General features: G+C 59.7%; 36 protein-coding genes (1 of these 36 running past the window's edge). 23 read left to right on the plus strand and 13 right to left on the minus strand.

Going from position 1 to position 46,593, the window contains the following annotated elements; translation table 11 throughout:
* Window positions 1–2,198: the 3' portion of a putative bifunctional diguanylate cyclase/phosphodiesterase gene (locus G8764_RS18350; RefSeq protein ID WP_166166337.1), read on the plus strand. Its footprint begins 115 nt before the window's first position; the window shows 2,198 of its 2,313 coding nt (coding positions 116–2,313); its start codon lies off the left edge, out of view; its stop codon occupies window positions 2,196–2,198.
* 31 nt (window positions 2,199–2,229) lie between these two features.
* On the opposite strand, the gene holA is transcribed toward G8764_RS18350, so the two are convergent.
* The 3 genes from holA to leuS are packed head-to-tail and all read right to left on the minus strand — an operon-like array spanning window position 2,230 to window position 6,430.
* Window positions 2,230–3,282, minus strand: a complete 1,053-nt coding sequence (gene holA / locus G8764_RS18355; protein ID WP_166166339.1) for a DNA polymerase III subunit delta — start codon at window positions 3,280–3,282, stop codon at window positions 2,230–2,232.
* Entirely contained in the window at window positions 3,263–3,793 is a 531-nt protein-coding gene (locus G8764_RS18360; RefSeq protein WP_166166341.1) for an LPS-assembly lipoprotein LptE, read from the minus strand. Before G8764_RS18360 ends, holA begins: the two co-directional genes overlap by 20 nt.
* A gap of 24 nt (window positions 3,794–3,817) precedes the next feature.
* Entirely contained in the window at window positions 3,818–6,430 is a 2,613-nt protein-coding gene (leuS, locus tag G8764_RS18365; RefSeq protein ID WP_166166433.1) for a leucine--tRNA ligase, read from the minus strand.
* A 315-nt stretch (window positions 6,431–6,745) separates the two neighbouring features.
* On the opposite strand from leuS, the gene G8764_RS18370 reads away from it, so the two are divergent.
* From G8764_RS18370 to G8764_RS18380, 3 genes are all read left to right on the plus strand, one after another.
* Window positions 6,746–7,498: a YdcF family protein gene (locus G8764_RS18370; RefSeq protein WP_166166343.1), complete on the plus strand. Its 753-nt coding sequence runs from the start codon at window positions 6,746–6,748 to the stop codon at window positions 7,496–7,498.
* A gap of 347 nt (window positions 7,499–7,845) precedes the next feature.
* Complete coding sequence (locus G8764_RS18375; RefSeq protein WP_166166345.1) at window positions 7,846–8,796, plus strand: hypothetical protein; 951 nt, start codon at window positions 7,846–7,848, stop codon at window positions 8,794–8,796.
* A gap of 100 nt (window positions 8,797–8,896) precedes the next feature.
* Complete coding sequence (locus G8764_RS18380) at window positions 8,897–9,355, plus strand: hypothetical protein (RefSeq protein WP_166166347.1); 459 nt, start codon at window positions 8,897–8,899, stop codon at window positions 9,353–9,355.
* A gap of 111 nt (window positions 9,356–9,466) precedes the next feature.
* On the opposite strand, the gene lnt is transcribed toward G8764_RS18380, so the two are convergent.
* From lnt to miaB, 5 genes are all read right to left on the minus strand, one after another.
* Window positions 9,467–11,065 carry an apolipoprotein N-acyltransferase gene (lnt, locus tag G8764_RS18385; protein ID WP_166166349.1) on the minus strand — a complete coding sequence of 533 codons (1,599 nt, stop codon included), beginning with the start codon at window positions 11,063–11,065 and terminating at the stop codon, window positions 9,467–9,469.
* Between the two features lie 3 nt (window positions 11,066–11,068).
* On the minus strand, window positions 11,069–11,923 hold the full coding sequence (locus tag G8764_RS18390; RefSeq protein ID WP_166166360.1) for an HlyC/CorC family transporter: 855 nt from the start codon (window positions 11,921–11,923) through the stop codon (window positions 11,069–11,071).
* Between the two features lie 55 nt (window positions 11,924–11,978).
* A complete protein-coding gene (gene ybeY / locus G8764_RS18395) occupies window positions 11,979–12,437 on the minus strand; it encodes an rRNA maturation RNase YbeY (protein ID WP_166166362.1) in 459 nt (152 codons plus the stop codon).
* 11 nt (window positions 12,438–12,448) lie between these two features.
* On the minus strand, window positions 12,449–13,492 hold the full coding sequence (locus tag G8764_RS18400; protein WP_166166364.1) for a PhoH family protein: 1,044 nt from the start codon (window positions 13,490–13,492) through the stop codon (window positions 12,449–12,451).
* A gap of 138 nt (window positions 13,493–13,630) precedes the next feature.
* Window positions 13,631–14,995, minus strand: a complete 1,365-nt coding sequence (miaB, locus tag G8764_RS18405) for a tRNA (N6-isopentenyl adenosine(37)-C2)-methylthiotransferase MiaB (protein WP_166166366.1) — start codon at window positions 14,993–14,995, stop codon at window positions 13,631–13,633.
* A gap of 243 nt (window positions 14,996–15,238) precedes the next feature.
* Here miaB and G8764_RS18410 point away from each other — a divergent pair, with 243 nt between their 5' ends.
* From G8764_RS18410 to G8764_RS18420, 3 genes are all read left to right on the plus strand, one after another.
* The gene (locus G8764_RS18410; RefSeq protein WP_207951962.1) at window positions 15,239–15,580 is read left to right on the plus strand and encodes a DUF1820 family protein; all 342 of its coding nucleotides are present in this window, start codon (window positions 15,239–15,241) and stop codon (window positions 15,578–15,580) included.
* A 260-nt stretch (window positions 15,581–15,840) separates the two neighbouring features.
* The gene (locus tag G8764_RS18415) at window positions 15,841–16,428 is read left to right on the plus strand and encodes a hypothetical protein (protein ID WP_166166368.1); all 588 of its coding nucleotides are present in this window, start codon (window positions 15,841–15,843) and stop codon (window positions 16,426–16,428) included.
* Between the two features lie 227 nt (window positions 16,429–16,655).
* The gene (locus tag G8764_RS18420) at window positions 16,656–17,483 is read left to right on the plus strand and encodes a hypothetical protein (RefSeq protein ID WP_166166370.1); all 828 of its coding nucleotides are present in this window, start codon (window positions 16,656–16,658) and stop codon (window positions 17,481–17,483) included.
* Between the two features lie 161 nt (window positions 17,484–17,644).
* Here G8764_RS18420 and G8764_RS18425 read toward each other — a convergent pair whose 3' ends face one another.
* A complete protein-coding gene (locus G8764_RS18425) occupies window positions 17,645–18,052 on the minus strand; it encodes a hypothetical protein (RefSeq protein WP_166166372.1) in 408 nt (135 codons plus the stop codon).
* Window positions 18,053–18,213: 161 nt separating this feature from the next.
* Between G8764_RS18425 and dinB the strand changes: the two genes are divergently transcribed.
* The 13 genes from dinB to G8764_RS18490 all read left to right on the plus strand — a co-directional run bounded on the left by dinB (window position 18,214) and on the right by G8764_RS18490 (window position 36,432).
* Window positions 18,214–19,278, plus strand: a complete 1,065-nt coding sequence (dinB, locus tag G8764_RS18430) for a DNA polymerase IV (RefSeq protein WP_166166383.1) — start codon at window positions 18,214–18,216, stop codon at window positions 19,276–19,278.
* Window positions 19,279–19,595: 317 nt separating this feature from the next.
* Window positions 19,596–21,185, plus strand: coding sequence for a murein biosynthesis integral membrane protein MurJ (gene murJ / locus G8764_RS18435; protein WP_166166437.1), 1,590 nt, complete (start codon window positions 19,596–19,598; stop codon window positions 21,183–21,185).
* A 187-nt stretch (window positions 21,186–21,372) separates the two neighbouring features.
* Entirely contained in the window at window positions 21,373–22,317 is a 945-nt protein-coding gene (gene ribF, locus G8764_RS18440; RefSeq protein ID WP_166166385.1) for a bifunctional riboflavin kinase/FAD synthetase, read from the plus strand.
* A 65-nt stretch (window positions 22,318–22,382) separates the two neighbouring features.
* Window positions 22,383–25,181, plus strand: coding sequence for an isoleucine--tRNA ligase (gene ileS / locus G8764_RS18445; protein ID WP_166166387.1), 2,799 nt, complete (start codon window positions 22,383–22,385; stop codon window positions 25,179–25,181).
* 46 nt (window positions 25,182–25,227) lie between these two features.
* Window positions 25,228–25,725 (plus strand): signal peptidase II, encoded by a 498-nt coding sequence (lspA, locus tag G8764_RS18450; RefSeq protein WP_166166439.1) that lies wholly within the window; start codon window positions 25,228–25,230, stop codon window positions 25,723–25,725.
* Between the two features lie 75 nt (window positions 25,726–25,800).
* Window positions 25,801–26,253 carry an FKBP-type peptidyl-prolyl cis-trans isomerase gene (locus tag G8764_RS18455; RefSeq protein WP_166166389.1) on the plus strand — a complete coding sequence of 151 codons (453 nt, stop codon included), beginning with the start codon at window positions 25,801–25,803 and terminating at the stop codon, window positions 26,251–26,253.
* Between the two features lie 18 nt (window positions 26,254–26,271).
* Window positions 26,272–27,216, plus strand: coding sequence for a 4-hydroxy-3-methylbut-2-enyl diphosphate reductase (gene ispH, locus G8764_RS18460; RefSeq protein WP_166166391.1), 945 nt, complete (start codon window positions 26,272–26,274; stop codon window positions 27,214–27,216).
* A 189-nt stretch (window positions 27,217–27,405) separates the two neighbouring features.
* The gene (locus G8764_RS18465; RefSeq protein ID WP_166166393.1) at window positions 27,406–27,981 is read left to right on the plus strand and encodes a GspH/FimT family pseudopilin; all 576 of its coding nucleotides are present in this window, start codon (window positions 27,406–27,408) and stop codon (window positions 27,979–27,981) included.
* Window positions 27,982–28,003: 22 nt separating this feature from the next.
* Window positions 28,004–28,492 carry a type IV pilus modification protein PilV gene (gene pilV / locus G8764_RS18470; RefSeq protein ID WP_166166395.1) on the plus strand — a complete coding sequence of 163 codons (489 nt, stop codon included), beginning with the start codon at window positions 28,004–28,006 and terminating at the stop codon, window positions 28,490–28,492.
* Window positions 28,493–28,576: 84 nt separating this feature from the next.
* Complete coding sequence (locus G8764_RS18475; protein WP_166166397.1) at window positions 28,577–29,737, plus strand: PilW family protein; 1,161 nt, start codon at window positions 28,577–28,579, stop codon at window positions 29,735–29,737.
* A complete protein-coding gene (locus G8764_RS18480; RefSeq protein WP_166166399.1) occupies window positions 29,734–30,408 on the plus strand; it encodes a pilus assembly PilX family protein in 675 nt (224 codons plus the stop codon). The genes G8764_RS18475 and G8764_RS18480 overlap by 4 nt, the downstream gene beginning before the upstream one ends.
* An 11-nt stretch (window positions 30,409–30,419) precedes the next feature.
* Complete coding sequence (locus tag G8764_RS18485) at window positions 30,420–35,972, plus strand: pilus assembly protein (RefSeq protein ID WP_166166401.1); 5,553 nt, start codon at window positions 30,420–30,422, stop codon at window positions 35,970–35,972.
* Between the two features lie 31 nt (window positions 35,973–36,003).
* Window positions 36,004–36,432 carry a type IV pilin protein gene (locus tag G8764_RS18490; RefSeq protein ID WP_166166441.1) on the plus strand — a complete coding sequence of 143 codons (429 nt, stop codon included), beginning with the start codon at window positions 36,004–36,006 and terminating at the stop codon, window positions 36,430–36,432.
* A 314-nt stretch (window positions 36,433–36,746) separates the two neighbouring features.
* On the opposite strand, the gene G8764_RS18495 is transcribed toward G8764_RS18490, so the two are convergent.
* The 3 genes from G8764_RS18495 to G8764_RS22840 all read right to left on the minus strand — a co-directional run bounded on the left by G8764_RS18495 (window position 36,747) and on the right by G8764_RS22840 (window position 40,715).
* On the minus strand, window positions 36,747–37,289 hold the full coding sequence (locus G8764_RS18495) for a GspH/FimT family pseudopilin (protein ID WP_166166443.1): 543 nt from the start codon (window positions 37,287–37,289) through the stop codon (window positions 36,747–36,749).
* A gap of 433 nt (window positions 37,290–37,722) precedes the next feature.
* Window positions 37,723–39,108 (minus strand): sigma-54-dependent transcriptional regulator, encoded by a 1,386-nt coding sequence (locus G8764_RS18500; RefSeq protein ID WP_166166403.1) that lies wholly within the window; start codon window positions 39,106–39,108, stop codon window positions 37,723–37,725.
* Entirely contained in the window at window positions 39,108–40,715 is a 1,608-nt protein-coding gene (locus G8764_RS22840) for a sensor histidine kinase (protein WP_166166405.1), read from the minus strand. Before G8764_RS22840 ends, G8764_RS18500 begins: the two co-directional genes overlap by 1 nt.
* 206 nt (window positions 40,716–40,921) lie before the next feature.
* Between G8764_RS22840 and G8764_RS18510 the strand changes: the two genes are divergently transcribed.
* Entirely contained in the window at window positions 40,922–42,550 is a 1,629-nt protein-coding gene (locus G8764_RS18510; RefSeq protein WP_166166407.1) for an NAD+ synthase, read from the plus strand.
* A gap of 657 nt (window positions 42,551–43,207) precedes the next feature.
* Here G8764_RS18510 and G8764_RS18515 read toward each other — a convergent pair.
* On the minus strand, window positions 43,208–44,161 hold the full coding sequence (locus tag G8764_RS18515) for an outer membrane protein assembly factor BamD (protein WP_166166445.1): 954 nt from the start codon (window positions 44,159–44,161) through the stop codon (window positions 43,208–43,210).
* A 316-nt stretch (window positions 44,162–44,477) separates the two neighbouring features.
* Between G8764_RS18515 and rluD the strand changes: the two genes are divergently transcribed.
* Window positions 44,478–45,422: a 23S rRNA pseudouridine(1911/1915/1917) synthase RluD gene (rluD, locus tag G8764_RS18520; RefSeq protein WP_166166409.1), complete on the plus strand. Its 945-nt coding sequence runs from the start codon at window positions 44,478–44,480 to the stop codon at window positions 45,420–45,422.
* Entirely contained in the window at window positions 45,419–46,195 is a 777-nt protein-coding gene (gene pgeF, locus G8764_RS18525; RefSeq protein WP_166166411.1) for a peptidoglycan editing factor PgeF, read from the plus strand. The genes rluD and pgeF overlap by 4 nt, the downstream gene beginning before the upstream one ends.
* Window positions 46,196–46,593 lie beyond the last annotated feature (398 nt).

Below are 46,593 nucleotides of genomic sequence, written 5' to 3' on the forward strand. Positions count from 1 at the left end.
GACCGGTGATTGAAAACTGCACGCTGATTTCCATGCGCGATGAGCAGTTGTGGGTCGAAGCCACTATTTCCCGACACGGCTTTGCCCAGGTGGCCGAGCCCCTCAGTAGTCGTGCCGACCTGCCCGGCGATATCATCCGCGCCGCCTTCAGTCAGTCCAAGGCCATCGAAGTAGACCTGCCGGCGGACCTGCAGGAAGTCACCGCCACCTGCTCGACCCGTACCCGCAGCCTGGTATTACGCCCCGTTGGCGCGGCGCCGGTGGCGCTGTTTTACTGCGAGGCCAACTGCCCATTACCCCAATTGCAGGAGCAGGCCAACTGGCTCAATTCCATCTGGCAATTCAGTGAGCTGGTGCTGGTGCAGTTGCTGCAGAGTCGCCAGACCCACCAGCTCGAGGAAAGTGTTCAGCAGCAAGTCGAATCCCTCTGGACCAGCCAGGCCTACCTCGATGCCATCGTGCGCCACTCCCCCACATTGATAACGATCAAGGATCTGGCCGGCCGCCTGGTGCTGGTGAGCGATCATATGTACGACTTGCAAGGGGCCGAGCAGAGCAGCGTTATCGGTGCCACGGTCAGCGAAGCCATCGACCAGGACGTGAGTTCGCGGATCCTGGCGGCTGATCGCCAGGTGATGGAAACCCAGGCTACGGTCGAAACCCAAATGGAGTTGCGACACAAGGACGGGGTTGTGCACAGCTACTGGCTGGTAAAATTCCCACTCAAGGGGCGTGACGGTGAGTTGATCGGTGTCTGCACCATCGGTACCGATATCTCCGAGCGACTGGCGGCGGAACATCGACTGCGCGAACAGCAGTCGCAACTGGCCATAATGGCATTTCACGATGAGTTGACGGGCCTGCCCAATCGCTCCCTGTTTTATGATCGCTTCCAGCACAGCCTCGCCCGCTGCCGTCGCAGCGGTTGCCAGGTGGTGCTGATGCTGCTGGACGTGGACCGCTTTAAATTGATCAACGACAGCCTCACCCACGAGGCCGGCGATATACTGTTGCAGGTCATTGCCCAGCGGCTCAAGGATCACGTGCGGGATATGGACACCGTGGCCCGCATTGGTGGCGACGAATTCGTGGTGGTACTGGAAAGTATCCAGGACGGCGATGACGTCGCCCAAATGGCCCAGCAGATGCTCAATGAGATTGCCCTGCCAACCAGCATTCGCGGCCACGAGCTGGCAACCTCGGTAAGTATGGGCATTGGAGTCTATCCTCACGACGGCGACTGTGTGGAGACCCTGGTGAAAAATGCCGAGGCCGCCATGTACATGGCCAAGGAGGCGGGCAAGAATAACTTCAAGTTTTTTACCGAGGATATGAACACCCAGGCGGTCAAATCCCTGATGCTGGAGAACGAGCTGCGGCGTGCCATCGAAACCGACCAGCTGAGCCTTTATTACCAGCCCCAGTTCGAGCTGGGCAGCAGCGAAATGGCCGGGGTGGAGGTATTGGTGCGCTGGCAGCACCCGCAGCGGGGTCTGGTGTCACCGCTGCATTTTATTCCCCTGGCGGAAGAGACCGGCTTGATTGTACCGCTGGGTGACTGGGTGCTGCGCCACGCTTGTCGCCAGGCAAAAATCTGGCTGGACCAGGGCAAATACAGTAAAAAAATTGCCATCAATCTCTCCCCCAGGCAGTTTCGGCAGCACAACTTCAGTCGCCGGCTGGCGGAAATCCTGGCCCAGGCGGAATTGCCGGCCCAGCACCTGGAGCTGGAAATCACCGAAACCTGCGCCATGGAACAGGCTGGCCACACCATCAATATGATGGAGGAAATCACTGCCATGGGGGTGTCGCTGGCCATTGACGACTTCGGTACCGGCTATTCATCGCTGGCCTATTTGAAAAAATTCCCGATCCAGAAACTCAAGATCGATCGCAGCTTTGTCAAGGATATCACCACTGACGTCAACGATGCGGCGATCGCCCAGTCGATCATCAGCCTGGCCCATAACATGTCGCTGAAAGTCATTGCCGAGGGCGTTGAGTATGTGGAGCAGGCGCACTGGCTGCGACAGCGCGGTTGCGATTTGGCCCAGGGGTTTCACTACAGTCGTCCGATCTCTGCAGAGCGCTTGTCGAGCCAGTTGCAGGCTGGCCAGTTTGTGCCGCAGGCCAATGTGGTGCGCCTGGCGGCAGGCAGCACAGCCCTGGGTGCGGCTCGTTCCGGTTGGGCCGACTGATGAGTGCCGGCTCAGCGCGAGCCAGCCAGGTTTAGTCCAGGGTCAGGCTCAATTTCTGCACCGGCGCCGAGAGGCTGAAAGTGCCGCTCAGGTTGAGCACCAAATCCATAAGTTCGTCCCAGGCGTCGCCGCTGCGCAGGCCCTTGATGGTTTTGTCGACGCTGTTGGCCTTGCGCAGTAACAGCTGTAATTGGTTCGACCTGAGGCGCTTGGCGGCGCGACTGACCAGTGGCTTGCGCTTATCCCACACTCCGCTGCTGCGGGCTATACGGTCGAAGCTTTGGCCGTTTTCCAGACCGTGGGCGATCTGGCTCAGGGTGCGAATTTCCCGCGCCAGCGCCCACAGCACCACAGTGGCGTCGGTGCCTTCGCCCTTCAATCCGTGCAGGGTTTTGACTGCCGCGCGGGCGTCACCGTGCAGGGCCTTGTCGACCAGGCTGAAGACGTCGTAACGGGCGCTGTCGGCCACTGCGCCGGCGACGATATCGGCACTGATAAAGTCGTCTTCGCACAGCAGCTTGAGCTTTTCGATCTCCTGCACGGCGGCCAGCAGGTTGCCTTCGGTGCGGGCCGCCAACAGGTCTATGGTGTCAGGGTCGGCGCGCAAGCCGGCCTGCTTGATACGTTTGTCCAGCCAGCCGGGCAGCTGCTGGGGAGAGATTGGCCACACCTGGACCACTGTGCCGCAGGCATCGATGGCCTGATACCACTTGCTGCGCTGTGCGCCTTTGCTCAGTTTCGGCAGGACGATCAGCAACAGGTTGTCTTCTGGCGGGCGCTCGCAGTAATGCTGCAAGGCCTTGTTGCCGGCCTCATCGATCTTGCCGTTGGCGATGCGCAGCTCGTAGATCTTGCGCTCGGCAAACAGTGACAGGCTGTTGACCGAGGTCAGCAGCACATTCCAGTCAAAATCGGGCCCCACGTGGTGTAACTCGCGCTCGCTAAAGCCGTCCTGCCTGGCCGCTGCGCGGATGCTGTCGCAGGCTTCCTGCACCAGCAGAGGTTCGTCGCCACTGACCAGGTAGGCCGCGGTCAGGCCCCGTCCGAGGGCCCGGTTGAGTTGCTCAGGGGGCAGAGAGGCCATCGCCGGGTTCGCTGCTGGCCGCGCTGGCGCGGGAAATAAAGCGCAGGCGGCGGAACACCTGCTCGATGACGGCGCCCTGCATTTCCTGCAGGATCAATCTTTCTTCCTCGGTCTTGGCGACGATGGCGTTGAGATCAAACTGGTAGCTGCGCACTACCTGGGCCCGGGTGGTGGGCGCGAGCACGCCGTTGGCATCCTCGATGCGGTAATCGACACCGAGGGTGAGTTCGTACTCGGTCACCAGCGCGTCGTTACCCACCGAGACCGCGCGCCGGGAGTGGCGCTCGTTGCTCAGTGTGATGATGTAGTCGGCGCTGCTGGCACTGCTGGCGGCCACCACACCGTTGGCAGCCAGCGAGCGTTCGAACTCGATCATCAGGTTACCGTGGCGCTTGTCGGCGATAACAAACACGGAGTTGGTGCCGAGGTCGAGGTTGCCGGTGCCGCGCAAGTGCCAGCCGCAGGCGTTTACCAGCAGCAGCACAGAGAAGAAAAGCAGGTATTTTTTCATAGTTATTGGTCGCGTAAAGCCGGTTTATTTAACCGCAAAGGTCACCAGTTTACCCGGTATCACCTTGCACATTTTGATTTCCTTGCCCTCGAGGAATTTTTGCACGTTGGGGTTGGCCTTGGCCTGTTCGATAATGTCGCTGTCCTTGTCATCCACGCCGACTTCCAGTTTGGCCCTGACCTTGCCGTTGATTTGCACCACCAGCTCAATGGCAGACTTCACCAGTGCCGCCTCGTCCACCTGGGGCCAGGGGGTGTTGCTGACGTCGCCACTGTGCCCCAATGCTTGCCAGAGGTTGTGACAGATGTGTGGCACGATGGGGGCGAGCAGCAGCACAATTGCGGTCAGGGCCTCACGCTCCACGGCGAGGTTGGCAGGGCTGCTGCGATCGGCCAGCTTGCCGGTTTCATTGAGCAGCTCCATTACCGCGGCGATGGCAGTGTTGAAGGTCTGGCGCCGGCCGCAGTCATCGCTGACCTTGGCGATGGTCTCGTGGGTCTTGCGGCGCAAGTCCAGCTGTTGCTGGGCCAGCGTTGCGGGCTCGAGTTGACCGCAGGTGCCGGCCTGCAAATGGGCGTGCACAGTTTTCCAAAGGCGGCGCAAAAAGCGGCTGGCGCCTTCGACACCGGAGTCGCTCCACTCCAGGGTCTGCTCCGGTGGTGCGGCAAACATGGTGAACAGCCGCACCGTGTCGGCGCCGTATTGATCGACCGCAGTCTGCGGGTCGATGCCATTGTTTTTGGATTTCGACATTTTGGTCATGCCGCCGAGGCTGAGTTCACCCGCCTCGGGGTGGCGGGCGCCGATGACCTTGCCCTTGTCGTCCCGCTGCAACTCCACATCAGCCGGGTTGAACCAGGTTTTGCTGCCGTCTTCGTTCTGGCGGTAGAAGGAGTCGGCCAGCACCATGCCCTGGCACAGCAGCCGGGCAAAGGGCTCGTCGCTGTTGACCAGGCCTTCGTCGCGCATCAGCTTGTGGAAAAAACGGGCGTACAGCAGGTGCAAAATAGCGTGCTCGATACCGCCCACGTACTGGTCCACCGGGAGCCAGTAGTTGGCCCGCGCCGGGTCGAGCATGCCCTCGGCAAAATCAGGGCAGGTGTAGCGAGCGTAGTACCAGGACGACTCCATAAAGGTGTCGAAGGTGTCGGTTTCGTGCTCCGCACCCGGCTGGTACCAGTCGGCCTGGCGCCACTCGGGGTCGGCCTTGATGGGCGACTGCACGCCATCCATTTCTACATCTTCCGGCAGCAGTACCGGCAGGCGCTCGAGGGGCACCGGTATTTCACCGTTGTCGGGCAAATTGAGAATGGGGATTGGCGTGCCCCAGTAGCGCTGGCGGGAAACGCCCCAGTCACGCAGGCGGAAATTGGTCCGCACCGCACCTTTGCCCAGTTCGGCCAGGCGCGTGGCGATGGCGTCGAAGGCAGCGTCGAAATCGAGGCCGTCGAAGGGGGCGGAGTTGACCAGCGCAATATCGGTTTTGCGGGCGTACCACTCGTGCCACTGCTGATCGTCGAAGGTTGGGTCCTGGCTGTCTGTACTGGCGATGACCTGGCGAATGGGCAGGCCGTAGTTGCGGGCGAAGGCAAAGTCGCGCTCATCGTGGGCCGGCACGGCCATGACCGCGCCGGAGCCGTAATCCATGAGTACGTAGTTGGCCACCCACACCGGCACCAGCTCGCCGCTGATCGGGTGCCTGGCCTTGAGGCCGGTATCCATGCCGATCTTCTCCATGGTGGCCATATCGGCCTCGGCCACAGATTGGGATTTGCACTGCTGGATAAAACTGGCCAGCTCGGGGTTGGCGGCGCTCAGCGCCAGGCTGATCGGGTGCTCGGCGGCGAGGCTGACATAGGTGACGCCCATCAGGGTATCGGGACGGGTGGTGTAGACATCGATGCCACTGGCGCCTGCCACCGGCTGCTCCAGCTCAAAGGTCATCTCCACGCCCCTGGATTTGCCGATCCAGTTCTTCTGCATGGTTTTGACCTGCTCCGGCCACTCATCCAGCTGGTCGAGGCTGTCGAGCAGTTCCTCAGCGTAGTCGGTGATGCGGATAAACCACTGCGGAATCTCGCGCCGCTCGACCTTCGCGCCGGAGCGCCAGCCGCGGCCGTCGATGACCTGTTCGTTGGCGAGTACCGTTTGGTCCACCGGGTCCCAGTTGACGGTGGCCATTTTCTTGTAGACCAGGCCTTTTTCGTAGAGACGGGTAAAGAACCACTGCTCCCATTTGTAGTAGTTCGGCTGGCAGGTGGCCAATTCCCGGTTCCAGTCGAACCCAAAGCCGAGGTTTTTCAGCTGGCCCTTCATGTATTCGATATTGCTGTAGGTCCATTTGGCCGGCGCTGTGCGATTCTGGATGGCCGCGTTTTCGGCGGGCAGGCCAAAGGCATCCCAGCCCATCGGATGCAGGACATTCTTGCCCTGCATCCGCTGGAAGCGGGCGATAACATCGGTGATGGTGTAATTGCGTACATGCCCCATATGCAACTTGCCGCTGGGGTAGGGAAACATGGCGAGGCAGTAAAACTTTTCCCGGGTCGGGTCCTCGGTCACTGCAAAGCTTTTGCTGGTCTGCCAGTGCTGTTGCGCCTGGGCTTCTACAACCGAGGGGTGGTATTGCTCTTCCATTGTTTCCATGAACCTGTCGTTAAAACTGATTTGTTAAAGCTGAATGGTTAAAACTGAATGCCAAAGCGGTAAATGTTTACACTGTAATTTACGCTGCAGTTTGCGTGGCGCCAGAAAGCGCAACATTATAGGCGCTGCGCCGGGAGAAAGCGATTGCAGCGTGAGCCTGCCATTCGATTCGTGCCAGGGTCGCAAATCAGTGGTTCGCATCTTAGTAGGTAGTCAGCACTGTGCTGCTGGAGCGCGCGTGCGGCACCGGGGTACGGCTTAATCGATCGGGAAAGGGAGACAGGCGAGATGTTGTTGCGGGCGTTTATGAGGTCACTGCTGTTGCCACCGCTGCCGCAACTGCTGGGCATGGTTCTGGCATGGTTGTGCTGGCGGCGTTGGCCGGGGTTGTCGAGGGTGTTGCTGGCGGTATCCTTTGGCTCGCTGCTGCTGTTGTCGCTGCCGCTGGTGGGAAGCGGCCTGCTCGCTACTTTGGAGCGCGGTTACGCGCCGCCATCGGCGGCGCAGATAGCATCCGCCGAGGCCATTGTCATTCTGGGGGGAGGCCGGATTTCCGATTCAGTTGAGTACGGCGGCGACATCGTCAGCAACTACGCGTTGGCACGGCTGCGCTACGGAGCGCGCCTGCAGCGTGCCACCGGTTTGCCAGTGGTGGTCAGCGGTGGAGTGGTCGGCAGCGGAGTGACCGGTGAAGAATCGCGCCAGCCAGAGGCGCAGTTGATGGCAGATGTGCTGGTGAATGATCTCGGAATCGAGGTGGCGTGGCAGGAGAGTCGCAGCCGCAATACCGCGGAAAACGCCCGCTATACCGCCGAATTACTGCGTCAGCATCGAATCGATCGAGTGCTGTTGGTCACCCACGGCTGGCATATGAAGCGGGCGGAAGGGGTCTTTACAGCAGCCGGTTTGATGGTGATTCCCGCGCCCATGAGCCTGGTCGAGAGCGATGCGGTCAGCCTAAGTGATTTTGTGGCCAGCCCGAAAGCCCTGGTTGCCAGCTACTACGCGCTGCACGAGTGGTTGGGTATTTGGGTCTACTGGTGGCAGGGCTTGTTATAGGCTTGTAGGACTTGTTGCAGGCTTGCCGCAGGGATTCCAGTGCCCCACCTTACTCACGCTAAAGCGCCGCAATAGCGCAAACCTGAACCCCATCGGCGCGCTGCCGCGGCTGGCGAGCCCTGTTTAGCACCAGTATGGTGCGCTGGTTTTTAATTGTGCCCTGTGATAATGCCGCAGTAGCAGCGACACAGGAATCTTACCGGGCTCAAATTGAGTTGGCCCGGTGCTTGCTGCTGGCAGGCCCAGTATTTATCAGGAGTTGGTCCAGTGTTTGCTATTGCTTATACACAAACTAACAATGGTCCATTCGTGGCTTACTAATATGAATGGGCGTATAGCTGGAACGAATGGATAAGAAAGGGAATAGTCTGGTGGCAGAGGCTGAAGTAGCGGCAGCACAATTGCTTGATACAGATGAGATGCAACGGGTAATTGGCGTCTATCGGGAGCGGCAATCGGTGCTCACCATTGTGCGCATGCTCAACCACCTGATCAGCGCGATCCAGCAGCATCGCGGTGTCAGTCTGGCGCAGTTGGCCGGCGACGGCTTGTTTGTCGCGGATGTGTCCAAGGCGCAGTCCCAGGTGAACAAGCGCCTGTGGGTGATGGAGCACAGTTGTGATCATTACGACAGCTTGATCCCCGAACATGTGCGCAGCAACATCCAGCACAGCTGGAATACGGTCTGCCACGACTGGGAGGGCGATGCCCTGCTGGAAAATTTCGAGTATCACTCGTTCCTGATCGAGCAGCTATTGCAGCTGAGTACGGATCTGGCGCGGGGCTTGGGCGAGCCCCTGGCGCTGGTCTGCAACTTGTCCGCAGCGGCCGTACCCAAGGCCAGCAGTGTCCTTAACGAGTGGATCTTGTCACTGGTGAGTCGAGCCCTGCCGCAGCTGGTTGAGCATCTCGCCAGAATTCGCGGACTGGCGACGCACGCGGCAGTGGTGGGGCAGTGCGATGAGGAGCAGGCTAAAAAACTGCGCTATTGGCTGCAGTGCGCCGAGCAGGAAAACAAGGATATTCTCCGCCAGATCGAGCATATGGGGGCAACCCCGAAGAATGGCTGGAAATCGCTGGCGGAGTTGAAGAATTACGAGCTGAAGCTGGCGTTTTTTCTCAACACTGTCAGTCGCGATATCATTCACGGCGACGGCACTCGCTCCGACGCGCGCAGTCTGTTTACCCTGGGCACGGAGATTATTGATGCTTATGTGGCCGGAGTGGATGGCGCAATCAGCGTCTTGCAGGGCGGTCTGGAAGAAGAGCTGGAATGCTGGCTGTCCAGTGGCCCCTGAGTGCCAGTAAGCGCAATTTTTTGGTGCGTCGTTAATAATTAAGCAATAATTGTCGCTCACTATAACGATAATCTTCACAAGCAATGGATGTTGGTTTTACATGGATACTGTGTTTAGGGATGCTGTAGTCAGGGATGCTGTAGTCAGGGATACTGTGGCGAGGAGCTCCGTGGCAAGGGAAGTGGTGCAATTGCGGGACCGCACCGGTCGGCCACTGACCCTGGATGTAAGCTGCCGCTATTATCAGCGCCGCTACGCCCTGATCGTGGTCAGTCGGGATAATCTGCCGGCCCGGCAGCTGGCGAAAAACGCTGAACATATCGCCCACCAATTAATGCAACAACTGCAAATCGACCCCGCACAGGTTGATTTCTTCCAATACCACGCCGGCCAGTGCCCGGTTTGGCGCCGCTGGCGGTTTCGCTGGGTGGGGTTGTCGCCGCTGCTGATCAGCGACGAGCCTCTCGATGAGTCGGCCAAAGCGGTGTACCTGCGGCGCCTGTTGCAGGATGGCCGGTCAATAAACCTGTCGCCGGAAGCGCTGGCCGCCACTGCCTGACCAATTGCCGGCTGAGCGGTCGCTGTCGGGTGGCGCAATGGCCTGTCTTGGCGGCGGGCAAAATCGCGGGGCGGCTGGCAAATCTTCCTGTTGGCCGCTGTTTATGGCCGCTTAATGGGCCCGGCGGCGCCAGCTGCCGGCGCCCAGTCCCGCCACTGCCAGCAGCGCGCTGAGGGCTATGGCGGGGCCGCTCCCAAACTGCATAAACGGCGTGTCGCCGCGGCGCGGCTCCACTTCACCCAGCACTGTCGTCTGGATAAATTGTTCACTGCGAACCGTTACTGTGCCGTCGGCGGCAATAATCGCGCTGACCCCGTTGTTGGTGGCGCGCACCACATAGCGGCCGGTTTCCAGCGCGCGCAAGCGCGCCATCTGCAGGTGCTGCAGTGGCCCCCAGGAGCGCCCGAACCAGGCGTCATTGCTGACGGTGATGATGGCCGCCCGGCCGCGCGTGCCCCGCGCCACCAGGTCCGGGTAGACGATTTCATAGCAAATGGCGGCGGCCAACCGGTGCGAGCCGGCCTGCAGCCCGAACTGCTCGCCGCGGCCGGCGTGGATAACCGACATGGGCAGGTTGAAAAAGTCGATCAGGCCGCGCAGCCAGTGTTCCAGTGGCACGTATTCACCGAAGGGGACCAGCCGGGTTTTATGGTAGATACCGCTCGCCAAACCCACGCCCACGAGGCTGTTGTGGTACACCCCGCGTTGGTAGTCATCGTAGAGGATCCCGGTGATCAGGGCGCTGTTGCTGGCCAGTGCCTGGCGCTGCATTTCCTCCAGGAAGGGCAGGCCGCGATGGTAGAGCAGCGGGATGGCGGCCTCTGGCCAGATCACCCAGTCGGCCCCCCAGCCCGCGGCGGAGAGTGCAACCAGGCGCTCCAGGCTGGGCTGTATAAAGTCCGGCTGCCATTTTTTCTCCTGCGGAATATTGGGTTGTACCAGCGCCACTTGCAGTGGTGGGCCGTCGGCCTGGGTCCAGGAGATGGGTTTCAGGGCCGCGCCGCCCAGCCAGATCGCCAGCACCAGCACCAGCGCCAGCAGTCGCTGGCCCCGGCGTTTGCACAGCAGGGTGGCGCAGAGGCAGGCGGCACTTGCCAGGGCGACCAGGGAGACAGCGAAAATACCGCCGACGGCGGCCCAGCCTGCCAGCGGTGTATCGAGCTGGCTGTAACCGAGTAGCAGCCAGGGGAAGCCGGTGAATAGCCAGCTGCGCAGCCACTCCCCCAGGATCCACAGGCCGCTGAAGGCGAGCAGGTACAGGCCGGGGGTATGGGCTTGCAGCAGCCATCCATCGCGGCTGCCGGGCGCAGTTGCGGGCCGCCACCTGGCTGGCAGCAAGTGACCCTGCAGCAGGGCAAAAGGCAGGCTGAAGATGGCCGCCAGCAAGACCACAAAGAGGCTGGTCAGCAGTGCCGCCAGGGCCATCGAGGCGTTGCCAAAGTCGTGGATACTGACGTAAACCCAGGAGGCACCGACACCGAACAGGCCGAGGCCAAAAGCGAAACTCAGGCGCAGGACTTCGCGGCGACGCTGGCGGAACAGCAGCCAGGCGAACAGGGCCGGGCAGATTAGCGCCAGCGGCCAGATATCCAGCGGTGCCATGGACAGCGGCAACAGCGCTCCGCTGCCGATACTGAGCAGCAGCCGCAGGCGCCAGGACAGCGTGCAGGGCCGGCAGTCGTCGTGCTCGGCGACCAGTGTGTCAGTCATGGATTAGCCGGGCGGGGTCAACCGCAGCAGGTGGATCTGGCGGCTGTCGGCGTAGAGAATGCGGAACTTGAAGCCGTCGATTTCCGCCACTTCATTGCGCTGGGGCAAGTGCCCGAAGGTGCGCATCAGAATGCCGCCGATGGTAACGTAGTCGTCTTCGTTAAAGCCGGCGCCGAAGAACTCGTTGAACTCCTCCACCGGGGTCAGGGCCTTGACGATGTAATCGTTGTCGGACACCTTGCGGATAAAGGCATCTTCATCGTCGTCGGTCTCATCTTCAATGTCGCCGACGATTTCCTCGAGGATGTCCTCGATGGTAACCAGCCCGGAGATGCCGCCATACTCATCGATGACCATGGCCATGTGGTAGCGGTCCTCGCGGAACTCCTTCAGCAACACGTTGAGGCGTTTGCTCTCCGGGATTACCGTGGCAGGACGGATAATGTCTTTCAATTTAAAGTTGTCGGTGCCACCGAGAATCAGCGGCAGGAGGTCCTTGGCCAGCAGGATGCCTCGAATGTCGTCGGTGGACTCGCCAATCACAGGAAAACGCGAGTGCGCCGACTGGATAACCGTGGGCAGGAAATCCTGGGGTTTGTCATCGATCCCGATTACCACCATTTGTGAACGGGGAATCTGGATGTCGCGGACCTGGCGACCGGCGACATCGAGCGCGCCGGTGATGATGTCCAGTTCTTCCTGCTCGACAACTTTGTTGTCTGCTGCCTCGCGAATGATATCCAGCAGTTCCTCGCGGGATCTTGGTTCGCCGGAAAAGGCGGTCATTAATCGTTCCAGCCAGCTTTTGTCGTTCGATCGACTGCTGTCTGGGGTGCTACTCGACGGTTCTTCGCTCATGGCCTGGCTTGTCTCCTTGGTGTGTCAGCCGTAATTGGTCGGGTAGTGCCCGCCCTCATGCGTCGTAAGGGGGCGGAAAGCCCAGCTTGGTTAGTATGTCTGTTTCCAGTTGTTCCATTATGTCGGCTTCGGTGTCATTTATGTGGTCGTAGCCCAATAAATGCAAGGTGCCGTGTACCAGCATGTGGGCCCAGTGGGCCTCGCGGGTCTTGTCTTGCTGGCGCGCTTCCTCGTTTACCACCGGCGCGCAGATAACCAGGTCGCCGAGCAGGGGGATATCCAGTTCGGCGGGCAGGTCAGCGGGGAACGACAGCACGTTAGTGGCGCTGTCCTTGTGGCGGTACTGGTGGTTGAGCTGCCGGCTCTCGTCGCGCTCGACAATGCGCACAGTCACTTCGGCGCGCTCGCGCAGGCCACTCAGGGTTGCCTGCAGCCAGTGTTCCATGGCCTGCTGCTCCGGCAAGTCGTGGCCGGTGCAGGCAATTTGCAAATCGAGATTAAAATCGGAAGTCATGGGGCACTGGATCAGGCTTTCGGGGTGGCGCGATCAGTGTCTGCTTCGTGCGTGTCGTAGGCCTCGACAATGCGCTGCACTAACGGGTGGCGGACGACATCTTTGGTGGTGAAGTGGGTGAAGCTGATGCCCTTGACTGCGTCCAGAACCTCAACGGCATGGCGCAGGCCGGAAGCCTGGCCGCGGGGCAAGTCTGTCTGCGACGGGTCGCCGGTTATGACCGCGGTGGAGCCAAAGCCGATACGGGTCAGGAACATCTTCATCTGTTCACGGGTCGTGTTCTGGCTCTCATCGAGAATGATAAACGAGTTGTTGAGGGTGCGGCCACGCATGTAGGCCAGTGGTGCAACTTCAATAACGTGGCGTTCAATCAGCTTGCCGACCGTATCGAAGCCCAGCATTTCGTAAAGGGCGTCGTACAGGGGGCGCAGGTAGGGGTCGACCTTCTGGGCCAGGTCGCCGGGCAGAAAACCGAGTTTTTCACCGGCTTCCACCGCCGGCCGGACCAGCAGGATGCGTTCGACCTCGTCTTTCAGCAGTGATTCCACCGCACAGGCCACCGCCAGATAGGTTTTACCGGTCCCGGCGGGGCCGACACCGAAATTGACGTCGTTGCGCTGGATGGCGCGCACATATTGTTGCTGGTGGCGGCCCCGGGGTTTGACCGTGCACTTTTTGGTGCGGATCAGGGTGATGGCGTCCAGTTGCTGGTTGTCAGCGGTATCGGCGTCGTCCGCAGGGGTGGCTTGCAGCTCTTCCAGTTGTGACTGTTGCAGGGCGAGATGAATCTGGTCCGGGGTCAGGTTGCCGCCGTCGTGGGTTTCCCGGTAGAGGCTCTGCAGCAAAAGCTCCGCCGCGCGGGTGCTGTCGGGCTCGCCCAGTAGGGCAAACTGGTTGCCGCGGTTGCGGATTTCGATGTTCAGGCGACGTTCAATCTGGTGCAGGTGCTCATCAAACTGGCCACACAGTACCGCCAGGCGGCGTGTGTCATTGGGCTCCAGGATAACCCGGTGGGCGGCCGGGGTTCCGGTAGGGGAGGGTGCTGTGGTATCCAAAGTGTTTGTGTATCCGCCTTCATCGCAGTCGATAAGGCTAGACTACTCCATTAAAGAGGTTGGGGGAAAGTCAATTCTATGGCTTTTCGGCTATAAAAGTACTGGTTTTTATTGCTGGGTTTTATTAGCTGGTTTTTATTAATGGTCCAGCTCGGAGCCCACCAGTGTACCGCGCAATGAATTGGGCAGTGCTTCCTCGATCAGGATGTCGGCAAATTTGCCGATCAGTTCTGCCCGGTCGCAGCGGAAATTGACCACCCGGTTGTTCTCGGTGCGGCCGGCCAGTTGCCCGGGGTCTTTTTTGGAGTAGCCGCTTACCAGCACCCGCTCCACATTGCCCACCATGTGCCGGGCAATAGCCTGCGACTGCTGGTTGAGGCGCGCTTGCAGCAGGCTCAGGCGCCGCTTTTTGGTATCGGCACTGGTGGCGTCGGGCAGGTCGGCCGCCGGCGTGCCGGGGCGCGGGCTGTAGATAAAGCTGAAGGACATATCGAAACCGACGTCCTGGATCAGTTTCATGGTGGCTTCGAAATCGGCGTCGGTTTCACCGGGAAAGCCGATAATAAAATCCGAGGAGAAGCACATGTCGGGGCGGATTTTTTTCAGCTGCCGCAACTTGGACTTGTATTCGAGCGCGGTGTGGCCGCGCTTCATGGCCATCAGGATGCGATCGGAGCCGCTCTGTACCGGCAGGTGCACATGGCTGACCAGCTCCGGCACTTCGGCGTAGACATCGATCAGGCTCTGGCTGAACTCCACCGGGTGGGAGGTGGTGAAGCGGATTCGATCGATGCCGTCGATGGCGGCAACGTAAGTGATCAGCTCCGCCAGGTCGACCGGGGCGCCGTCCGGGCTCTCGGCGCGGTAGGCGTTGACGTTCTGGCCCAGCAGGTTGACTTCGCGCACCCCCTGGGCCGCCAGGTGGGCCACTTCGCGCAGCACATCGCCCACCGGGCGGCTGACTTCTTCACCGCGGGTGTAGGGCACCACGCAAAAGGTACAGTACTTGGAGCAGCCCTCCATAATGGAGACAAAGGCGCTAACGCCATCGGCATCCGGTTCCGGCAGGCGGTCGAACTTTTCGATTTCCGGGAAGCTGATATCGACCACCACGGCGCCATTGGCGCGCGGCGTCTCCATCATTTCCGGCAGCCGGTGCAGGGTCTGGGGGCCGAAGATCAGATCCACGTAGGGCGCGCGCTGGGCGATGGCCTCGCCCTCCTGGCTGGCGACACAGCCGCCGACACCGATCACCAGGTCGGGGTTCTTGTCTTTCAGGTGTTTCCAGCGGCCCAGTTGGTGAAACAGCTTTTCCTGGGCTTTTTCACGGATCGAGCAGGTGTTGACCAGCAAGACATCGGCTTCGCCCGGGTCGTCGGTGGCGATCATTTGGTGCGATTCCCCGAGCAGGTCGCGAATACGATTGGAATCGTACTCGTTCATCTGACAACCGTGGGTCTGAATAAACAGCTTTTTTGTGGGACGCTGCGCCGAATCCGCCATCTGACTATTGCCTGGGACCGCCTCTATGGCCGTCGTAAATAAAATCGAACGGCGGATTATAGCCGTGTGCGGCGGCAAAGCAAAATGAAAAAAATGCCGCGGCGAGGGGGAATTGCTCAATTTGATTCATTGGATGGTTGTTAAACCGGGTGGTCCGGGCCAGATTTGTGCTATCCTTTCGCCCCCTCCGGATTGGCCGGTGGGATTTTCTATTCCCCAGATTGTGAAATTTAGCGTCCCTCTATGGCAGATAAGTCGATTTACAAAGTCATTTTTTACAACCAGAACCAGGTCTACGAAGTTTACGCCCGCGCCATCTACCAGAGCGAGATGTACGGCTTTATAGAGGTGGAAGAGTTTGTCTTCGGTGAGAAAAACCAGATGATCGTCGACCCGGCCGAAGAGAAGTTGAAAAATGAGTTCGACAAGGTGGCGCGCTCCTATATCCCCATGCACGCCATCATTCGCATCGATGAAGTCGAGAAAGAGGGCGCGGTCAAGGTTACCGAACTCAAGGGGGTCGACAAAATCACCCACCTGCCGTTTCCCGGCAGCGTTACGCCGCCGAAATCAACCACCGACTGATAGCTTCATCTGGAATTCGCCGGGTTATCCGCCGAGGCGAAAACCGGCGGCATGGTGTAGGTAAATTCCTGATTCCCGATCCATATCCGCCGCCAGCGGCAAAGGGCCAGTGCGGTTAGCGGCGGCTGCTTCCGTGCCTCTGGGGAATTATCCGCTGCCGGATTGGTCCAATAGTACGTTTATTCGTCAAATCAATAAGATAAGTGAGGAAGTTTCAGTTGAAGTTAAGGTTGTCGGTCACAGTACCTGGAGTCGTCCTGTTGGCGTCAACGCTTTTCTATGCCGCCGCGCCTGCGGCCCTCGACAATAACGCCCTCTGGCTACCGGCCAAGTACCAGAAGCTGCAACCCAAACTGCGCCAGGCGGCGCTCAAGCTGGAGGCCACTGACCGCTGTGATCGGCTGCTGCGCGGCAGCTTGCATGAGTCCAGCCAGGGCCTCGACGGCGCGGTCTTTTTACTGGTCTGCCGCGATACCGAGTTCAAAACCTACGCGGTGCTGGCGGACGCCAACACCCTCGAATTTGCCTACGTCAAATACGGCCAGTCGATGGCGGGCCTTGCCAGCGGCGACAGTGACCCGCTGCTGGAGGAGCGCCTGCAACAGCTGCGCCTGGAGTGCGACAAGTTGTTTGACCGGAAAACGAGGTTTATGAAGAACCTGCAGCGATTTGATGACGGGCAGCCACAAATGACGCGCGGTGAGGAACAGGAGCTGTCCCTGTTTATTAATTTCGACGCCGAGAGCATGCAGGGCAATCTGCTTAATTATCAGGCCACCTGTACCTCTACCCAGGTGGATAGCCCCATCAGCTTTACCATCAGGGCGCGTAAATCGGCGCTGCGCTAGGAGCCTGTCGGACTTAGGGTTGCCCTGCTGCGAAAAAGCCGAGTTTGGCCATTTTTTAACCATTTTCTCGTTAAATAGAACCACTATTCGCCTCAAAAATGGTTAAACACTGACTCAAATCGGACTTTCTCTCGCTACGGGCACCTAAGTCCGACAGGCTCCTAGCCGCGCAAGTATTCTGCGGTGTAGTTTCCTTATCTATTATCGACTTTTATAGCTTCGAGGCCATGTACCTTTTTAAAGCCCTGTATGTCTTGCTCTATATGATCGCCGCGGCCATAGCCGTGGCCTGGTCGCTGTTGCACCTGTGGCAAGGGGACTGGCTGTGGCTGGCACCCTGCCTGCTTTGGGCGCCGCTGCCGCTGCTCAATCTGTGGCGCTTTTACCGCGCCAATCTCTGCTTTCCCGACGAGCGCGAGCGCGTGGTGCTGGGGCTGGGGTTGGTGGGGCTGGCCCTGGTACTGGTCGGCGCCAGCCGGGGGCCGGTGTTGTGGTGGAGCCTGGCGGGCCTGTTCAGTTTACTGCTGTTTTTGTTTGTGGTTTCAAGGCTCAATCCCGGGGTGCGGGAAAAACCCGGCGACAGCGCGGCCTTGCCGGCCCTGGATTTTCTCGATCCCAGGGGCCGCAGGGTCAAAGTCACCGATCTTGCGGGTGTCTCGCTGCTAGTGGTGGTCCACGCTCACTGGTGTCCCTATGCGCGCATGGCGCTGCGGGAGTTGCGCCAGCAGGCGCGGCAACAGGGTTTGCCACCGACATCGATCATGTTGCTGTTTCCCGATTACCTGCCCGACTGGTGCCAGCCGCTTATTGCCGAGGGCTTTCACTGTTGCTATGACGAAGAGGGCAATAGCAGTCAGGCGCTGGGGCTTTGGTTGCGGGGTGGCAGCAGCTTTTTGCCCGGCGGCGCCAACGCCCTGCGACCGGCACTGGCGGCACTCGATGCCGACGGCAAGCCAGTCTTTTGGCGGGTGGCCAGCAATTATCGCCTGCCGCCGCTGCTGGGCGACCACTGGCAGCGGCTGCGGCCGTTACTGGCCGACCGGCTGCGGGGCTAGGAGCCTGTCGGACTTAGGTGCCCGTAGCGAGAGAAAGTCCGATTTGAGTCAGTTTTTAACCATTTTTGAGGCGAATAGTGGTTCTATTTAACGAGAAAATGGTTAAAAAATGGCCAAGCTCGGCTTTTTCGCAGCAGGGCAACCCTAAGTCCGACCGGCTCCTAGAGCGCGCCGTTGGGCAGAAAGCGGTTGTCGCTATTGGCCCGAATCCACAACAGCAATTCCTTGGACGGTGGTGCCTTGCGCTTGCGCAGCACTTTGACCAGCCACACCACTGGCGATTCGGCCCCGGCTTGCCAGCCCTCCAGCTGCATTTCCGCCAGGGTAAAAAAGCGCACCAGGTGCACAATCTCCTCGTTATCCAAATGGCTGGCGGCCTCGGTCCAGGCGGCTTTGCCGAGCGTCATTAGCGGCCGCTGTTCGGCCTGCCACTCGGCCGAGGTTTCGGCCTCCAGGCGCATCAGCTTATCCTCCCGCGACAGGCGGATGCACTCCGCCAGCACATCTGCGTCGATGGTTGCTTCTTTTGCTGTTGCTGTTGCTGTGGGTTCCCACGCATTTACCGTCATATTTGCTGTCGCTCATTAATTGCTGCTGATTGTTACTCCGGCTGACAGTATAACCCGGCCGGCTGTGGACGTGGCGGTCGGCGGCAAAACCCGCTATAGTCTGTATAAATAACCAGTGGTTTGTTGGCTCGCTGGCGGGCCGAAATGTGAGACGAGCGGGAATGCGCAAGATAATTCATGTGGATGCAGACTGTTTTTTTGCCGCCCTGGAAATACGGGACGATCCGACCCTGCGCGGGCGTCCGGTGGCGGTGGGTGGTGATCCGGGCAAGCGCGGGGTGATCTCTACCTGCAGTTATGAGGCGCGGGTGTTCGGGGTGCATTCGGCCATGGCCTCGGCCCACGCCATGCGCTTGTGTCCCAACCTGATTATCGTGCCGCACAGCATGGACAAATACCGGCAGGCATCCCAGGCCATGCAGGAGATATTTCGCGACTACACCGACCTGGTTGAGCCGCTGTCGCTGGACGAGGCCTTTCTCGATGTCAGCCAGTGTAGCAGCCACTCTGGCAGCGCCACTCGCATGGCGGAGGAAATCCGCGCGCGGGTGCAGGCGGCGCTGGGGATTACCGTCTCCGCCGGCGTCGCCCCCAACAAGTTTGTGGCCAAGGTCGCCAGTGACTGGCACAAGCCCAATGGCCTGACGGTAGTGCCACCGGGTCAGGTGGATGGCTTTGTGGCCCAGTTGCCAGTGCAGCGAATTCACGGCGTGGGCAAGGTCACGGCGGCGCGCATGCAGCAGATGGGTATCCACAGTTGCGCCGATCTCAGGCGCTACAGTGCGCTGCAGTTGAGCGAGGCCTTTGGCAGCTTCGGCGGGCGCTTGTATGAACTCTGCCGGGGGCTGGATGAGCGGCCGGTGAAGCCCTCGCGCACGCGCAAGTCCCTCAGCGTGGAGCACACCTTTGCCCGCGACCTGCCCGATGTCAGCCAGTGCCTGGCCAGGTTGCCGGCACTGTTTGGGCAGTTGTGCGGCCGCCTCGGTCGCCTCGACAGCGATTATCAAATACTGAAGAGCTTTGTGAAAATGAAGTTCAATGACTTTGGTGCCACCACGGTGGAGCGGGTGGGCATGGGCGCCTGCCTGGACGATTATCACCAGCTGCTGGCGGAAGCCTTCCAGCGCGGCGGCCGACCGGTGCGCCTGCTGGGGATCGGGGTGCGTTTCAAGGACCATGGCGGCGCCGGGCCGATGCAGCAGCTGGATTTCTTCGAGTCGGCCTGAGTACGATGCGCCCGTGGCGGCGCGGCCGGCACTGACCGGCGCGGCGGGTGGCCAAGAACCATTGGCTCTTGCCGGAGGCTTTGAGTACACTGCCGCGGTCGTCAAGCGTCGCTATTGCTGTCTTTGCTGTAAAAGCTTTTAAAGCAGCTTCTTCGGCGCCGGAGCGCAGTATTCAATCTCTACCACGCCAGGATTTGGAAGCCCACTTGTCATCCGAACCGCACAATCAGTCTGCCGGCGATTCGCCATCGGGCCGTCCGCCTGCAGACAGCCCGTTGCCGGGCGAGCAAGCCCCGGGTCAGCAATCGCCGGGCGATATGCCGCCGGGCAAGCCGCCGGCCGCCGGCCTGTTGCGCTCCACCGCCCTGGTGGGAATGATGACCATGCTGTCGCGGGTGCTGGGTTTGGCCCGGGACGTGGTGCTGGCCCGTTTTATCGGTGCCGAGGCCGGCGCAGATGCGTTTTTCGTGGCCTTTAAGATTCCCAACTTCCTGCGCCGCCTGTTTGCCGAGGGCGCGTTTGCCCAGGCCTTTGTGCCGGTACTGTCGGAATATCGCGAAGTGGGCAGCCAGGCGGCGGTGCGCCACCTGCTCGATCGGGTGGCCGGCTGCCTGGGGGTGAGTCTGGTGGCCCTGACCCTGCTGGCGGTTGTGGGGGCACCGGTTCTGGCAGCCCTGTTTGCCCCCGGATTTTTGCACGACGCGGTGCGCTATCCGCTCACCGTGGAGATGATCCGCATCACCTTTCCCTACCTGATGCTGATCTCCATGACCGGCCTGGCCGGTGCCGTGCTCAACAGCTACGACCGCTTTGCGATACCGGCGTTTACCCCGGTGCTGCTGAATGTAGTGCTGATTGCCGCCGCCATGCTGGCGGCGCCCTATTTTGACCCGCCGGTGCTGGCACTGGCCTGGGGGGTGTTGGCCGCGGGCTTTATCCAGCTGCTGTTCCAGCTGCCGTTTTTATGGCGCCTTGGTTTGCTGCCGGCACCCAAGGTGGATTGGCGCGATGAAGGGGTGGTGCGCATTTTGCGCTTGATGGCGCCGGCCATATTTGGCGTCTCAGTGAGCCAGATTAACCTGCTGCTGGATACGGTGCTGGCGTCGTTCCTGCCCACCGGCAGCGTCTCCTGGCTCTACTATTCCGATCGTTTGTCGGAGTTGCCGCTGGGGGTATTCGCCATTGCCATCGCCACGGTTATTTTGCCGCGCCTGTCGCGCCAGCACGCCGCCGAGGACCCGACCCAATTCAGTGCCACCCTCGACTGGTCGATCCGCATGGTGCTGCTGATCGCGTTGCCCGCCGCCCTGGCATTGATGGTGTTGGCGGAGCCGATACTGCTGACCCTGTTCCAGTACGGCAAGACCTCGCTGCTGGATATCCGTATGTCCAGTTACAGCTTGCAGGCCTACTCGATCGGACTGACTGCGTTTATGTTGATCAAGGTATTGGCCCCCGGTTACTACGCCCGCCAGGACACCAAAACGCCGGTGCGTATCGGCATTATCGCCATGCTCAGCAATATGGTGCTGAACGTCATTTGCGTGGCGCCGCTCTATTTTTACTTTAATTTGGGCCATGTCGGCCTGGCCCTGGCCACCTCGCTGGCGGCGTTTATTAACGCCGGGCTGCTCTGGCGTGGCCTGTATCGGGGTGGCGTCTATCAACCCGGTTGCAACGCCGCGGTCGGCAGCTGGCGGCTGTTTATGCTGCAAATGCTGTTTGCCAACCTGTTGATGGTGGCGGTGCTGTGGTGGCTCTCGGCCTATTTGGGCAGCTGGGTAGCGCTGGGCTGGTGGCCGCGTATCCTCAACCTGGCGCTGGTGTGCGGCGCCGGTCTCGGGGTGTACCTGGTTGCCCTGGCGCTGGCCGGCGTGCGCTTGCGCCACCTGCGCGCCCGCTTCTGACCGCGTCGCGGCCGGCGGGAGCCGGGCCGGAGTCGCCGTCTCGCGCAAATTGATTAACCCGTGTGCGCATCTGGGGTATACTCCGGCCCTTGTTTTCTGGCGCCTGGCGCCATTACCCGAAATACTGGCGGGCCTTGAATCGCACACCGGTTCCCTGGCAGCTGGCTTTAGCAACGAGTTTTCATTAGTGCCACAGTTACATAATCGATTTATCCGTGGGATCCATAACCTCCGCGCCGGCGACAAGGGCAGTGTGGTGACTATAGGCTCCTACGACGGTGTCCATTTGGGGCACCAGACCATTATGAAACAGGTGGTGGAGAAGTCCCGGCAGACCGGTTTGCACTCTATTGCGGTGGTGTTTGAGCCGCACCCGAATGAGTATTTCTCCCAGGAAAAGGCGCCGGCGCGGCTGATGACCTTTCGGGAAAAGGTTCTGGCCCTGTACCAATCCGGAATTGATCGGGTCTGTTGCCTGCGTTTTAACGAGTCCCTGCGCTCGCTGTCGGCGGCGGAATTCGTGCAGCAAGTACTGGTGGATGGCCTGGCGGTGAAGTACCTGGTGGTGGGTGACGATTTCCGCTTTGGCCAGGACCGCAGCGGTGATTACGATTACCTGCACCGGGCGGGCCAGCAGTTTGGCTATGAGGTGACCGACTCCAGCACCTTTGAAATCGATTCCGAGCGGGTCAGCAGCACGCGTATTCGCAAGGCCCTGCAAGACAGCGATTTCCTGCTGGCCGAACGCCTGCTCGGTAAGCCCTACCGCATCAGTGGCCGGGTCGCCTATGGCCAGCAGTTGGCGCGCCAGTGGGGGGTGCCCACGGCCAATGTGCATTTGCGCCGCTATCGCTCGCCGCTACAGGGAGTGTATGCCGTGCGTACCTGGTTGCCCGACGGCTCGGTGCAACCCGGTGTGGCCAATGTCGGGGTGCGCCCCACCATCGGTCAGAAAATTAAGCCTATACTCGAGGTGCACTTGCTCGATTTTGCCGACAATCTTTACGGCCAGCGGGTCGCGGTAGAATTTGTGCACAAGTTGCGCGAGGAGCAAAAGTTCGACTCGCTGGAGTTACTGCGCCAGCAAATTTACCAGGATATTGAAAGCGCCCGCGCCTATTTCGCCCAATAGGGCACCACAACGGCCTTCCAGTGACTAAATTCCTTCTGCCAAAACGACGCTATTAATACGACACTATGACCGATTACAAACCGACCTTGAACTTGCCCAGCACCGGCTTTGCCATGAAAGCCAACCTGGCCCAGCGTGAACCCGCCATGTTGAAAAAATGGCAGAGCGAAAAGCTCTATGAAACCATTCGCGCGGCCCGCAGCGGTTGTGAGCAGTTTATCCTGCACGACGGTCCTCCTTACGCCAATGGCGATATCCACATCGGCCACTCGGTCAACAAGATTCTGAAGGACATTATCGTCAAGTCGCAGACCCTGAACGGTCTGGACGCTCCCTATGTGCCCGGCTGGGACTGTCACGGTTTGCCCATTGAGCACAATGTGGAAAAGAAGATTGGCAAGGCCGGGGTTAAGGTGGATTTTAAAACCTTCCGCCAGAAGTGCCGCGACTACGCTCGCAAGCAAGTGCAGGGGCAGAAGGCGGACTTTATCCGCCTCGGTGTGCTGGGGGAGTGGGACAATCCCTACCTGACCATGGACTATAAAACCGAAGCGGACATCATTCGCTCGCTCGGCAAGATCATCGACAACGGTCACCTGCACAAGGGCTTCAAGCCGGTGTACTGGAGTGTGGTGGGTGGCTCGGCGCTGGCTGAGGCGGAAGTGGAATACCAGGATAAAACCTCCAACTCCATCGATGTGCGCTACCGGGTGGCAGACCCGGAAGCCCTAACTGCGGTCATGGGCGCACTGGAAGGTGAAGGCGAGGTGTCGGTGGTGATCTGGACCACCACTCCCTGGACCTTGCCGGCCAGCCAGGCGGTCAGTCTCAATGCCGAACTGGAATACGTCGTAGTGCAGGCCGGAACCGAGCGCCTGTTGCTGGCCGAGGCGCTGCTGCCCGCGGTTATGGCCCGGGCCGAGATCGACGACTACCGCATTGTCGGCCGCTGCCGGGGCAGCCAATTGCAAGGCCTGCAGCTGCAGCATCCGTTTTACGCGCGCCAGGTGCCGGTGATCCTCGGTGCTCACGTGACCACCGATGCCGGTACCGGCTGTGTGCACACCGCCCCCGACCACGGCGTTGACGATTTTAATGTCGGCGCCGAGAACGGCATAGGTACGCTCAACTATATCGATGACCACGGCATCTACCGCGACGAGGTGGAGCTGTTCGCTGGCGAGCATGTGTACAAGGTGGACGACAAGGTGCTGGCGACCCTGGAAGAGCACGGCAGCCTGTTGCACAAGACCAAACTCACCCACAGTTATCCGCACTGCTGGCGCACCAAGACACCGCTGATTTACCGGGCGACGCCGCAGTGGTTTGTCAGCATGAGCCAGAACAACCTGTTGGCGCAGGTAAAATCGGCAGTCCGGGATGTGCAGTGGATTCCCGACTGGGGCCGGGCCCGCATCGACGGCATGCTCGACTCCAGCCCCGACTGGTGTATCTCGCGCCAGCGCACTTGGGGCGTGCCCATCGCCCTGTTTGTGCACAAGGATACCCAGGAGCTGCACCCGCACAGCAGCCGCCTGATTGAAGAAGTGGCCAAGCGGGTTGAGCAGGACGGCATGGACGCATGGTTTGAACTGGATGCCACCGAGTTGCTCGGCGCCGAGGCGGACCAGTACAACAAGGTGACCGATACCCTCGACGTCTGGTTTGATTCCGGGGTGACCCACTTTTCGGTCTTGCAGCAGCGCGCCAATTTGCGGTTTCCGGCGGATTTGTACCTGGAGGGCTCCGACCAGCATCGGGGCTGGTTCCAGTCCTCCCTGAAAACCTCCATGGCGATGAACGGTGTGCCGCCCTACAAGCAGGTGCTGACCCACGGTTTCACCGTGGATGAAAAAGGCCACAAGATGTCCAAGTCACTGGGCAATGTGATTCCGCCGCAAAAGGTGGTCAACGAACTGGGCGCCGACGTGCTGCGCCTGTGGGTGGCGGCGACGGATTTCAGCGGTGAAATGCGGGTCTCCGACGAGATCCTCAAGCGCACCGCCGACTCCTATCGGCGTATCCGCAATACCGCTCGCTTCCTGTTGTCCAACCTGAACGGTTTCGAGCCGGAGCGTGATGCCCTGCCGGTGGCCGAGTTGCTGTCGCTGGATCGCTTTGCGGTGGAGCGCGCGGCGCGCCTGCAGGCCGACATAGTACAGGCCTACAACAGCTACAATTTCCACAGCATTTACCAGAAGTTGCACAACTACTGTGTGGTGGACCTGGGTGGCTTCTACCTGGATATCATCAAGGATCGCCAGTACACCACCCAGGCCGACAGCATCGCCCGGCGCTCGGCCCAGACCGCTCTGTATCATATCGTCGAGGCCTTTGCCCGCTGGATCGCGCCGATTCTCAGTTTTACCGCCGACGAGCTCTGGGACCATATTCCGGGGCCGCGCCAGGGCCCGGTATTTGCCGCCCAGTGGTATGAGTTTCCGCTGCAGGCCGGCGCCACCGAGCTGGACTACGGCTACTGGTCACTGATGACTTCGGTAAAAACCGCGGTCAACAAGATGATCGAGAAAAAGCGCGGCGAGGGAATTATCGGCGGCTCCCTCGACGCTGCGGTCACCCTGGTGTGCGACAGCGACCTGGCGCAGCGCTTGTCCCTGCTCGGCGATGAGCTGCGTTTTGTGCTGATCACCTCGGCGGCGGAGGTGACTACCGCCGCGGTGAGTGGTGCCGAGGCAACCGAGCTGGAGGGGCTGTCCGTATTGGTGAGCAAGTCCGGCGGCGACAAGTGCGTGCGCTGCTGGCACTATCGCGAGGATGTGGGCAGCGATCCGGAGCATGCCGAGATCTGTGGACGCTGCGTAGAGAATGTGGTGGGTGGCGGTGAGCAGCGTCAGTTTGCCTGAGTCAATAGAGATGGGTACCGGAGTGGATACGAAAGTCGAGTCGCGTATGGCGGCGGCCAGCTGGAAGTGGTACCTGCTGGCGCTGCTGGTGGTGCTGCTCGACCAGCTCAGCAAAAGCTGGGTCAGTCACAACCTGGCCTACGGCCAGCCGTGGGTGCTGACCGATTTTTTCAACCTGACCCTGCTGCACAACCCGGGGGCCGCGTTCAGCTTTTTGAGTGATGCCGGCGGCTGGCAGCGCTGGTTTTTTACCGCCGTGGCGGCAGTAGTGAGCCTGGCGGTGGTGGTCTGGATTGCCCTTTTACCACGCGCTCGGCACTGGGAAGCGCTGGCGCTGGCGCTGGTGTTGGGGGGAGCCATCGGCAACCTGTACGATCGCGTGGTGCTGGGTTACGTGGTGGACTTTCTTGTGGTCCACTACCGCGATTACTATTGGCCGGCGTTCAATATTGCCGACAGCGCCATTTGCGTCGGGGCCGGGTTGTTGATCGTGGACTCGCTGCGCGGCCGCAGGGACAGCGGCGCCAGTGCAGCGGAAAAGTGACAGTCACAAGTGGCGGGTCATACACAAGCGGGTTACAGTCAATTAACCGACAACCAATAGACGACAGTAGTTATTATGACAGATGATATAACCATCGATGAAGGCACCCAGGTGACCTTGCACTTCGCCCTCAAGCTCGATAACGGCGATGTGGTGGACTCCAATTTTGGCGCTCAGCCGGCCACCTTTGTGGTGGGCGATGGCAATTTGCTGCCCGGTTTTGAGCGGGTCCTGTTTGGCCTCAGTGCCGGCGCCAAGGATACCTTTGTGATCGAACCGGAAAATGGCTTTGGCCAGAGCAACCCCAACAACCTGCAGAAAATACCGCGCGCCCAGTTTGGTGACGATATCGAGCTGGTGGAGGGGCTGATGCTGTCATTTGCCGATGCACAAAAGGCGGAACTGCCGGGCGTCGTTGCCGCCTTCGATGATGAGACCGTGACCATTGATTTCAACCACCCGCTGGCAGGGCGTCGGATCCTGTTTGAGGTGGAAATACTGGCGGTCGCAGCCGCCGTCAAACACTAGAATTCCTGCAAGGTGAATATGTCCTCCGCTGTTGCTATCAATCTCGCCAATCCCCGCGGCTTTTGTGCCGGCGTCGATCGCGCCATCGACATTGTTAATCGCGCCCTCGATGTGTTTGGGGCCCCCATTTATGTGCGCCACGAAGTGGTACACAACAAATTTGTGGTGGATAGCCTGCGCGAGCGCGGCGCTATATTTGTCGAGGAGCTGGATGAAGTCCCCGATGATGTGATCGTGATTTTCAGCGCCCACGGGGTCTCCCAGGCGGTACGGACGGAAGCAGGGCGGCGCGGCCTGAAGGTGTTTGATGCCACCTGCCCGCTGGTTACCAAGGTGCATATGGAGGTGTCCCGCTACTCCCAGAGCGGCGCTGAATGCGTGTTGATCGGCCACCACGGTCACCCGGAAGTCGAGGGCACCATGGGCCAGTACGACACCCGCAGTGGCGGCGCGATCTACCTGGTGGAGGACGAGGCGGATGTGGGGCGGCTGCAAGTCAACAACCCCCAGCAGCTGTTCTACGTCACCCAGACTACCCTGTCCATGGACGACACTGCCCGGGTTATCGATGCCCTGCGGGCCAAGTTTCCCAGCATCCAGGGGCCGCGCAAGGATGATATTTGCTACGCCACCCAAAACCGCCAGGATGCGGTGAAACAGCTGGCCCTGGAAAACGATCTGGTGCTGGTGGTGGGGTCGCCCAACAGCTCCAACTCCAACCGCTTGAAGGAGCTGGCGGAACGCTGCGGCAGCGCTGCCTACCTGATCGACGGCGCCGGCGATATCCAGCCGCACTGGTTGCAGGGCAAACACAGTATTGGCATCACCGCCGGTGCCTCGGCACCAGAGGTGTTGGTGCAGGCGGTGGTCGATAAACTGGTGAAACTCGGCGCACTGCCCGCCCGGGAAGCGGCAGGGGAAGAGGAAAACGTGCGCTTTTCCCTGCCCAAAGAGTTGCGTTGACGCAATTCTTGCCAGTGGTTAACGACACTATGAACTACACTTACACCACTGAACTACACTAAAAAAGGCTGCACTACTGCAGCCTTTTTTGTAGCGATGGCCGTTCGTCGGCTATCCAATGCTTTTATCCACTCAATCACCTTGATTGCCTGAGGGTTTGCTATACCTATTGCTATGAGACCTTTTGCCATGAACAAAGCTGACTGTGGATTTACCCTGGTCGAGTTGCTGGTAGTGCTGAGCATCGTCGCTATTGTGGCGATGGTTGCCGTGCCCTCTTTTACCAATGTGATCGAGAAAAACCGGGTCGAGGCGCTGCAGAAAGACCTGGCGCGGGACATCGCCTTTGCCCGCCAGGCGGCGATGTCGCGCAACGGTTTTGTCTCCATCTGCAAGAGTGCCAATGGCACCGCCTGCACCACCGCCGGCGACTGGAACCAGGGCTGGATCGTGTTTGTGGACACGGCCGGCGGCACCGCAGGCACGGTGGACGGCGGCGAGGAGATTCTGAAAGTACACGCCGCCGCCAACAGCAACGACGATATGGAGGGCACGGTGGATTTCCTGCAGTTCAGCGCCACCGGTACCTTGCGCTTGCCGGCGGCCGGCACCCCGGTGTTTGAAATTTGTGCGCCGGGCAATGCCTATGTGCGCGGGTTGCTGGTGCTGCGCTCCGGTCGCGGCCTGACTTCCCGCCACAGCGGCAGTGTGGAATATGTTGAACGGGACGCGGGCAATAACCCGGTGGCACTGTCGTGTTCATAAGGTGGGTAATGGCGAAACAACCATGGGTAGACAAGCGGTGATGGCAATAAACAAAGGCGGCAGCTACCAGCGCGGAGCGGGGCTGATCGAAGTGATGATCGGCCTGTTTGTGTTGGCCATTGGCCTGCTGGGCATGGCCAGTTTGCAAAATAACGCGGTGCGCATGAACAACACCTCCTATCGCTACTCCCAGGCGGTGCTGTTGGCCTCGGACATTACCGAGCGCATGCGCGCCAATCGCTATGTGCTGAGTGATTACGCCTCCGGTTTCAGCGATTCAGTCACCGCTAGCACCGACTGTGCGGCGGCCAATTGCAGTGACGCCCAGATCGCCAAGTGGGACGTGGTGCAGTGGCGCGCGGCGGTCGCCGATGCCTTGCCCCAGGGGGAGGGTGAAATCCAGGTAGTGGGCAACCAGGTGACTATCCTGGTGCAGTTTGACCAGGATGCTGGCGACCAGGACGATGCCGAAGACGATCGGCTGCAAATACAAATCAGCAGTCGCATCTAGATGCGGAACGAGGAGGCGCGACTCTCAATGGTAGCCGCTAGCAACGTCACTTTGGCCCGTCAAACAGGGCTTACAGAGCGGGATATGTGCAATCAATCCATAGCCAATAAATTACTGCCCAACAACGCAATGCGCGGGCAGTTTGAGTCCCGGCGAGCAAGCTTTCGTCAGCGCGGCCTGACCCTGATTGAGTTGCTGGTGTCGATGGTTATCGCCATGATCGTGCTGGCCGGTGTGGTGCAGATGATGGTGGACAACAAGGTCAAATTCAAGCTCGCCGATGAGCTGGCCTTTATCCAGGAAAACGCCCGTTTCGCCCTCGATGAGCTGGGCCGGGATTTGCGCATGGTGGGCTACAGCGGCTGCGGCACCACCACCGCGGTAGCCAATGTGGTGGATAGCACTGATGACTTCTACGCCGGCTTTGGCCTGGTGGGCTGGGACGGCAGTGAAAATGCCAACGAGTTTCCGGTGGAGTTTCGCGCCGACCTGTGGGGCTCAGGTAATGCCAACGCCCCGGACGCGTTTCTTATTCGGCGCCTGGATGCAGACGAGGCCGAAATTATCGATGACTCGGCGCCCAACACCAACAACTCTGCGGTTATCAAGATTGTCGGCTCCCATGATATTGAGAAAGGCGCAATTCTGGTGGCCATCAACCAGAACTGCACCCAGGTCAGCATCTTCCAGCACACCGGCATTGGCAATGACCAATACATCCACAACACCGGTGCCTCAACGTCGCCCGGCAATTGCACCAAAAGCCTGTTTGGCAGCGGCGACTGCAACAATACCGGCGGCCTGTCCACCAAGGATTTTGGCAACGGCGGCATGGTGGCGGCCTTTTCCGCCAATGCCTACTACATAGCTCCGTCCAGTATCGATGCCAGCATACCCTCGCTCTACCGGGAAAAGGTGCAGGCCACGGCCGGTGCATCGGCGACGGTGGCCGAAGAGTTGATTATCGGTGTGGAAAACATGCAGGTGACCTACGGGGTGGACACTAATGCCACCGCCGACGGCCAGGTGAATCGCTACCTGGATGCCGACCAGATTACTGGCGTTGGCACCCTCAACTGGGGCCGGGTGGGCACCGCCCGGGTGGAGCTGTTGCTGCGCTCACTGGACCCGGTCTGGGCTGAAAACACTACCTTTGTTTTTAACGGCGCCAATTATACCGATCGTCTGTTGCGCCAAACTGTGTCCACCACCGTTCTGCTCCGAAATATGGCTCTGGTCGAATGAAACAAGTATCCGTGCAAGCTCTTCCGATGAATTTCTATGCTACCCGGCCCCGGCGGCAGCGAGGGGTGGTGTTAATCGTCTGCCTGGTGTTACTGGCAGTGGTCACTATTTTGGGCTTGTCCACCATGTCCGGGTCGGGGCTGGAGTTGAAAATGTCGGCCGGCTTCCGCGATCGCTCGGTGGCGTTTGAAGCGGCGGAAGAGACCCTGCGAGTGGCGGAGCAGTGGCTCGACGACACCACGCTTAACGATGACAACTACTATGCCAGTTGCGCCGGTAACAACTGCTTTGCCGCCACCTGTGACGAAGGCCTGTGCGCCTTTTACGATGCCGGCGACCCCTTTGATATCGGGGTCACCCGGGAAGACTGCGGTGCCAAGATCGAGCCGCCGGACAACCCGGTCTGGCGCTGGGCCGGGGCTGCCGGAGAGCCAAACCTGTGGCTGGACAACAACAAAAGCGTCCGGGTCACCCCGACCCACCCCCAGGTGAGCGAGGACTCGCGCTACATTATCGAGTTTATGTGTTACGTCAATCGTGTGCCCGCCAACCAGTGTACGGCGGCCAATCCGGCCAATTGCGTGCCCCAGTTTCGTATTACCGCGCTGGCGCGGGGCCTGACCAATAACTCGATTGTGATGTTGCAGTCGATGTTCAAAAAAGTAAATTGAGAGGTGTGCTCATGAAGGCGTTTCGAACCTTGTTGCAGTTCGGGCTGCTTGCGAGCCTGCTGTTGGTCTCTCAAGCGGGCTGGTCGGTGACGGCAGCGGATTTCCAGTCCGAACCACCCATTGTGTCCGACTCATCCGATCCGCTGGTGATGCTGGGTCTGTCTTTTGACCACGAATTGTTTAAAAAGGCTTACAACGACTACTCCAACCTGGACGGCGGCACCCTTACCAGCGCTGACATCACCTACCGCAATGACTTTACCTATTACGGCTACTTTGACCCCAATTTCTGCTACACCTACAACCTGACCGATAACCGCTTCGAGCCGGGCGATGCGGCCGGTTCACCCTACAGCTGTCCCAATGTGGGGGTCGTCAATACCGCCAGTGCCTGGAGCGGTAATTTTCTCAACTGGGCCACCATGACGCGGATGGATATCGTGCGCCGGGTGCTCTACGGCGGCAAGCGCTCTACTGATACCAATAGCGCAACCGTACTGGAGCGGGCGCACTTGCCCAATGATGTGCACGCTTTCGTCAAGGTGTATGAGGGGCTGGATATCAGCAACTATACCCCCTACCTCGTGCCCATTAGTATGTGTAATGTGAGCAACGGCTCGACCCCGGAAATCCGCCTCGCCACGGGGGCCTGGCGGCAGTGGTCCGCCAGTGAGTCTACCCAGTGCCAGTGGAACGCTCTCAGCACCACTCCGAATATAGCGGTGGATCAGATTAACCCGGGCATCGCGGCCAGGGTGCAGGTGTGCGTCACCGGCAAGGATGCCGGCTCCGATACCTGCAAGAGTTACCCCAACGGCAATAGCAAGCCCATCGGCCTGCTGCAGGAAAACGGCGAGGAGGGCGAGCTGCGCTTTGGCCTGATTACCGGCAGTTACGTCAATAATGATGCCGGCGGTATTGTGCGCAAGGATATCTCCCGCATCGCCAATAATGCCAGTGCCTCCGATGACGAAATCGACCTCAATTCCGGGGTGTTTACCGGTGTCAGCGGCATTATCAGCAACCTCGACCGGTTCCAGGTGGTCAAGTGGAATGGGGCAAAATATTCGGACTGCGACAATCACAGTATTACCGTAAACGAGTTTTTGACCAGCACCAGTTCATCGCGCCACTGCGGTGACTGGGGTAACCCGGTGAGTGAGATTTACCTGGAAGGGTTGCGCTATTTTGCCGGTGAAACCTCGCCAACTGCGGCCTTTGACGGCGACGACTCCGCCCATTTGTCCGGCTTGTCCCGGGTGAGCAGCTGGACCGACCCGTTGAGCAGCAGCGAGCCCTGCGCCAAGTGCGCGTTTATTATGCTGTCCAGCGGCATGAACTCCTTTGATGGCGACGACCTCGGCACTGCGTCCGATCTGCCGTCCCTGTCCGGCGCCAGTTCCATCGATACCTATACCAACAAGGTTGGCAATGCGGAGGCGGGGGGCACCTTTAACAACTCTTATCTGTCCGGCGGCACCGACGAAGTCTGTACCTCCCGCTCTCTCACCGACCTCGCCGACGCCACAGGGGTCTGCCCGGAGCGGCCGGCCCTGCAGGGGACCTACGACCTGGCCGGGCTGGCCTACTATTCGCGCACTACCGATATTCGCACCCAAACCGGGTTTAACGGCGACCAGGTGGTGGACAACTTTATGGTGGAACTGGCCGAGAGCCTGCCCAGTTTTTCCGCCAATGTGGATGGCAAGCGGGTCGCGTTCCTGCCGGCTTGCCAGGCCAACACCAACGGCAGCGCCACCAACAGCAGCAGTGGCTGGCAGGGTTGCAGTTTGACCGACGTGCAGGTGGAATCCCTGACGGAAAACGACGGCGAGCTGGTGGCGGGCAGTTACCTGATCTACTGGGAGGATTCCCACTGGGGCAATGACTACGACCTCGACGGCGTGCAGCGGTTGGAGTTTTGCGTCGGCAGTGCCTGTACCCCTGCCATTAACAGCGACCAGATCAAAATCAAATCCAGCACTCCCTACGCCTTTGCCGGCAATGCCCTGCGCTTCAGCTATACCATCACCGGGACATCCAGTTCCGACGGCATCGTTGAGCCCTGGGCGCTGCGTCCGGGCGGCGCAAACTTTGACGGCCTCAACGCCGGCCAGGCGACGCCGGCCGGAGTGACCGCTGAGGAAACCACCTTTACTGCCGGTACGTCATCGGCGGCAAGCCTGGCGCGCCCCATGTACCTGGCGGCCAAATACGGCGGCTTTAACGATCTCGACGGCGATGGCCTGCCCAGCAGTAACTCCGAGTGGGACGTGAAGGACATCCGCGGTAATTTTGCCCTCGACGACCAGGGCAATATCGTCGGCGATGGGGTGCCGGACAACTACTACCAGCTTTCCAATCCGGCCCTGCTGGTGACCGCCCTGAACTCTATTTTTAATGCCCTGAAAACCTCCGTGACCAGCAGTTCGGCGGCGGCGGTGGTGGCCAATACCAGCACTGGCGAAGGGGCTATTTTCCAGGGCTCCTACTACCCGCAGTTTGAAGTCAGTGCCGACGACAGCATTAAATGGGCCGGGATGTTGCACTCCCTGTTTCGTGACAGCAATGGCTACTTCCGCGAAGATACTGATGGTGACGCGGTGCTGGACGACTACACGGTCGATTACGCGGTGACATTTTTCTACGACGAAACCCTGGACGATACCCGGGTGCAGCGTTTCAGCTCCAGTGACGGTGTCAATTTCACCCAGGTGGATACCATCAGCTTTTCGAAATTCAACGCCATCTGGAACGCCAGGGACAGATTGGCGGCGCTGAGTAACAGCCAGGTCAGGTCGCAGCGCAATTACAGCTCGCTGGCCAGTTCCGGGCGCCATATTATTACCGGCATCGATACCGATGGTGACGGCACGGTGCAAGCCGATGAGGTGCTGGACTTCGATAGCACCGATCTCGACCCCACCTCCACCGAGTACTATCGCTATTTTGGCCTCGACTCCACCAGCAAGGCCGGCGTCACCAATATCATCAATTTTATCCGCGGTGATGACAGTATTGCCGGCAGTCGCAGCCGCTCGGTAGATTACGATCGCGACGGGGCCGAGGAAGTTTGGCGCCTCGGTGACCTGGTGCATTCGGCCCCCACCTCGGTCAGCTTTCCCCGGGCGCGCTACGACTCCCGCTACGGCGATGAAACCTATACCGCGTTTCGGCAGAAGTACCAGAAGCGGCGCCAGGTCATCTATGTGGGTGGCAACGATGGCATGCTGCACGCCTTCAACGCCGGTTTCTATAACGCCTCCAGCAAGTCGTTCAGCACCCAGTCAGCGGGGGGCAACGAAGTGGCGCACCCGCTGGGTACCGAGCTCTGGGCTTACGTGCCCATGGCGGTATTGCCGCACCTGCAATGGCAGACCTCGCCGGATTACGGCCATGTCTACTATGTGGACGGCTCGCCGCGAATCTACGATGTCAATATTTTTGCCAGCGACACGGATCACCCCGGCGGCTGGGGCACCATTCTGGTGATGGGGTTGCGTTTCGGTGGCGGCGACTTCAGCCTCGACCCGGACTCGGACGACGACGGCAGTGATGCCGACAACGACGATATCACGACTCGTTCTTCCTTCCTGGTGTTCGACGTCACCAATCCCGAGGTGGCGCCCAAGCTGCTGGCGGAAATCCAGCGGCCGGCGGAAGACCTGATGTCCATCGCCATCAGCGGTGGTAACGACAGCTATTACACCACGCCGCCGGACGTCACCATCAGTGCCGATGGCAGCGGTGCCAGCGCCGTGGCCAAGCTGGAGGACACGGGCATACTGCTGGATTTGGTGATCAACAACGGTGGCTCCGGCTACAGCGTGGGGGACTCCATTGCTCTCAGTGGCGATGGCAGTGATGCGGTGGCGGTGGTTACCGAGGTAGATGCTAACGGAGGGATTACCAATTACCGGGTTGATAATCCGGGTTCGGGCTATTCCAGTGTCGATATCTCCGCCACTCACGGCGATAGCGACGCAGTGATCGCACTGAATTTGGGTAACGGTACCAACAGCGACAAATTGGCGAGCGCAAGTGTGAGCTCCCCCGGCAGTGGTTACAGCGTGGGCGATACCATTGCCATTGGTGGCGATGGCAGCGGGGCAGCGGTGAGTATCACCGGCGTAGATGGTAGCGGTGGTATTACCGCGGTCAGTATCAGTGCTGCGGGTAGTGGCTACAGCAGCATTTGGGTGGAGTCCATTACTCGCGTCGACAGTGCTGTTGCCGACATCACCCCGGTGCTGGGGTTCCGGGTCGCCTCGGTGGATATCGTGGACCAGGGTTCGGGCAATAGCGCCGCCACGGCCACTATTGATGCCAGCAGCTATGGCGGCACTCCCGCCACCGCCACGGTCAGCTTCAGCAGCCTGACCTGGGGTTACACCAGCTCCCGGCCGGTGGTGGTCAAACGCCGCACCCCGGACGTGAACGGCAGCTTTGCCAGTCCGGCGGACAACGACTGGTACCTGGTGTTTGCCTCCGGTCCTTCCGGCAGCGACGCCCTCAGCAAGGGCATCAGTGACGACAGCGGCAAACTGTTCTTTTACGATTTGAACGACCTGGAGTTTGTCTCGGCGCTGGAGTTTGACAGCAACAGTTTTGCCGGCCATTTGGCGGTGGAAGACTGGGATAATAATTACGAGGACGATGCCATTTACTTCGGCACCGTGGGCGACAATGCGGGTACCCAGACCGGCAACCTGAAACGCCTGCAGCTGGACTTCAGCCCGATTTCCAGTTCGACACTGACCACTCTGCGGGATACCGCCAATCCGGTGGTGGAAACCCCGAGGCTGGCGCTCGACGGGTTTGGCAACCGCTGGGTGTATTTCGGTACCGGGCGTTTTCTGGTGGCGGCGGACAACCTCACCACCGAGACGCAGCACTACTACGGCATTATCGAGCCCGACCCGCTGAGCTCGGTGAGTCTCTCGGATATGGTGGATGTGACGGATGTCCAGGTGTTTACGGTAGACCCGGAAAAATTCACTACCGTGAATTACGTGCGCAATTGTGCGGCCCCCTGCGACGACCCCAGTGCCAGTAGCGATGTGGTCATTAACGGGGTGACGGTATCCGATTGGCGCGCATTGCGAAGGGAGATCCTGAAAACCAATGGCTGGTATCGGGAGATGAATTTGAGCTTGGCCAACACTGCCGCGGCGCGGGTGGTGGGTGCCACCAACCTGGTGGGGCCGACCTTGCTGTTCAGCGAGTACGCGCCCTCGGTGGAGCAGTGTGAGCCGGTAGGTTACTCGCGCATCAATGCCTATCACTTCCAGACCGGTACCGCTTCGCCATTTGCCCCGGTGGGCACTGACGGCAGCAAGAAGTACAACAACGACGGAGAATACGTGAAAACCGATACCGGTATTACCAACAGCCTCACGCTGCTGGGTGGAGACGGCCAGGGTGATTCAGATGATGCTGAGGGTACCGGGGTTTCGGTGGACGATCACGGAGTGTTGAGTGATCACGGGCCGACCAACGAGCCGGCACCGTTCGGGCGTCAGTCGTGGCAGGAAATAAACGTCAATTGGAATATTGGCTTGTAACCGGGCGTTGGCCCGCAGGAGTAGTAGTTTAATGAAACAAGCGCGCGGATTTACCTTGATTGAGTTGCTGATCGCCCTGGTGATTATTTCCATCCTGGCCAGTATCGCGTTGCCGGCCTACCAGGAGAGCACCATCAAGGCCCGCCGCGCCGACGCCCGGGCGGCCCTGTCCAGCGCTGCGGCGGAGCAGGAGAAATGGTTTTTCCAGTTTAACGGTTATACCGACGATATCGATGACCTGGGCGGGGCGGCGTCGCCGGAGGGTTTCTATACCCTGACCCTGTCCATCAACGCCGGGGTGGGCACTTGTGTCAACGCTGCCCCCTTTAACTGCTATACCTTGACCGCGACTCCCACAGTGGGGGGGCCGCAGGAGGACGACGACGATTGTACTACTCTGGTGGTTACCCATACGGGGGCGCGCTCGGCTACTGGCAGCAATACTGAGCGTTGTTGGTAAAGTGGGTCAATAACTTACCTGGTTTTCCCTGTGAATATGCTTGCTAGCGGTGATGTTGCGAATAAATTTGTAGCCTCTGGGGTATAGCTTTTTTCCCGGCCCGGCGGCAGGGGCTTGCTTTCAAGACTCGCCGAGATTCCGTCCCTGGAGGCTCCACGACAGCATCCCTGCTGTCGAGGGTCTTGAAAGCAATCCCCTGCCGCCGGACCTGCTATATTGCCAGTTTCCAGGATTTCAGGTTTTCAGGTTTTCCAGTTTCTCGATTTTCGGTTTTCGGTTTTACGGCGCCTGGCTTTGGTGTTGAACTGGAAGATTTATCCGCTGCAGGTCATATCTGAATGGGCGGCGACTTTGGTTGCTGTTTTCAAGACGTAGGGGCGGCCGGTGGCGTTCCAGGTGATTTTGCGCACCGGTTCAGGGCTGTGGTCGGCGGCGCACACTAAAAAGCTGCCGGTTAAATCGACGCGACCCAGGTTGTTATAGCTGAACAGTTTCTTGCCAAATCCCAGGCGGGTCTGGATCACGCTGTGACGGGCGTTGATCAGGTACTTCTGCACCAGTTCGTCGCTGTCCGGCAGTTTGTCGTCATTTTTATCCTCGAACAGCAGCATCATTTTTCCCCATTCCTTGTTGCACTCGCTGCCATTGTCGGAGCCGCAAATGTAAAGGCGTCGGGCTTGCATTTTGGCGAGGGTGCGGGCGTGCTGCAGGGCGCGATGAATATTTCCAGCCGCGGCGCTGGCCCCGGCGGCTTCGCCTGTGCTGAGAAATGACGGTGCGGCGATAAGGCCGAGCAGGCCGGCGATGGCGAGGGTGAAGAGTAACTCGGGCAGGGTAAAACCCCGATAGATTTTCATAAGCCCTCCGTGGCATTGATGATGTCTGCGGAGTTACTGTACGAATTTCGGGGCGGAATTACTCTCGGGCAAAAGTATGAAAATTAAACAGGGTTATAGGGTTACCTAATTACGCCTATGAATAAGCCAGCTATCGGCGATAGTAAACATATACGCTGTAGCCCTTGGGACAGCAGCTTTGCTCCCGGCCTGGCTCCAGGGACTTGCTTTCAAGACTCGCCGTGCCCAAAGCACTCGCTGCGCTCGCGGGGCAGGCTCAGGTTCCATCCATGCACCCAAAGCACTCGCTCCGCTCGCGGGGCGGGCTCGAGGCTCCACGACAGCATCCCTGCTGTCGAGGGTCTTGAAAGCAAGCCCCCGAAGCCAGACCTAACATATTGCCGGCTGCACGACGCTTAGCTTAGGTGGTAACTAGGTAGGTTTATGGGATAACTCAGGGCTCGTCGTCTTCGTTGTCGAGGCCGAGTTTTTTCAGGCGGTAGCGAAAGGAGCGAAAGCTGATGCCGAGTTTTTTCGCAGCCGCGGTGCGGTTCCAGCGGGTTTTTTCCAGCGTGGCGCTGATGACTTCTTTTTCAATTTCCTCCAGGTATTCATCCAGGGATTCGACTTCCTCGGCCTTGCTGAGGTTGCTGGCGCCCGTGGCAGCGGTTGGCTGGGTGCCAGCTCCGGACAGTTGCAGGTCCGTATGCTCGATTACGTCGCCCTCGCAGAGGGTGAAGGCGCGCTCGAGTATATTTTCCAGTTCCCGCACGTTGCCCGGAAAATTGTAGTTTTGCAGGGCCTTTGCGGCGCTGGCCGACAGGCGCGGTGTGTCGAGGCCGCTCTCTTCGGCGAACTGCTTGAGGAAGTGACTGGCCAGCAGGTCGATATCCTGTTTGCGCTCGCGCAGGGGCGGGATATCGATCTGGATGACGTTGATGCGGTAGTAGAGGTCGTTGCGAAAGCGTTCCTTTTGCACTTCCACGCCCAGGTCCTTGTGGGTGGCGCTCAGTACCCGCACATCCACATCGATCTCGCGGTCGCTGCCGATGGGGCGCACGGCTTTTTCCTGCAGGGCACGCAGCAGCTTTACTTGCATTTCCAGCGGCAGGTCGGCCACTTCATCGAGAAACAGGGTGCCGCCGTTGGCGGCTTGAAACAGTCCCTGCTTGTCGGCGCTGGCGCCGGTAAAGCTGCCTTTTTTGTGGCCGAAGAATTCGCTCTCCATCAGTTCCTTGGGAATGGCACCGCAGTTGACCGGGATAAAGGGGCCCTCGGCGCGACCGCCCTGGTAGTGAATGGCCCGGGCCACCAGTTCCTTGCCAGTGCCCGATTCGCCGCTGATATAAATGGGGGCCTGGCTGCGGGCGACTTTTTTGATCTGCTTTAACAGTTTGCCAATGGTATCCGCGCTGCCGAGCAGGGCCGGGCTGTTGCTGTTGCCGAACTTGTTGACGGTGTTGAGCTGCAGGGCGGTTTTGATCAGCCGGCGCAGGTGTTCCAGCTCCACCGGTTTGGAAATAAAGTCGAAGGCGCCGGCCTTCATGGCGGTAATGGCCGTGTCCATATTGCCGTGGGCGGTGAATACCGCGACGGGCAGTTGCGGTTTGTGGGCCTGGATCCAGCTCACCAGCTCGATGCCGTCGCCGTCGGGCAGGCGCAAGTCAGTGAGGCAAACCTGGTAAGACTGCTTGCCCAGCAGGCCGATGGCCTCTGCCAGGTTGGCGGCGTGATCGGTGTCTATGCCCATGCGCGTCAGGGTGATGGCCAACAGTTCGCGGATGTCCGGCTCGTCGTCGACGATCAGTGCTTTGGTCACGGCAGGTGTGGTACTGGTCATTAAAATATTCGATCCGGGTGGGCAAATTCTATTTTGAAACAACTCTTCTGGCCCGCGTCGCGGCGGTAGTTCAGAGTGGCGTGATTGGACTCGCAAAGCTCCCTGGAAAGGTACAGACCCAGCCCGGAGCCGGTGGCTTCGGTGGTAAAAAACGGCTCAAATACATGGGCGAGGTTATCTTCCGGTATCCCATCGCCCTCGTCAATGACTTCCAGGTAGGCCCACTCGGTGACCGGGTCGAGGCCGGCGCGCAGGGTCACCCTGGCTTCGCCGCTGACTTTTTCACTGTAGCGCAGGCCGTTATCCACCAGGTTGGTTAATACCTGGGCCAGGTGGCTGCTGTCGATGCGGGTGCGAATAGAGTCGTTCAGCAGGCGCAAATCAATTTTTATTTCTTCGGCCCGGTGCTCGCTGTAATCGGCCACGAACTGCGGCAACCAAATGGCCAAATCCAGGGCTTCGGGCTTGGTCGGTTGACGCCGGGATAGCTGCAGCACGTTTTCGATAATCTGGTTGACGCGGCGGGTATTGGTTTCAATAATTTCGGTGAGACGCAGGTCCGCCGCTCCCAAATCGGGGGACTCCGCCAGCAGCTGGGCGGCGTGGCTGATCGACCCCAGCGGGTTGCGGATTTCGTGGGCGATGCTGGCGGTGAGGCGCCCGAGGGAGGCCAGTTTCAGCTGCTGGGCTTCGCGGTTGAGGGTGCGGGTATCCTCCACATAGATCAGGGTTTCGGCATCGCGGCCGCTTTCATTGGCGGGGAACTCGAGGTTGGCAAAGCGCAGCCGCACTTCGGTATTGTTTTCGCCAATTTTCAGGTTCGGGGCGCGGGAATTGGGAAAGGTTTGCCAGAGACGAATGTGCTCCTCGAGCTCCGGGATATCATCCAGGCGACGCGTGCCATTGTGGCGCTGCTGCCAGTTGAGCAGTTGGTTGGCGGACTGGTTGATCAGTTCCACTTCGCCGCTGGCGGAGCTGACGATAATGCCGGTCTGCATGCGTTCGATAATCAGCTGGGCGAGTTTTTGCAGGTGGTTTACATGGGCTTCCTGGGCGGCGGCCTTTTCCGCGCTGAGCCGCAGCCGGGTGGTGAAGTAGCTAAAAGACAGCGAGCAGATAAACAGCATGGAGCCGAGCATGCCGGCGGAAAACAGGGTGCGGGAATCGCCGTAGCCGAGACGAATGATTAACAGGGTTTGGGCCAGCATCAGCAGGGTGGCTGTGGCCGCCAGTGCGGCGCTGGCCTGGGGTTTGAGTATGATGCTGCCGGTGGCGATGGTGACGAACAGCAGGGGGCTGAGTCCACTGTCGAGGCCGCCGCTGGCGTGGATCAGCAGCACCAGCAACATGATGTCGATAAAGAGCAGGAAGAAGCGCTGCTCGATATTGAGATTGAAATTCCGGTACCACAGCAGCAGCAGGCTGGCCGAACTGAGGCCGGCAAAGCCCAGCGACGTGTAGAGAAACAGGCTCGGCTCCATATTACCGAGCACATTGGGTGCGACACCGAGATAGAACATCAGCAGCAGCAGGCCGCTGAGCCCGAAACGGTAGTAGGCATAGATGCGCAGTAGGGTAGAATTGCCCTGGGGGCTGGTTGTGTGCATGATATTTTTGCTTAATCCTGTGCTTTATCCGAAAATAGCGCCCCGCGCGGCTCTTGTCGACCGCGAATGGTAAACAATACAAAGATTGTGAACGGAGTTTTGCCGCCACCGATAGTGGTGTTAAATCATAGCGCTGGCACTGTGCCTGTCAGCGCTGTGACAGGACGGCACTGTTTACGGGCAACGGATTCCTTGGAGAAGTTACTATGCCAACCCTGAAGATTGTCATGGCCCAGATAAACCCGCTGGTGGGTGATATCCAGGGAAATACCGAACTGGTGATCGACACCGCCCGCCAGGCCGAGTCCGAGCACGGCGCCGACGTGGTGGTGTTTCCGGAGTTGACGCTGACCGGTTACCCGCCTGAGGACTTGCTGCTGCGCAACAGCCTTGAAGTGCGGATTAACCGCGCCATCGCGGAAATCTGCGCAGCGTCCCTGCAAGCGGCGGTGGTACTGGGTTACCCGCGGGTAGTGGCCGGCCGGGTTTTCAATATGGCCGGCGTGATTGACGGCGCGGATCTCACCGCTGAATACGCCAAGCAGCACTTGCCCAACTACCGCGTATTTGATGAGAAGCGCTATTTTGTCTCCGGCGACAGTGCCTGTGTGGTGCGTTTGAAGGGTATCAAGGCGGCGATTACCGTGTGTGAAGATATCTGGCAGATGGAACCTATGCTGCAGGCGAAGCAGGCCGGCGCCCAGCTGATGATCAATATCAATGCCTCGCCCTTTCACATGGGCAAAATCAGCGAGCGCAGTCAGTTGTTGCACGATCGGGCCCGAGAGGGCGGCATGCCCATTATTTACGTCAACCAGGTGGGCGGCCAGGATGAGTTGATTTTCGACGGTGCGTCTATGGCGGTGGATGCTGAAGGGGAGCTGAAATCCCTGGCCCCGGCCTATGAAGAGGCGCTGGTGCCGGTTGATATCCAGGTCAGCAAGGGCGTTTGCACGGTGTTGCCAGGTGAGATGGTGCCGGCGCCGGATAACCTGGCCAGCGTCTACCAGGCTTTGGTAGTGGGGGTGCGCGACTACGTTAACAAGAACGGATTTCGCGGTGTGGTGCTGGGTTTGTCCGGCGGAATCGATTCGGCCCTGACTCTGGCCATCGCGGTGGACGCACTGGGCAAAGACCGGGTCGAGGCGGTGATGATGCCGTTCAAGTACACTTCGGATCTCAGTAAAAACGATGCTGCGGAGGAGTCGCGACGCCTTGGTGTGCGCTATCAGTCGATTTCTATCGAGCCCATATTTGATACCTTTATGGACGCGTTGTCGGCTGAGTTTGCCGGCAAAAACCGGGATACCACCGAGGAGAACTTGCAGGCTCGCTGCCGCGGTGTGCTGTTGATGGCTATTTCCAACAAGAAAGGCTTCCTGGTCCTGACCACTGGCAACAAGAGTGAAATGGCGGTGGGTTATTCGACGCTCTACGGCGATATGGCCGGCGGTTTTGACGTGCTCAAGGATGTGCCCAAGGTGATGGTGTTTGAGCTGGCCCGTTACCGCAATACCCTCGGTGAAGTGATTCCGGTGTCGGTTATCGAGCGGCCGCCGTCGGCGGAGTTGGCGCCAGACCAGAAAGATGAAGACAGTCTGCCGCCCTATGAGATTCTCGACCAGATTCTGGAGTTGTACGTGGAGTGCGATTTCAGCGCTGCGGCGATTATTGAGGAGGGTTTTGATCCGGAGGTGGTGCACCGGGTGCTGCGGCTGGTGGATCTGAACGAATATAAGCGCCGCCAGGCTCCGGTGGGCCCGCGTATTACCGAGCGGGGCTTCGGCCGCGATCGTCGCTATCCAATTACCAACGGCTGGAAACTGGGCGACTAGTTTGGTGTGAGCCTTGCTCACTGAACAGCCCCTGATGCGGCCGGGTGGATGTATCCCGTCGGCGGTTCGCAGGGGCTCTGTGTTTTTCTCGCCTCTGCTTTGTTATCGATTCGTTGTGGTTTGTCATCGTTTTTTGACGTGGAGGTTTGGCGCGGCGGCCCGGTGGGTGTGCGCCGCCAGATCGGCCGCAGACTCTCTGTGCTTTTCTTGCTTCTGCTTTGTTATCGATTCGCTGTGGTTTAGCGCGGCGGCCCGGTGGGTGCGCCCCGCCAGACCGGCCGCAGGCTCTCCGCGCTTTTCGCGCTCCCGGAAACTCGCTTGCGCTCAAACATCCGTCCGCGAAAACCCGAAAAGCGCGGAGAGCCTAAACGCGACCTGATTGGTCTGGCAGGGCACACCCACCGGGCCTTGATCAGGCCTCGGCGTATGATTCTTGTGAAAAGAAAAAATAGATGTGCAGGGTTGTACGCTTTAGTTCGCCAGAAGTTTTTGATTGGATGGCGTAACTAATCCATTGGTTGCGGCTGTTAAATCGGTTCTGTTGGCTAATCGAGTAATGAGCCTGGGTTAGCTTGGCGCATTGTAGTCTGCCCCTCCTGTATTGGCGGGCTATACGCACCAATTAATTTCGGAGCCTCTGTGCCGATCAGAAGCCCCCTAGAACTTCAGCCATTCCAGCCAGGACTTTTCTTCCTCCTGCGCAGCAGGTGGTTGGGCGCTGGTGCCGTTACCCTTGTATTCGGGGTTGTAGATGGCGCGGCTGTCGAAGCCGGTGGGGTCTTTCTTGTCAAACAGGCCGAAGGTAGCTTTGGTGAGCCAGGAGCGCTGGCCCAGTCGTGAGCTGTGCTGGTAGTTAAATTCGCCGCCTTTCAGAACCGGGTGGTTCGGATAGTTGGCGCGCAGGGTGAGCAGGGAGTTTTCACCCAGGTCGTTCATGCCCAGCAGGTGGTAGCCCTGCACCATAACTGCCAGGCCATCGGGCACGGCGGGGGTCTGTTGAAAGTTTTCCACCACGTAGCGGCCGCGGTTGATGGCGGCGATATAGGCGCCGCGCTTGAGGTAGTAGTTGGCGACGTGGATCTCGTAGCGGGCCAGCAGGTTGCGCAGGTAGATCATGCGCTTGCGGGCGTCGGGGGCATAATCACTGTTGGGGTAGCGGGCCAGTAACTGGGCAAAGTGGGCAAATGACTGGCGTGCGGAGCCGGGGTCCCGCTGGGTCAAATCGGTTTCCAGGAAGCGCTCAAACATGCCTCGGCCCTCGGTAAAGGAGGACAGGCCCTTCATATAGTAGGCGTAATCGACGTTGCGATGCTGGGGATGCAGGCGAATGAAACGGTCTGCCGCTGCAGAAGCTGCTTCGTGGTCAAAGTCGCGATAATAGGCGTAAATCAGCTCCAGCTGGGCCTGTTCGGCATAGCTGCCAAACGGAAAGTTGGCTTCCAGGGCCTGCAGGTTCTTGATGGCGAGCTCCCACTGGCTGCTGCGCAGCTGGCGTTGGGCAGCTTCGTAAAATTCTTTCTCGGTGGTTAGCTTGGGCTGTTTGTCGTCCTGGGATGAACAGGCGGCGAGAAAAATAAAGCTGATTAAAATGATCGCGAAGCGGACGTGCATGGTCTTATTAAACTCAATCGAGGCGACTTGCGCATTATTCAATGATTATTCGCCTTAGCTTGTTTAAACTACCGGGCGGACTCAGTTACCCCGTCACCGGGAAGGCGTATTTAACCACAGAGCGGGCCCGGACCAAAGGCCTCGAGCTCAGTCTGGTGGTAATGTGGTGATTTATTTGGTTCCCCCCGCCCCCAAAAGGGCTGAATTCGACGTTTGGGTCGTTTTCGGGCCCATTGTAGACAAGATTTCTGCAGTAGAGTTCTAAACGCAAGTTGCGAACGCAGGTAAAGTCAGTAATACAGAGGATAATTTGATAATGGCTGAAGCTCTCCAGTTGAGCGCCGTGGTACCCGAGCAGTTGATGGGCTCGCGGCTCGATTTCGCGGCAGCCGAGCTGTTCCCGCAATACTCCCGTTCGCGCCTGCAGGGCTGGATCAAGTCGGCGGCGCTGACGGTAGACGGCCAGCCGGGCAAGCCCAAGGACAAGGTGCTGGGCGGCGAGACGCTGGATTTGAAGGCCGAGCTGGAGGAGCAGGGCGACTGGGAGGCGGAGGCCATGGATCTGGATGTCGTCTATGAGGACGAGCAGATTCTGGTGATCAACAAGCCCGCCGGGCTGGTGGTGCACCCGGCCGCCGGCAACCGCAGCGGCACTCTGCTTAATGCCCTGTTGCACCACGCCGGCGAACTGATCAATGTGCCCCGGGCGGGCATTGTGCACCGGCTGGACAAGGATACCACTGGCTTGATGGTGGTCGCCCGTACAGTGGAAGCACACGCCAATCTGGTTGAGCAGTTGCAGGCGCGCACGGTCAGCCGCGAGTACGAAGCGGTGGTGCAGGGGGTTATGACCGGTGGCGGCAAGGTCAACGCAGCGCTCGGGCGGCATCCGCGCCAGCGCCAGAAAATGGCGGTGCTGGAGTCTGGCGGCAAGGAGGCGATCACCCACTACCGGCTGGTTAAGCGCTTTGCCAATCACACCCATATTCGCCTCAAGCTGGAAACCGGCCGCACCCACCAGATTCGCGTGCATATGGCGCATATTGGCTATCCGCTCGTGGGCGACGCCACTTACGGTGGTCGCTTCCGGATTCCGCGCCAGGCATCGGCGGAGTTGTTGGAGGTGCTGAAACACTTTCCAAGGCAGGCTTTGCACGCGGCGCAACTGGGGCTGGATCACCCCGGCAGTGGCGACTATATGCAGTGGCAAGCGGACTTGCCGGCGGATATGCAGCGCTTGCTGCGGGTGTTGGGCGAATGACAGACGTTGCTGGCTCAGGGCCGGGCTGGATCGAGCCCGACTGGCCCGCCCCGGCCAATGTGCGGGCGGCTATCAGCACCCGCCAGGGCGGGGTTAGTGCAGCGCCGTTTAACAGTCAAAACCTGGCCTTGCACGTGGGCGATGACCCCGCCGCAGTGGCGCAAAACCGGGCCCGACTGCTGCAAGAGTTGCAGATTCCCCAAGGGGTGCAGTGGCTTGAGCAGGTGCACGGCTGCAAGATGGTCGGCGCCAGCGCCGACGGCCGGGTGCGCACCGCCGACGCCTGTATTACGGCGGCCAGGGGGCTCGCCTGTGCAGTTATGACCGCGGACTGTCTGCCACTGCTGATCTGTGACAGCGCCGGTACCCAGGTGGCAGCGGTGCACGCCGGTTGGCGCGGCCTGGCGGCGGGTATGGTGCGGCGGGCTCTGGAGGGGTTTAAGGCGCCAGCGCAACAGTTGCTGGTGTACCTCGGGCCGGCCATTAGCCAGCCCCGCTTTGAAGTGGGCATAGAGGTGCTGGAGGCGTTCTATGGAACTGCCGCCGACCTGGATCACCTGCAGGCCATCAGCGCTGCCTTTGCGCCCAGTCCCACCCACCCGCTGAAATACCACGCCGATTTGTACGCCCTCGCCCGGGCCGAGCTCCGCGCGGCCGGTGTCACACATATATACGGAGGGCAGTACTGCACCTATGCTGATAGTGATCTTTTTTACTCCTACCGTCGCGATACCACCACCGGCCGTATGGCTTCTTTAATCTGGCTGGTTTGATTTTTATCGCCTAGCAACACATTTTGCCTGCCGGTTTTTTTGGCGCCTGCGTAATCCAGAGACGCAGTGAACTCTCTATGGCGACAGAAGGTCTGCCTTGCCCAGGCACGGGCAAGGCAACCACCAGCGTGCCACCGCGAGAATAAAAACCTTACCTAATTACGCCTATGAATAAGCCAGCTCTCGGCGATAGTAGATATATACCTCGTAGCCCTTGGGACATCAGCATTTCTCCCGGCCTGGCTCCAGGGACTTGCTTTCAAGACTCGCCGTACACCCATATATGGTCTCCTCCTCGTTTGCAAGGCCTCGTATCAGATGTAAAGTCAGGTTGCTTCCATATATCCGGCCTGTTTTAGGAGCTTGTTTGCTCTTGGCCCTGATGAAGTTTCGCGCGT

The sequence above is a fragment of the Pseudomaricurvus alcaniphilus genome (genome assembly GCF_011440395.1).
In the GTDB taxonomy this organism is placed as follows: domain Bacteria; phylum Pseudomonadota; class Gammaproteobacteria; order Pseudomonadales; family Cellvibrionaceae; genus Pseudomaricurvus; species Pseudomaricurvus alcaniphilus.

Coding starts and splice junctions, on each gene's coding strand:
- holA (WP_166166339.1), bottom strand. CDS start 3,282: ATGGCCTCTCTGCCCCCTGAGCAACTCAACCGGGCCCTCGGACGGGGC.
- G8764_RS18360 (WP_166166341.1), bottom strand. CDS start 3,793: ATGAAAAAATACCTGCTTTTCTTCTCTGTGCTGCTGCTGGTAAACGCC.
- leuS (WP_166166433.1), bottom strand. CDS start 6,430: ATGGAAGAGCAATACCACCCCTCGGTTGTAGAAGCCCAGGCGCAACAG.
- G8764_RS18370 (WP_166166343.1), top strand. CDS start 6,746: ATGAGGTCACTGCTGTTGCCACCGCTGCCGCAACTGCTGGGCATGGTT.
- G8764_RS18375 (WP_166166345.1), top strand. CDS start 7,846: ATGGATAAGAAAGGGAATAGTCTGGTGGCAGAGGCTGAAGTAGCGGCA.
- G8764_RS18380 (WP_166166347.1), top strand. CDS start 8,897: ATGGATACTGTGTTTAGGGATGCTGTAGTCAGGGATGCTGTAGTCAGG.
- lnt (WP_166166349.1), bottom strand. CDS start 11,065: ATGACTGACACACTGGTCGCCGAGCACGACGACTGCCGGCCCTGCACG.
- G8764_RS18390 (WP_166166360.1), bottom strand. CDS start 11,923: ATGAGCGAAGAACCGTCGAGTAGCACCCCAGACAGCAGTCGATCGAAC.
- ybeY (WP_166166362.1), bottom strand. CDS start 12,437: ATGACTTCCGATTTTAATCTCGATTTGCAAATTGCCTGCACCGGCCAC.
- miaB (WP_166166366.1), bottom strand. CDS start 14,995: ATGGCGGATTCGGCGCAGCGTCCCACAAAAAAGCTGTTTATTCAGACC.
- G8764_RS18410 (WP_207951962.1), top strand. CDS start 15,239: ATGGCAGATAAGTCGATTTACAAAGTCATTTTTTACAACCAGAACCAG.
- G8764_RS18420 (WP_166166370.1), top strand. CDS start 16,656: ATGTACCTTTTTAAAGCCCTGTATGTCTTGCTCTATATGATCGCCGCG.
- G8764_RS18425 (WP_166166372.1), bottom strand. CDS start 18,052: ATGACGGTAAATGCGTGGGAACCCACAGCAACAGCAACAGCAAAAGAA.
- dinB (WP_166166383.1), top strand. CDS start 18,214: ATGCGCAAGATAATTCATGTGGATGCAGACTGTTTTTTTGCCGCCCTG.
- murJ (WP_166166437.1), top strand. CDS start 19,596: ATGCCGCCGGGCAAGCCGCCGGCCGCCGGCCTGTTGCGCTCCACCGCC.
- ileS (WP_166166387.1), top strand. CDS start 22,383: ATGACCGATTACAAACCGACCTTGAACTTGCCCAGCACCGGCTTTGCC.
- lspA (WP_166166439.1), top strand. CDS start 25,228: ATGGCGGCGGCCAGCTGGAAGTGGTACCTGCTGGCGCTGCTGGTGGTG.
- G8764_RS18455 (WP_166166389.1), top strand. CDS start 25,801: ATGACAGATGATATAACCATCGATGAAGGCACCCAGGTGACCTTGCAC.
- ispH (WP_166166391.1), top strand. CDS start 26,272: ATGTCCTCCGCTGTTGCTATCAATCTCGCCAATCCCCGCGGCTTTTGT.
- G8764_RS18465 (WP_166166393.1), top strand. CDS start 27,406: ATGAACAAAGCTGACTGTGGATTTACCCTGGTCGAGTTGCTGGTAGTG.
- pilV (WP_166166395.1), top strand. CDS start 28,004: ATGGGTAGACAAGCGGTGATGGCAATAAACAAAGGCGGCAGCTACCAG.
- G8764_RS18475 (WP_166166397.1), top strand. CDS start 28,577: ATGTGCAATCAATCCATAGCCAATAAATTACTGCCCAACAACGCAATG.
- G8764_RS18480 (WP_166166399.1), top strand. CDS start 29,734: ATGAAACAAGTATCCGTGCAAGCTCTTCCGATGAATTTCTATGCTACC.
- G8764_RS18485 (WP_166166401.1), top strand. CDS start 30,420: ATGAAGGCGTTTCGAACCTTGTTGCAGTTCGGGCTGCTTGCGAGCCTG.
- G8764_RS18490 (WP_166166441.1), top strand. CDS start 36,004: ATGAAACAAGCGCGCGGATTTACCTTGATTGAGTTGCTGATCGCCCTG.
- G8764_RS18495 (WP_166166443.1), bottom strand. CDS start 37,289: ATGAAAATCTATCGGGGTTTTACCCTGCCCGAGTTACTCTTCACCCTC.
- G8764_RS18500 (WP_166166403.1), bottom strand. CDS start 39,108: ATGACCAGTACCACACCTGCCGTGACCAAAGCACTGATCGTCGACGAC.
- G8764_RS22840 (WP_166166405.1), bottom strand. CDS start 40,715: ATGCACACAACCAGCCCCCAGGGCAATTCTACCCTACTGCGCATCTAT.
- G8764_RS18510 (WP_166166407.1), top strand. CDS start 40,922: ATGCCAACCCTGAAGATTGTCATGGCCCAGATAAACCCGCTGGTGGGT.
- G8764_RS18515 (WP_166166445.1), bottom strand. CDS start 44,161: ATGCACGTCCGCTTCGCGATCATTTTAATCAGCTTTATTTTTCTCGCC.
- rluD (WP_166166409.1), top strand. CDS start 44,478: ATGGCTGAAGCTCTCCAGTTGAGCGCCGTGGTACCCGAGCAGTTGATG.
- pgeF (WP_166166411.1), top strand. CDS start 45,419: ATGACAGACGTTGCTGGCTCAGGGCCGGGCTGGATCGAGCCCGACTGG.